The sequence below is a fragment of the uncultured Roseobacter sp. genome (assembly GCF_947495025.1).
GTDB lineage: Bacteria > Pseudomonadota > Alphaproteobacteria > Rhodobacterales > Rhodobacteraceae > Roseobacter.
In genome coordinates, this window is record NZ_CANLXG010000003.1 from 627406 (window position 1) to 685076 (window position 57671).

Genomic DNA, 57671 nt, shown 5'->3' on the forward strand with positions numbered 1-57671 from the left:
GCTTCGTGATCATCCCCTGCGTGACCCGCCTGAAAACAAAGGCGTTCCGGGACGAAAACCGAAACGCCGTTTTTATGCGATGACGCCGCCTCACAAAGCCGTGGTGCATTGTCATCAGGAATTGCACTGCAATCGGCTGTATTTTCGTCTCTGGCCGGTACCGATACTGACAAGCCTGACAGCCGAAAGCCTTGCGGCACGGGTCCTGCAGACTTCTTACACAGATACCCAGGCCGGGAATAAAATGGTGCTGGCAGGACCGGACACCCTGGATGCTCCTGTGCGTCTTGTGGCCCGGTTCGTCAGCATCCGTGATCTGTCCGGCCCGCCTGACACGCTGCCTATCTGAGGCCGTCGAAGTGATCGTGGCTCCGCCGGCCTGCAACACTGAGCGTGGTGCTTGGTCATATTCGCAGAACGGCTTTCAGGAAATTCCGGGTCATACTGCCCTTGTCCGCCATTGCCCTGCAGCAGCTGCGCCTGCGTCCGTGACGCCGCCTGCCCATTCGACGGCAAAGGAAGGGTTTTCGCTTAACTGACCGGACAATGCGTTCCGGTATGATTGCGGATCAGGACAAGATGATCAGACAGGCGCATCTTCCTGTCAAAATGTATCTTGCCCGCTTCGGTAAAAGGGGATGGATGAGGGCCAGAGCCGACGCTCGATCGAATTTGCCTCGATCGCGCGTCCGGCGCGAATGCGCGGATCATGGTAAAACCTGAAAGACGCCTGGATATGCAAAAGCTGCAGTTCTCACCACAGGAGCACGAAGACATCCGTTGATCTGCTCCAAAGCCACCTCGCCTGAGCGCTCTCCCGCCACCCGGAATAAAGCACGGGACAGGTCAGGCCGTATTGTCGTCGTGCAGCCGCAGGACAATGGCTGAGTGCCTGAATCACGGTATCAGTTTGGTCATGCACCGGGATCTGTCGTGGCAAATTCCACCGGCGACAGACCGAATACCGGCCGGGGCATGCTGGATGGCAGGCTTGCTCCGATATCCGATTTGATCACGAAACGTGGTGAAAACGTGATTTTGCATTGGCGCACAGATGGTCCAGCCTTCCTCCCGTGCATCAAAGGACCGCCTGGTCCGAAGGATGTTGTTCCGGCGCAGGAGTGCGCCACCCCGCCGCACGTTTTCAGGAGACCGTTGATATGGACGTTTCATTAAAGCAACCCGGCCGCAGAATGCGCCACCAAAACCTGGTTGCAGCGTCAGTTTTCATGCTGAGCATGGTCTGGTGTGGTTTCCTGCACGCGCAACCGGCAAAGCCGCTCCCCGGGTATGTCATTGAGGAATTCGGTAATCCTCCGGCCGTACCGGATGGCCCGCTCGAATCTGCGATGCAGTTCGCGCTGCGCGTCGCGTTCATCGACAGTGTTATGCTCTCGACATGGGACGAGAATCAAAGGCTTGCACTTGCAGAAATCGCATCATCCGGGGATCCCCGCCTTGTGTGGATCATCAGTGATCTGATGCGGTTTGTGCCGTCGCGGCAGCTGAACAGGGAACTGACAGACGCCGCTGCCAGCCTCCTGGGCAAAGAGATCGGGCCCGAAAACAGCTGGGGCGTTGTGACAGACCACCTTCTTGCCTGGGATATTCCCGCGCCGCCAGACTATCTGAAATACAAACGTACGATTTTTGTCAGCATTGTCCCTGGCTGGGAACGTATCTTTGTTGAAGGCAACATAGACTGGCGGCTGGTCTCGTGGGGGGGCGTTCTGATTGATGACCGCCCCTACGACACCACGGATAACGGATGCAACTGTATCCCTGCCGCTGATAATCCCCTCGTCAGCAGCGCCGAAGACGCAACCTGGCTGAAGGACGACGACGTCGTGTTCGGTATCTCGATAAACGGCGAACACCGGGCCTATCCAAGACGCATCATGGAAGTCCGGGAAATGGTCAACGATACACTGGGCGGTCGTGACCTTGGCATTCCGTATTGCACTCTGTGCGGCGCGGCGCAGGCCTATTTTACCGACCGCATGCCGGCAGAGACCGAGAGACCGGTTTTGCGGACATCGGGGTTGCTGAGCCGATCCAACAAAGTCATGTATGACATCAACACCTACTCGGTCTTTGACACGTTTCTGGGCCATGCGGTTACCGGCCCTCTGGCCGAGAAAGGACTGCAGCTCGAACAGGCCACCGTCATCACCACTGACTGGGGAACATGGAAACGGGAACATCCGGAAACCACCGTTTTGCTCGAACGTTACGCACTTGGCCGTGATCCGGATTTCCGCAACGGTCGGGATGCCAACGGACCCATTTTTCCCGTCGGAGATGTCGACCCCCGCCTGCCGGTACATGAAGACGTGATTGGCGTTGTCACAGCGACGGGCAAGCCCGTTGCCTTCCAGCGCAGCGCGGCGTTGATAACGCTGAAACGCGGAGATGAGATCGTGTTTGAGAACCTGCGCCTGGAACTGGACGCCGGCGGAATAAGGGCTGTGAGCCAGGACGGATCAGACCCCGGCAGCCACGAGGCGTTCTGGTTTGCCTGGTCGCAGTTCTATCCGGACACAGAGTTATGGCAACCGTAATCGGCCATCCCGCCCGCTTGCTGCATGACGTCGGCTGAAAATCCTGCCATCTGCGAATTTTCAGGAGAAACAAACGGTTGCCGTGCGCAGGTTACATCCCCCGGCAGGACACCAGACCGCAGGTTTCCGCAAAACAGGATCCGGGCACTTCCCGCGCCCGCCCGGAAGAAGGACCGCAATTGCGTGTCTCTGGTGCGACCAGAGACGGCGGAAAAGGTGCGCCAGGTATTCAGCCTGACGCGTCATCCATCGCATTCCCACCGCGCTGTCAAATTCTGGACGTAATCGTCCTGCAGTGTTTCCCGAACTGTAAAGGTCTGGAAATGTTGATGTCGCAGTCCGTATCAGTGCTTGTGGATGGCGATAACATCAGCTGCAGGCACGCAGGTCAGATTCTTTCCATCGCCGCCCGGCACGGAAACCCCACTGTTGTTCGGGTCTATGCTGATGCGCAGCGTTGCTCTGCCTGGCATGATGCGCCCGGCTACCGGATGCTGCATGCAGGAACGGGAAAAAATGCCGCTGATATTCTGCTGGCACTGGATGCGATGGAGCTGATGCTGTCCCGAAACATACGCTGTTTTGTAATTGTCAGTTCTGATGGCGACTTCAGGCACCTCGCCACCAGACTGCGGGAACACGGCGCAACGGTAATCGGCGTTGGTGAGGCAAAGGCGCCACAGACCTACCGGGCCTGTTGTACGGTTTTCGAGGAAATCTCCCCTGCGGGTTCTGAGCATCCGGAGCCAGTGTCAGGGATGACGGCTACAGCACTCGATCTGAAGATCCGAAAGATGATCGCGGCCCACAGCATCAGCGGCGCCGGCATGCGCATCGCTGAACTTGCACCAAAGATGCACTGTCAGCACGGTGTTCGGATCAGCGCGCACCCCGAGCGCCGGTGGCGAGCGTATCTGTTGTCGCGTCCGGCGCTGTATGATCTGGACCCGCGTGGTCCGGAAGCTATGGTCCGCTTCCGTCCCGAGGGCTTTACTGCCGCGGTTCAGCAGCCGATATGATAGTGAGGGCGAGGCTTTCCCGGATCGTCGTGATCAGTGCGGGTGCCAGCGTAAATCGGTCTGAGCGGTAATCCTTACGCCCTGTGCATCGAAGCAGTACTGCTCGCGATTCCGTGGGGACCGTTTCCCTCTGAGAAACTGCATCCCTACCGAACGGCCGTGCGGTAACCCCCAGCAGTGTGGACTTTCCGCAGCCTGATGGCCTGACGAACACGACAAAATTCGCCGTTCTCCACCCTGATACTGATGTCTTTCAGCACGTGAACATCGCCGAATGACCTCTTCACATTCGTCAGGGTCAAAGCGGTTACTGGTCCGGCTCAATGAGGGATACGGAACGGCCCGTGCGCATGCTTTCGTCAGCGGCAAGACAAATCGTCAGAGACCGCGCAGCATCGTTCATGTGGAGGGTCAGGTGGGTACTTTCCCCGAGGGTGCAGACCAAATAGGCCTGTTCCGTGCCGCACTGTTCCCGGTGGCCGAATTCGTCGTGCATTTCGATGGCGTCATCGCCTTCCGGGCGAAGCACAGGGATGCCACCGACCCTTGTGTCGCCGTCAATATCCGCCGACCGGCCCCTGTTATCGTCAGTGATCGAGACCGGGCCGTCTGGCGACACGATGTCTTTCACAAGAGACGCCGTCTCTGACATCATCCGGTCCCAACCGGCCCCATACCAGCCGATGGATACACTCGCGGAAACAGTCTGAAACAGTCCCTGAACGTACATGTCTGCTTCTCTTCCGCCATGTGCTTCCGGCCGAAAGCGCTTTTACCCGGAACGGCCGCCTGTCTGGCGCACGCATCCTTCCGCTCCTGTACAGGCGCAGCCGCAGAGACGGTAGCGGTTCAGTTTTTTCCCCGCGGGACAGCAGGTCCGCCAGAGTCACCAATATCCCAGAAAAGCCCTGTCATCAGCTGCAGCGCGTCCCGACACAACGGCTTCAGAACATGCTCGTTTGGCGCATGCTGCGAACAGCCGCGATAAGAATGCGGCACCCAGACCGTCGGAAGACCAAGGATGTCCGCAAACACTTCGTTGGGCAACGATCCCGCCAGATTGGGCAGAATATGCGGAGATTTGCCGGACGTGTTCTCAAGCGACTGCGCGACGAACTGCACCCACGGATGATCCGGCGGCAACCGCGTGGCGTTAAAGAATGCGCGTTCATGCGCGACGATCTGAACGACGCCAAAACCCTGCGCATCAAGATGCCTGCGCAGCGCGGGCAGAATGTCGTCCAGGTCCGTACCCACGACAAACCGCAGCTGACACGCGGCTCTGGCGTGCCCGGAGATCGCATTCACCGGCGCCTCGGGGACCCCGCTTTTCATTGCAAGAACCGTAAAGCTGTTCCAGCCGAAAACCCGCTCGGCGGGTGTCAGATCCTCCTGACCCCAGTCTTCGTCAATCTCCGGTCCACCGTCACCGGCAAGCGGCAGGTCCCGCAATGCAAGGCGGATATCCCCGGTCAGGCTGGTGGTTCGCCATTCCGGTATCCTTATCTGTCCCCGCGCGTCGGTAACCGTCGACAGGGCCTGCGCAAGGATAATGGCCGGATCAGCAAGCAGCCCTCCCCAGTTGCCGGAATGGTGCGCACCCTCCCGCAGGTCCACAATCAGATCGAACGAAATGCCACCGCGTGCGCCCATGAACATCGTGGGCGTATCCGAACGAAGGCGCGGCCCGTCCGACGAGATAAGGACATCTGCTGCGAGAATGTCTTTGTTCTGCGCACAGAACTCGGACAGCCCGGGAGAGCCCATTTCCTCACCCATCTCGATCAGGATGCGGCTGTTGAAACCCAGCGATCCGCGCGACTGCAGGACGGATTCCAGCGCCGCCAGATTGATCAGATGCTGCCCTTTGTTGTCGGCTGTCCCGCGCCCGTAGAGCCGGTCTCCTTCCTCGACCAGGCGAAAGGGATGAAGGCCATCGCGCCACTGCTCGGTCTGTGCGCGGATTACATCGCCATGACCATATGTCAGAATGGTTGGCAGCGCTTCACTTTCAATACGTTCAGCGACCAGGAACGGGCCGGCGTGCTGCACCGGGTTCTGATGGATCCTGCAGGCAAACCCGATGCTGGTCAGGCGGGGTATCAGTGCCTCTTCAAGATATCCGGCAAGTTTGGCGGCTTTGTCAGGCGTCTGGCTTTCGGTTTCATGCGCGACCAGTTCACGCAGATCACGCACAAAGCCACCCGTGTCAAAGTACCGGGTGGCAGTGTTAAGGGCGGTGTCACGTGTCATGGCTGTCTGTCACACAGGCGGGCGCACATCGTCCGGGATCGGACAGGTATAAGGGGTCTCTTCCAGATGGTCCTGATGCGTCTGCTGTGCCGCCGCGATCAGGGATCGGTCTTCCACCAGCCGGCACGCTGTCGCGGCCATCACCTTGGCCGCATAGATCATTCCCTTGTGGGCGGCCGGTGCCTTTCCCTGTGCAACGGTCTGCCAGGTGTGAAACGGCGTGCCGATGGCGCATGTGGCCACCCGCGCCTGAACAGTGGGAACTGCCCAGCTCACGTCGCCAACGTCCGTTGATCCCTCGCCGCCGTCGCTCAGACGATCCAGCGGCGTGATAAAATCGCAGAGCGCAAGACCTTTTGCCGGCTTTGCGCCGATCCGCTTGAAGGTTGTATCGATGTCCGCAGCCGTGAGGGTCGCCTGAATGTCGCGTGCAAATGCTCTGTCGGCATCGTCAAAGGCGACCGGGCCAAGCTTTTCAAGTTCGTGCTGCATGGCTTCTTCGAGCGGTCGGTTTCCAAGCAGATTGGAAACGCCGGAAAAGACCCGGCTGGTCACCTTTGTACCAGTCATCAGTGCCGCGCCATCCGCGATGTTGCGCACCCGCGCGACAAGGTCAGCCAGTTCAGGCAGGGAACTGGCACGGACGAGCTGCCGCACGGTGGCTTTCGCCTGCACCACATTCGGTGCAACCCCGCCGGCATCGAGATACGCGTAATGCACGCGTGCATTGTCCGGCATATGCTCGCGCAGGTAGTTGACACCGATATTCATCAGTTCGACCGCATCCAGAGCAGACCGGCCCAGTTCCGGTGCCGCTGCGGCATGAGCCGCTTTGCCTTCAAAGGTGAAGTCGATGCGGGTATTCGCCAGCGACCGCGCCTCATTCACACCTGTAAATGTTGCCGGGTGCCATGAAATGGCTGCATCCACATCGTCGAACAGTCCTTCCCGAACCATGTAGGTTTTGGCCGCGCCGCCTTCTTCGGCCGGGCATCCATAATAACGAACGCGCCCTTTGATCCCGTTTTCTGCCATCCAGTCCTTGACGGCAGTAGCCGCAAGAAGGGCGGCAGCCCCCAGCAGATTGTGTCCGCAACCATGACCGTTGCCGCCATCCTCAAGAGGCTGATGTGCTGCCACGCCGGGGGCCTGGCTGAGATATGGCAGCGCGTCAAACTCTCCAAGGATCGCAATAACGGGGCCTTCACCTCCGGCTTCACCGACGACGGCCGTCGGGATTCCGGCAGCGTTTTCAGTAACGCTGAACCCCTGCGCCTGCAGCATCCGTTTATGTTCTGCGACGGATGCAAACTCTGCATAGAGCGTTTCAGGCGTGTCGAAGACGCGATCCGACAACGTGATGAAATCTTCGCGGTGCCGGTCGACATGCTCCCAGACTGGATCAGCGTTTTTCAAGGAAGTCTCCATTATCAAAGAATCAAACAGTCTCGCCGTGTTCCAGCAGGCACGCGGTTTCACGCCCGCCGCGCCCTTGTTTCAGCTCTGGTACGGTTGCGCGGCAGTCTGCCGTGGCCACAGGACAGCGAGGGTGAAAAGTGCAGCCCGGTGGTGGATCGAGCGGCGAGGGAATTTCGCCCCTGATCGGCTCAAACACCCGTCGGCGCTGGTCAAGACGTGGCGCTTCGGCCAGAAGTGCCCTGGTGTAGGGGTGGCGCGGATCAGAGAAAATTTCTTCCGTCGACGCACTCTCGACGATGCGGCCCAGATACATGATCGCAACCCGGTCAGCGATATGTTCGACCACGCTCAGATCATGGCTGATGAACAGGTACGTCAGACCAAGCTCCTCGCGCAGGTCCATAAAAAGGTTGATCACCTGTGCCTGGATCGAGACATCAAGTGCCGCGATCGCTTCGTCGCACACCAGGAATTTCGGCCTTACGGCAAGAGCTCGTGCAATGCCGATCCTCTGGCGCTGCCCGCCCGAAAACTGGTGGGCGTAACGCTTTTTCAGTGACGGATCGAGGCCGACCTTGCGCATCACGTCATCCACATAGTCCGGGATATCAGCCTTGGCGATGATACCGTGCATCCGGGGCGCTTCGCCGATGATGTCCTCCACCCGCATCCGTGGGTTCAGGCTGGCAAACGGGTCCTGAAAAATCATCTGGATGGCCAGCGTGGCCGCGCGTTTGTCTACACCGGTCAGCGTGGCGACATCCCTGCCCTCATAGAACATCTGCCCGTCACTTGCCGCGTGAATGCCCGCAACAACGCGGCCCAGGGTGGATTTCCCACAACCGGATTCTCCTACCAGCCCGAGAACCTCACCCTTCATGACCTGCAGGTTGACGTTGTCGACGGCGTGCACCGTTTCTTCGCGGATGTTGGCGCCCAGCCGTTGCGCGATTTTGCCCGCCACGTCGAGCCGTTTGGTAAAGCGTTTTGAGACGCCGCGAATTTCGACCAGTGGTTCCGTCATGTCACGGCCTCCGCCGCGCGCTGCGGGTTGAAACACCGCAGGCTTCGTCCGTCAATGTCTTCGATGGATGGCTGAAGGCCACAGGCATCGGTGCGGGCATGGCAGCGCGGCCCGAAAGCGCAGCCTTCGGGAAGCGCGAGCATATTCGGCGTCATCCCCTCAATCTGGAACAGGCGCTGACCACGCCGGTTCGCCGTCGGCACAGACCCCAGCAGACCAACAGTATAGGGATGGAGCGGACGATCTATCACATCGTCGATACCGCCCTGTTCGACGATACGACCTGCGTACATGACCGAGATACGCTCAGCGAGACCGGCAACGACGGCAAGGTCATGGGTGATCCAGATCATCGCCGTGCCGGTCTTCTTTGTCAGTTTCTGCGCCTCGTGGATAATCTGCGCCTGTATCGTCACATCAAGCGCGGTGGTCGGCTCATCTGCGATGATCAGGTCCGGCTTGTTCAGGAACGCGGTCGCAATCGCCACGCGCTGCCGCATTCCGCCCGACAGCTGATGCGGATAGGCGCGCAGGCGTTCCTCTGGCGACGGTATGCCAACGAGGCCAAGCGCATCGCGGCTTCGCTCCCACGCGGTCTGCTTCGAAACGGGTTCATGTGCGAGGATCGCCTCAATCATCTGCGTGTCCACACGCAGCACCGGATTGAGCGTCATCATCGGGTCCTGGAATATCATCGAAATACGGTTGCCACGCAGGTTCTGCAGCCGCTCTTCTTTCGCGTTTGCGATCTCCTCTCCGTTGAACCTGATCGAACCTTCGACGATGCGGCCCGGCGGATCGATCAGGCCAAGAATGGAAAACCCGGTGATCGATTTGCCCGAACCGGACTCGCCAACCAGACCCATGATCTCACCTTTGGAAACGGTGAAATCCACACCATCCACGGCCTTGACCACACCTGCGTGCGTGAAGAAGTGGGTCTTGAGGCCGCTGACTTCGAGAACTCTGCTCATTTTTTAAGCCTCGGGTTCAGAACATCGCGCAGATGGTCACCAACAAGGTTGATCGACACCACTGTCAGCAAAAGCGCGACACCCGGGAATACCGAAATCCAGTACCGCCCGGACAGCATGTATTCGAAGCCATTTGCGATCAGAACACCAATCGACGGCTCGGTCTGCGGCAGACCAACGCCCAGGAACGACAGTGTCGCCTCCAGCGATATTGCACTTGCCGTCTGGACCGTACCCACGACGATCAGAGGCGCCATGCAGTTGGGCAGGATATGGCGGAACACGATCCGGAAACGCGAAATACCGAGGCACTGCGCCGCTTCGACGTATTCCTTGCCCCGCTCGACCAGCGCCGTGGCGCGTACCGTTCTGGCATAGTAGGCCCACTGCGCAATCACCAGCGCGAGGATGATCTTGTCGACTCCCTTTCCAAGGGCAGCAACCATCATCAGGGCCACCAGCGACGCCGGAAAGGACAGCTGCAGGTCCACGATACGCATAATGATCGCCTCAATACGCCCGCCCGCATAGGCCGCGACCAGGCCGATGGCCATACCAATCAGCAGTGCAATCACGCCCGAAGCAAGGCCGACCGTCAGGGAAATGCGCAACCCGTACAGAATAGCCGAATAGAGGTCGCGTCCGGAACCGTCCGACCCCAGCCACATGGTGTATCCGTCAAAGGCCTCCGACCCCGGTGGCAGGCGCCCGTCCATGACGCTGACCTGCGCCAGATCGTAAGGGTTCTGCGGCGTGATCCAGGGCGCAAGGACGGCGAGCAGTACAATGGCCCCAAAAACACCCAGGGCCGCTGTCGCGATCCTGCTTTCGAAAAACTCGGCGCGAAAACGCTGAAATGGTGTCTCGACCACCGGCGGTTCGCCTGCGGAGAGCGCGTTATCTGTGGTGACGTCGCTCATGCACCCTGATCCTGCAAACGGACCCTTGGATCGAGGATGGAATAAAGGATGTCCACGATCAGATTGATCAGAACAAAGAAGAGTACAATGATCATCAGATAAGCGACGACGACAGGCCGGTCGAGCTGCAGGATCGCGTCAATCAGCAGCTTGCCCATGCCAGGCCAGGCAAAGATCGTCTCTGTCACAACCGAAAACCCGATGAGGCTGCCAAATTCGAGGCCCATCACTGTGACAACCGGAATCATAATATTCTTCATTACATGCACGAGAATGATACGCCGCATCGGAAGCCCTTTGGCGCGGGCATATTTCACATAGTCGAGGCCCATCGCTTCGCGCACGCCCGCGCGGGTGAGCCGGATCGCAAGCGATATCTTCAGCAGCGCCAGATTGAGGGCTGGCAGGAAGATGTGGCTGAGCCCATCGAGGGTAAAAAGGCTGCTCTGAATGCTAAGAAATGAGCCAAGATCACCGCGGCCCGTAGCCGGAACCCACCGAAGCTCGACGGCAAAGAGCATGATAAGCATGAGCCCGACCCAGAATGTGGGGAGCGAAAAACCGAAAATCGACGCCGCCATGATACCCTTGGCCATTCTGCTTTCGGGATACAGCCCCGCGTAAAGCCCCAGCGGGATACCGATGACAATCGCGAGAATGAGCGCCGAAAACGCCAGTTCCATGGTGGCGGGCATATGGTGCAGGATCAGTCTGAGCGCGGGCTCGCCAAAGATGAAACTGTCTCCAAGATCTCCCTGCGCGGCACCTTTCAGAAACAGCCAGTACTGCTCGAGGATCGGCCGGTCGAGACCAAGCCTGCTGATCGCGGCCTCAATGTCTGCCTGATCTGCATCCGGGCTCACCAGCATATAGACCGGATCGCCAACAATATTGACCCCGAAAAAAACGATCACCGACATCATGAAGACGACCAGCAGGGCCTGCAGAAGTCTGCGGATGATGAAAACGGTCATTGGATCATTCCACGGGATAAGTTTCCGGGCCGCCACACAGGCGGCCCGGGCGCCATGTGGTTACTCTTTCACGACGCCTGTCGCGAGTGTGTACTCGTCGGTACGCGCAACATAGCTCAGGCCTTTGCGTGCAGCCCAGGTATTGACCTGAAAGTGCGTCGGAATGATCGCAACGTTCTCGATTGCCCGCTCCGTCGCCTGTGCCAGAAGGTCCTGACGTTTCTCGTCATCCACCGTGCGCAGAGCCTCCTCGATCAGCGCATCGGTCTCAGGATCCGAATGGCGACCGCGGTTCGATGAGCCAAAACCGGCATCCTTGTCATAGGTGTGGATCAGCGACTTCAGCGGCGAAGACGCCTCGCCGGATCCGGCACCCCAGCCGACAAGAATGAAGCTGAATTCAGGCAGACCCTCGGGTGACCCCTTGGACGCGCGCCCGAAATAGACCGAACGGGGCATCGTCTCGACCGCAGTCCTGATACCAACGCGCGTCAGCATCTGGGCGATCGCCTCGGCGATCTTGGCATCGTTGATGTAGCGGTCATTCGGCCCATGGATTGTCAGTTCGAACCCGTCAGGATAGCCGGCCTCTGCCAGAAGCGCCTTTGCGCCTTCCGGATCATAGGCGACGACATCGAGTTTGTCCGATACGCCAAAGAACCCTTCGGGCAGAAGCTGACCTGCGGGTAGCGCCACACCTTCCATGACCCGGTCCACGATGGCGTCACGGCTGATGGCCATGCTGATCGCCTTGCGGACGCGGACATCCATCAGCGGGTTCTTGATGTCACCGCCCCCGTTGGCTTTGACAAATGGTGAGTTTTCGCGGAACTGGTCCATGTGCAGATAGATCACGCGGTTCGATACACCCTGGCTGAGCTGGATGTCGGCATTGCCCTCGAGGGTCGCAATATCGGTTGTCGGAACACCCGAGATCATATCGACGTCGCCGGCAAGAAGAGACGCTACCCGGCTCGGGCCGGATGTGATCGGGCGAAATTCAACCTCGGACCAGGCAGGTACGTCACCCCAGTAATCATCGTTGCGCACCAGAACGATGCTTTCGCCCGGTGTGTAGCTCTGGAATTTGAACGGGCCTGTCCCGACAGCGGCAGTGCCGGCATTGAAATCCTCGGTTGCGGAATTGCAGCCCAGTTCCGAAATCACCGGGATCGTTGAGATGTCATTGCCCATCAGCGGGTAAGGCGCTTCGGTCTTGAAGTGCACTGTGTAGTCATCAATCTTGATGACTTCTTTACCCTTGAGATAGGTGCCATATCCCGACGGTGAGTTCGGAACATCGGGTGCGCGCTCCATCGTGCAGACCACATCGTCGGCCGTGAAATCACTCCCATCGTGGAATTTGACACCTTCACGCAGCTTGAATTCCCACGTCAGATCGTCGACCGGTTTCCAGGACACGGCAAGGCCCGGCGACAGGCGCTGCTTTTCGTCCTGCGCGATAAGGCGGTCAAAAATATGCACCGACATTGCATTGTTCGGACCAAGGTTATGGAAATGCGGGTCCAAAGACGTCGGCTCGGACGCAAGACCGATTGTCAGTTTCTCGGCCAAAGCGGCACCGGCTCCAAAAGCCAGAATGCCGGCAGCGACCGCTGTCGCAGCTGTGAGTTTCCTCATCAAAAAAGACTCCCTGTTTGCATGGCGCCTGCGAACTGCCGAATCTCTCGCCGGTTCTGCGCCTTATGGTAAAATGCTATCTACCGCAAAAATCATTGCCAATACCGATTGCTATGCATATTGGCATAGATCAACCCAGGTAATTGCAATTGCCTCGGACGTTGTGAAAGGAAATTAGCTGCACCATGACGGAACACCGGCACAGACTGCGGGAGTTTGAATCCCTGCGCGCCGTCATCACAGCAGGCACCACAATCGGCGCAGCCCGGCGGCTCGGGATTTCTCAGTCGGCTGTCAGCCGGTCTCTGTCGCAACTGGAGGCCAGGGTAGGACGGTCACTTTTCCTGCGCCGCTCCGGACGAATAGAGCCAACCGATGAAGCACTGCGGCTGAATGAAAAGCTCGACCCTATATTTGAAACGCTGGCGGACATCGAAGGCGCGGAATGGGCCACACCCGATGACGAACCCCTGCGGCTGATCGTACCGCCGACACTGGCCCATCACTTTGTGATCTCAAGGGTTGCGAGTTTTCTGAAAAAGAACCCGGGCACGAAACTCCAGCTGGATATTCAGGCAACGGACGTGCTCGTGGCCGGTATCCTCGACCTTCGATACGATCTGGGGCTGACCAGCGCAATGATACAGCGGTCCGGCGTACATCTGGTGCCGTGGCGCCGCAGTCAGGTTGTCTGTGCCATGCCGACAGACCACCCGCTCTCCGAAAAGCGGGTGGTGACGCCACAGGATCTCGAAGGTGTTGCACTGGTTGAATTTCTGCGCAGGCTGGGCACCCGGGCAATCACCGAGCAGATCTTTGCCCGCGCCGGCGTTCACCCCAGACAGGTCGCGGAGACTGCGACAAACATGGCCGCGCTCGAACTCGTGCGCGAAGGTCTGGGCGTGACGCTCATCAATCCGTTTCCACTGTTGTCTTCCGGCCTTGAAGGTATCGTGGTCCGACCCTTTGATGCCGCCGTTTTTTACGACACGAGCTTTGTCCTGCCTTCCGGACGGCCGCCATCCCAGCTCGCGCGTCAGTTCATGCGGTTCGTCAAACTGACGACACCGGGCGACAGATACTCCGAGCCGGTCTAGACCGACGGATCGGCCGGCCATTCTGTATCCTCGTCCATCGGGAAATTCGGGCGCGGCAGATGCGCGAAGGGCCAGCGGTCGTGAACCGGCGATGTCAGACCTGCCGTGTCGATCTCATAAACCTGCGCAGGCGCAAACCAGCCGGAGAACCCGGCGCGAAAGTGACCCCGCGATTTGACAACAACCGTTCGCGCCGCAGCGATATCGAGGCCGAACATGTGGAAGAAAACCGGATCAGCGGTTTGCGTTCTGTCGGTGATCACCACAACCGTGATGCCCCCAATGCGAAGTGCCGCAGATGGTCCCAGCACCAGTTTTCGACCGGCTGTCATGCCCCTTTCCCCGACCACATCGCCGGTGTGCAGTGCCAGGACTTCGGCATCCGCATCAAACGGCGCATCCCATCTTGCCCAGGGCACCGACGTATCGCATGACCGGTTAAAGCGCGCTCTGAAGCGGTTGCCGACGCCTGCGCTATGGGCCTCGCGGGCAAGTTCAGGATCGCAGAACGACCCGATCAGGCAATCAGACACATCTGCCCGGTACAGCGCCGCAAGCAGCTCGGTGGTGCGACCGCTTCCGCCGCCGCCGGGATTGTCCCCGGCATCTGACAAAATTACGGGCTTTCGCCTGTCTTCACAGGCCAGTGTCACGGCGTCATTCACAGATGTCAGCTGACGCACGAAGTCCTTACGCAAGGACCAGGCCATTTCCGCCAGTTCTGTTACCAGAGCTTCGGCGCACTGCCTGTCTTCGCGTGCTGTTACGACAATACTCAGGCCGTTGTCGGGTGTGTCCGAAAACAGGAAATTGCCGAAAACAGAGACATTCAGGATGTCGCTGCGGTACTCAGCCTGTCTGCGCTGGCCATGGTCGATCAGCGTTCCATAAGGGTGTTCAGCACTCAGAAGAGTGACCGAGGCGGGAACAAGCGGCAGCTTTGCATGCGCGACTGCCGGTCGAATGCCTGTCGCCAGAATGCGCCGGAGCGAAAAGGCGGCTTCCTCGCCACGCTCGATCTGGTCGACATGAGGATTTGTACGATAGCCCACAATCAGATCACAGGAACTGACCATACGCCCGGAGATATTCGCGTGAAGATCGAGTGTCGCAATCACCGGAACGTCCGGGCCTGCAACGGCGCGAATGCGCGACATCAGCAAACCGTCAGGATCATCATCGTGTTCGGCGACCATGGCTCCGTGATTGCAGATGTAGACAGCGTCCACCGGTTCAGCAGCGCGCAGCATCTCTTCGCATGTCGCAATAATCTCTTCGATTACCGCAGCGCGCACAGGTCCCGCGGGATGACTTGCCGCCAGCAGGCAGGGCACCGGCGTCCAGTCTCCCGTCGCATCCATGGCACGGACAAAAGCCGCAAATTCTGTCGCCAACTTCGGCGCACCGGACCTGGCCTCGGCCATCAGATCCTCGCCTGCCAGCCATGTCAGCGATGTGAAATCTTCTTTCTCAGCGGGCGGAGCAAAGCGGTTGGATTCAAGTATTGCGCCAAGCAGAGCGACCCTGGGCCTGGCCATGGTTTTGTCCCTTTCTTCAGGATACGTAGCGAACAAACAGGAAGACCCGCGCCGGATCAACACATCATCCGGCCTGCAGGTACCCCGGAAAAGCGGCCATGAGGCTGGGAGCATCACGCCGCCCGCTTCGAAACAGTGCAGAAATTCTGACCCGCGCAACCGAACGCAGCAAGAGTAAAACACGTTCTGGCCTCCGACCGTGCAGGTCGGGCAAACCTGTCGGGAAATCACCTTGCTGACGAACTCGGGGGCTGAAGGTGCAGCGCAGATAACCAGCTTCTCGGCGAATGACGGATCGGGGCATACCTGATACACTGCACCGCAGAATTGCCGGGGCGCGAGAATGATTACACCAGAATTTGCCAGAACGATGGCACGCTACAACCGCTGGCAGAACCGCTCGTTGCTGAAGGCTGCAAACGGATTGTCGGACCAGGCGCGCTGGCAGGATGGAGGGGTTTTTTTCCGGTCTGTCGCTGAAACGCTGAACCACATCCTCTGGGATGATCGCGTCTGGCTTGCGCGTTTGCGGGGCGATGACGACACAGCCAGGCAGATCGGAGACGGCCATCCCTACACCGGAAACCCCCGTCACTGGCGAGAGTTCATGAGAGAACGGGTCGCGCTGGATGACGAGATTGTCGCACTGGCCGACGGCCTGACGGAAGAGGATATCATAAGACCGGTAGCCTGGGTCAGAGGTTCAGAGCCGGCGGAGACCAGTTTTGGCTTTAATTTCGCGCACATGGTAAATCACCAGACCCATCACCGGGGCCAGGTCCATGCGCTCCTGACGCGGGCCGGTGCGCAGCCAGAGCCAACTGATCTTCAGATGCTCTATGCAGCCCGGACTGACAGCAGCTTTCTGCAAGAAATTAAGTCAGCGGGTTGACCTGGACTGTTATCCGCGGCACTCCGGCGTCAGTTGCGGATTGCGCGTGCCTGGGCAAATGACAAAAGGCGCCGGGACTCCTCGTCCCACAGATGCAACCGTGCATTCCGGAGGCTTTCCCGGATGGTCATGCGGTTGATATCCACCAGTTCTTCATGATCGCGCAGCACTTCGGGCAGCCGATAAAACGGAATGCGGCTGTTCACGTGATGAACATGATGGATGCCAATGTTCGCGCTCAGCCACTGCAGCACCCGCGGCAGCACGTAATGTGAACTCCCCTCCAGCGCCGCATCATGCAGTTGCCAGTCTTCGTCCGCATCCCAGTGGGTCGTCTCGAACTGGTGCTGCACGTAGAACAGCCAGACACCCGCGGTTGCCGCCAGCAGCGTGGTGGGCAGGAAGATGAGCAGGATCGGCATGGCCCCGCCAAAATAAAACATCACGCCCAGCGCAGCGAAGATCGCAGCATTTGTGCACAGAGCGCTGACCCAGAAACCGACTTTGTCCATGAACCCCAGGGGTAGCCGGTTCTGGATGAAAAACAGGTACCCCGGTCCCAGGCAGAAAAGCACGATCGGGTTGCGGTAAAGCCGGTACATCAGACGCCCGAACGGCGTCCGTTCCTGATATTCGCGCACGGTCAGCGTGTGGATATCGCCCATACCGCGCCGACCAAGATTGCCCGAAGAGCCGTGATGCATAGCATGGGACCGCCGCCAGACGTCGTAAGGCGTAAGCGTCAGGACACCGATGACCCGCCCGATCCAGTCACTGAGCGTCTTGTTCTCGAAAAAAGACCCATGCCCGCAATCATGCTGGATCGCGAAAAGCCGGACCAGGAAAGCGGCATTGAGAAAAGAAATCGCAATCGCCAGCCAGGCACTGACTGATAAAGACCACCAGGCGAGCGCCCACAGCAGCAGAAACGGCCCCGCCGTTACTGCAAGCTCGAGCGCGCTGCGGGACGCGTCGGGCTTTCGGTAACGTGAAAGGATTTTAACCCACTCTGGCGCGTGCGTCTTGCCGGCCGCGTTTTTAGCTTCGTCAGATTGATCGAACATCGGCCTGCGTTTATTATTGTTTGTCGCCGACGTTAGAATACATTTAGCACCTTTTGGCAATTGAACTTCTTGTGCGCCGTCCCGGCAACCTTCAGATGCCGGCGCCAACGGACATTCGCCACCCCGGCAAAATTGTACCCGGCACAGCACCTGTGGCACAGGGCATTCGGCAGAACCGGCTTTGCATCTGTTTCATGGAGGTAAAGCCTGATCGCTGGTCCGCGCCTTATAACATAACGCCAATTGAAAAGGTTTCAGACTTTCAGACAACCGTCCACAAACAGGCGCAGTACAGGACCTTTTCGGACCTTCACTGGAGCGAAGAGAAAAAACCGGATGTGCGCCTGTCCCAGTTCATCTGGTTCTGGCAACGGCACAGTATTTTCCCTGCCCGACAACGCGCGGTTATAACGCTAATCTGACTGATATTGCGCCAGCATCTGCGAAACAACCGGCCCGCGCAGAACCTGCGCGGCGGGTCAGCACGTCCGTTTGCACCACCTGTCATGCGCGCGCAATGCCCGTCTGAACAGGCTCATAAAGCTGGTGCAGACGAATCACACTCCGCCAGGAGCTGGCCCTGAAACTCTGTAAAATTGTTGACACAGGTTAACTATTTGCGCTGAATTCCATCTATTGGAGAATAACGATGCCTTATTTCAACAAATTCGGGCAGACCTTTTTTCATCTGGTTTCGGTATTTTTATTCTGGTTTGCTGCAACGGAAACATCGGCTCAGACCTCGCCTCACAAGGAGCTGATTGAGCAACTGAACAAGGTTGCCGCCGGGCTGGAGGAGGCGGGCGAAGCGGATGCGGCTCTGCGGCAGTCTCTGGTGCAGCTTTCTGCACGGATCGACACCGCCCTTAACCCGACTGCAGAGGAAGTCAGTACCTCACTGAACCAGACAGCAGCGGCAATTCGTGGCAATCTGGACAACGAAGGTATCTCTGACGCCGTCGCGGACCTTCGGGCCGCGGTATTTGACTATGAGGACGCGCGCAGGGATCAGTTCCTTGGCATGCTGGCTGATACGGTCCTCGCGCATACTGCAAACGGTGTGGCATTTGTCAGCGATGGCACCCGATCCAAAGTCAGGACACTGGAAAGCGTGATCGGCCAGCTCGATCTGCTGAGCATTCAGGACAGTATTGCCGCGCGTGCCACAACACTTGCGGGGATGATCGAACTCAGCGGACCTGTTGCGAACGGGACGGCCGCAATTCCGGCACTGACCAGTCTCCGGAAAGTTCTGGAAAGCATCGACCGCAATCTTTTTTATTCCGCACTCGACAACCGCGTTGCCCTGATGGACGAACTGCTGAAACCGCCCGCAGAAATCACAAAGGTGCTGCGGCTGAGTGATATCGCGAAACTGACTGATCTGCGGGCGACAATTGATGCGGTAGTGCCCGGCGACAAAACGCAGAAACCGGGTGTATTCATCATTTCTGCGCGTTATGGCCGGCTGTCCGGTCCCGCAAACGGCGGGTCCTGTGACGTACGCGCCGCGATGGCAAAACAGTGCCACGGCAACATCTCGTGTTCTTTGCCGACCGCCGGGACCGGCGCTTTCTGCGGCGGTGAGGATCCTGCACCCTTTGCGGAATCGCGGCACAAGGGCACGTCGGTAACCTATGCCTGTCTGAACCTGACAGACCAGCAGTGGACAGAACAGTTTTCGAGACGCCCTTCTTCTTTTCAGGGAATTACGCGCCACGACGTCCTTCGGTCAGCAGGGGATGCGATCCAGTGCGGCTTTGAATAACAGGCAACTGAGGTGGGAGAACGCTATGCGGTCCGGTAATTTAAGGAAGTTCGGAGCTTTTGCAGGGCTTTTCGTCCTGCTGGCCTGCTCGGCCCTGCCACAGAAAGACCTCCAGGTCGAATACTTCGAGGCCGTTCGCGAACTGGGCCTCACCCCTGTCTATCCCCCGCGCGAAGAACTGCAGGTGGGCGATGTGTTCTTTGTGTCGACAAACCCGTCCGCACCAAATGACGCCACCCAGACTGTTCAGGTCTGGATGGGCACCGTCCAGGCGATGCGGAAAGAAGCCAACGATTACCTGAAATCGCGCATCAATTTCACCAATACTGACACGACATCAAACAACGGCAGTTTTGACCTGAAACCCAGCCAGGCAGATTTCAGTTCCGGCGTCGTCACGCTGAACAATGGTGCGCGCACGACGCTGCCGCTGGTCACCTTCCCGACGATTACGGGGTCCGCGTCCTCCGGTGGCGCTCTGGGCAGTTTCGGTTTTCTCAGCTCCTTTGGTCTCTCATTCGGACGCAACGAAAGCGTGAATATCGACTTTAAGGACACCCGCGCCTTTGGTGTCCCGCTGGGTGCTGTGAGATCGTTTTCAGCCGTGCAGAAAGAATATGTCGCGAATATCTGCCCCCATGCGCAGAACGCCGTCGCCCTGGCAGAAGGCATTGCAGCCGGCCGGCCGGATATCCCTGAAGACATGTGCGATCCGACAAGACGGTGCCAGTTCCAGATCGTGACACGCACCATCCAGACCCGGCAGATTGACTATCGCTACAGCAGCGCGCAGATCGCGCGGCTCGCGGCCAGCCGCCTCAATGGTGTTCCGGCAGGTGATACGCCCGAAACCACGCTCCCTGTGCCCGGAAATGTGGATCTGAACATTACGCTTGGTGAAGATGCATCCTCTTCCAGCCTGGAAAGCCTTGTGCGCGCACTCGAAACCAGTGCCAACGCGGATGGTGCAGCCAACGAAACAGACGGCGTGTCCTTTGTCGGGCTGCAGGGGAACGCGCTGAAATTCGAACGGGTGCTGCAGAAGCCGGTGGCTATCGCCTATGAATCTGTCAATCACAATCTCGATGGCGACAGCATGTCCTGCAATCTGAAAATCGTGCACGACGGATAAGGCATGAACCGGACGCCGGTTGTGACAGACAAACCGGACCGGCCAGTTGCACCGACAGGAGGTCAGAATGAAAACGCCACGGACCCGTCCCATGCAGATCACAATCGAACTCGATGACGAGGGAAATCCTGTCAGTGCCGAGGTCGGGGATCCGCGGACGCAGAGTATCATCAGCACCGCCGGTACCCCTTCGCTGACGACACCAAAAAGCAGACGCAAAAAACGCAGCAGTATCATCCGCGTCGGTGGTGGTGGAACTGAGCCATCCGAGGGCGTACCCGACAGTGTCAGCGGTGGCGGTGACGGCAGCACGCTGAGCATTATTGTGGTCAACCCGGAACCGGATGACGACGACGGCGTGCCGGATGGCGCATCGGGTGGCGGATGGGGCGCACCTCTGGATATCCTGCCCGGCGCTCCGGACCGGGCGGCAGTTCCTCTGCCTGCCCGGATGCCGCCAGTCGCCGATGGTCGTTATGCGGGCGGCAATTCCAGACTTGTGCTCGAACTGCGGGTTGATTTTGGCGGTTCAGGTGTCATCTCGGGCGATCTGATGGGGACGCGGTTCGGCGGAGAGGACTATCTCGCTTCCTTCCGCACAACGCCCGGTATCACACCAGAGCCAGGCCGCGCGGTCGGCTGGCCTGCGGACTTCTGTTCCCGCGACAAACGCACCGCACGCGGCGTTGTCTGGCTGCGGCCATCGCTCGCGCAGGACACCGTCGTTATCGCGCTGCGGATCGACGATGTGCTCGCAGGACTGCCCGCGCATATGGTGTTCGAAATGACGGCCGAATGGCAGTCACAGTATCTGCGCCGGATCGGAATAGAAATGGAGAAGGAAGACGGGACGCAGCCCCCGCCGTCCTGGAACTTCGGACACCGCCGTGTGACATGGCGTACCGCCCTGCAGGATGCGGGGTTTGACGTTGTGGATACAGGCATACGCAACAGGATCCCCGAGCAGAAGGAAGGCTGGGGACAGTCCGAACTGCATACGCTGATGACTGATCTGGCGGATGCCGGCCTGACCGGTCCCGCGTGGCGACAACAACTCCTGTGGCTTGGCCGCCCCAAACGGGAGCGTCTTCTGGGGGTGATGTTTGACACTTCTGCACAGCTGCCACGCCAGGGGTCGGCAGTGTTTGAACGCGAGATCAGAGAATGGGTCACAGATGCGCCGGACAGAAAAGTCATACAGACAGCGGTTCATGAAATCGGGCACGGGCTGAATCTGTCACACCGGTTCGGGCCCGATGTGGGCCATGCAGATTCGACATCTTTCATGAACTACCCCTGGCAATACCAGGGCGGCGGGCGCGAGGACGGGTACTGGGACCGTTTCGCCTTTGCATTTGATGCCGATGAACTGGAATTCCTGCGTCATGCACCGCGTAACCAGATTATCCCCGGTGGCGACCCGTTTCATTCGGCAGATTACTGGAGTCGCGCGTCGCGGGGCTATACTCCTTACGCATCAGATGCGCCCGTTGGCGGGCTCCGCCTCGAGCTTCTGCCACCTGACCCGGACAGTGGAATGGGAGCATTCAGGTTCGGACAACAGGTCTTTCTGGAAATCCGTGTTACCAACACCGGCACGGAGCCCGTCCCCCTTCAGAAACGCCTGCTCGATCCTAAGGGCGGTTTTCTGGGTGTCCGGATTGAAAAGTCCGGCCGGGGCGCCACAGCAGACAGCCGTGCGCTGCATTTTCACCCGATCGTGTCACGCTGTTTCGATCTGAGCAATCTGGCAGACAGCCGGGAAGATGAGACCACCCAGGTGCGCGTGCTGGCGCCGGGTGCGTCCCACAGCGAGAACATCAACCTGACATTCGGGGCGGACGGGTTCAGTTTTGCCGAACCCGGTCACTACACGGTCCAGGTTTCCGGCACGTTTTTCATCAACACCGGCGACGCTGACCCGTTCAATGACAAAGAGGCTGTTACCGCATCAAACGTCCTGCCCGTATTTATCGCCCGCCCCCATTCGCCGGACGAAGAGATCGAGGTCGAGACCATATTGATGCGCGAAGATGTCGGGACCTTCTTTGCTCTTGGAGGCTCTGCTGTTCTTGAAAAAGCACGGGACGATCTTGAAGCCGTACTCGACCGAAGAATGGGACGCGCCAAAATTCCGTCAGACCCCGTGGCCGCCAATATCATGCGTTGCTTCGGGATCGACGAACAGCGCAAATACCGGCGGTTTGACGGTAAAAAACTGCGATACCTGCGCAGTAATCTGAGCAAGGCAGCCGAGCATCTGCGCCGGGTACAGCGGGCGGGCGCGGGCGTATTTGACCGCGAAACCCGCGCCGGCACCGGGCGGCTTCTTGAGAAACTCGAAAAAGAGCTGAAAAAATAAGTTCGAAACCGCGGTCAGATCCGGGCTATCTGCCCGTTCAGGCCGATGGAAATTCTGTCGCCTGTCTGCCAGGGCGGATCAGCCACCACCAGAACCGGGAGCGTGGGCAGGCCCATCTGACCAGCAACAACCACGCCGATCGGCAGTATCGCGTCCCGCGCGCCCAGGAGAAGCGCTGCAGGCGCTATTCCTGCACTGATCAGTTCCAGCATAACAGCAGATGAGCTGCTCGATCCGACCAGACCGGGCACGATCAGGGCCTTGCCCGCCACAGATTCCCCCTGCTGTGGGTGCCCGGCCAGCGTAATCAGCGCCGTCGCCGGATCGATCCCACCCCAGAAACTCAGCGGTTCGGTCAGCCGGAGCACCCCGGCCACCGCAGAGCCCGCGCAGAGTATGTGCATTGAGCGGGTCATCTGTCACCCTGCCCCGGTCTTCTGACGTGCCCCTGCTGTGCACTGGCGACGCATTCGGCAAGTGTTCCGAAAACCGGCAGATGGCCTGTGTTCCCCATGGCGTAGTGTGCAAATTTGGCGGAATTGGTCATCATGACACCGGGCTTTGCGGGAAGTACCGGCGTGACGACAACACAGGTATCGGTCACGATTTCCACGCCAAGGCTGACGAGCGCAAGATCCGTACCGTCCGCACCCAGCGCCTTCAGCGTATGCCGGCCCATACAGATATAAAAAGGAACAGCAAAACTGCGTCCGCCGGCGAGGGCCAGGACGCTCCGGCATTCGGCTTCGCTGAAATGCGGACTGCCAACGGCGACGCAGTCGATCGGGCCGTCAGAAACCATACTCAGGTTGCGCCGCACATCTGCCATCATCTCAGCTGTGATCGTCACGGTTGCCTCGGGCTCATTCCCGCCAAGCGCTGTATCCAGATCCGGGGCCTCGGGTGTGACGCCAACCAGATGCACGAGGGCCACAGCGCCGGTTGACGCGGCAGCGGCGCAAAGAGCCTTGAGTTTGTCTTCGTCCGCGTCCCGCGGCAGCCCGGTAACAGCACAGACTGTTTCGCCCGCCAGCCTGCCGATCAAAGACCCCAGCACCGGATAAAATGCACTGTCCTGCGTGACTGCGGCAGGCAGCAATGACGTATCCAGAACCAGCCGGGCGTATCGGTTTTCGGCAATGTGCAGCCCGTAAAAGGGCGCCTTTCCGGATATGGCGCAGGCAATGTCGAGAAAATCGCCATACCTGTTGGTCCGGGCGCCAAGAACGGTATTGGCAAAAGCAACGGCATTGGATTCACCCCAGGCAATCTGCTGTCCGGCTTCCGGTCGTGCTCCGGCCTGATACGGTGCACAGGTCCAGCTCGGGCGGCAACCGAGTTTTTCATGTGCGACCATAAGGCGGAAAGCCATCTTTCGCGCCGCAGACGACAGTCTGCACTGATCGGGGCGTAACAGGTTCAGCGCACCGACATTTGTGGTGGCAGGCACGCGCACCTGTGCCCCGCCGGACACAAGTTTTTCACAGTAAGTGACCCCGGCATTGCCGTGGAAAAGGCATCCGTCGATATGACCGGAATGAATGCGGATCAACCTGTCAGCACCGAGCATCGCTGCAGCTTTTGTCACCAGCTCAAGTGCCATACGCTCTCCGGTCGAGCCGGTTTCGCCCGCAAGAACCGCCCTGTCGGTTACTGAAAGTTTCATCTGGCCCCGGCGTCCATCAGTCAGGTGAGTTCAGTCTGGGCTGCGGCAGGCTTGATACTCAAGAAAAACTTTGCAGACCCGACCGGCAACCGGGCGTCAGCCATGAATTGGTCATGACACATCATCCGTCTTCCGGACCCGATATCTCCGGGGGCAAGGCAGGGTCAGATTGCGTTCCCGCACCCGACAAGTTGATGGCCAGCGGATACGCAGTAACAGGACCTTTTTGGCGATTGTCCGATTGTAATTCGCGTTGTTGAGCCAGACGTTGGGCCAGGAATTCTTCATTCTGCTCCCGCATCCGGATAACAATCCGGACCCGGTCAGATGCGATGATTGTACGGTGCTTTTCTGACGGTGCACCCGCTCCCGGTATTTTGCGCGTCAGGAACCGACAATTCTTCTCGCCGGAACCAGTTTCTTCGCAAACCCTGCTTTTCTGATCGTGTCTGCGCCCCGCATCGCCTTCCACGATGAATTCGTCCCTGAAAACCGGTGCACAATTTCCTGTCCAGGTGTCTTTACAGTGACCGGGCCGCTTCAGAGGTGGTTTCCACCGGTGATTCAGCCCCAGGCTGCCTCGCCAGGCCTGACCTCTTCAACGATGATCCATCTGGTGCCCGCATTGTCGTTTCAGAAACCACTGTTGAGCAAAGTCACGGCTGGACCATGAAACGTTATTCGACTACACCACGATCATCGAAACTGTCCCGAGAAGGACCGGATCCATGGTTTTCCCGTCGCAGGCCTGAGTGCCGCCTGAACATTCAGCGCAGAGCTGAACCACGCGATTTTTTCGCCGGTTGAACGTCCGGCAGGTGAACCATGACTTACATTTCTTTTACTCCTGCAGCGTCCACACGCGCTGAAATCTGGCCCCTTCTGCGGCTTGCCGTGCCTTTGATTGTGGGCCTCGCGGCGGCCCTTCTTATCGGTGTGGTTGACACTGCCATGATCTCACCGCTGGGGACCGTGCCGCTGGCTGCAGCCGGCGTTACAACAGCCGTACTGATCATCATGATTTCTGCTCTGTGGGGCGTGGTGACCGTCATCTCGGTCCAGATCAGTCAGGCTGAAGGTGCCGGGGACCCCGCCCGGGTTGCGACGGTGTTGCGGGGTGGCCTGATGCTCTGTCTGCTCGGCGGCACGGCTGGCGCACTGTTGATGATCGCGCTCTACCCGCTTCTCGGCCCACTCGGACAACCCCGTGATGTTCTGGCCATCCTGCCGCCGTACTGGGTATCCATGGCGGTCTGGATTGTGCCCTTCACGCTGTTCTTTGGTCTCAAGGCGTTGTTTGACGCGGTTGACAGACCCTGGACGGCCGTTGGTCTTTCCTATCTCGGCGTTCTGATCAACGTGCCCGCGAATTATGCACTTATTCACGTCCTCGATCTTGGAATTCTGGGGGCCGGGCTTGCCAGCATACTGTCACAGAGCATATCGCTGCTCGCCGCCTGGCTGGTGCTCATCCGGTCACCTGACCTTGCGGCCTTCCGGCAGGCCGTATCAGTGCCGTGGTCTGACATCCGGAAACAGTGCAGAGAAGCCTTGCCCCTGTGTCTGGGATATGCCGGTGAGGGCGGCGCATATGCCATTGTCGGCCTGATGATCGGATGGCTTGGCGCCGAAGCGCTGGCCGCTCATCAGATCGTCAACGCAATCGGCGGTCTGGCCTATATGATCCCGCTGGGTATGGCCGGTGCGGCCTCAATCCGGGTTGGTCTGGCAGTTGGTGCGGGCAACCGGCACAGACTGCGTCCGATCCTGAAGGCCTCTTTTCTGATCGTCACCCTCTGGCAGCTTCTGGCTGCAGCTTTTTTTGTCGCCACGGGGCGTATCCTGGCCGAAAGCATGTCCAATGATCCGGCTGTCATCGATCTGGCCGTGACGCTTTTTGTCATTGTTGCGGTACTGCAGGTTGCCGATGGCATTCAGGGAACGGCGCTTGGGGCACTGCGCGGGATGTCAGACATGAACCTGCCAACCGTTATCACACTGGCGGCATACTGGCCGCTCGCTTTGCCAGCCAGTTACCTTCTGGGTTTTGTGCTTGATATGGGCGCACCCGGCGTATGGATCGGTTACATGATCGGACTGACGGTCGCGGCCGCCATTCTGCCGTGGCGCTTCTGGCGGCTGACGGGCTGAGCCGGGGCCCGAAGGGAGGCTATGTCTCGTATGCCATACAAGATGAAACGGGCTGACCCTTTTCATCGGATGCCTGTTCGCAGGTTGTTGATTGCCGCCAGTCTGGGAGGATCACCTCAGGAACTGCTGATACAGGAGAAAGGCAGCCAACAGTACGAGGACAGCTCCAAGTGTGCGATTGAACAGCATTCTCCGCTCGGATGTGCTGAGAAAGCGTTCGATCTGACTACCGAATACCGACCAGCTCCCGATGCCGAAGAAGCAAATAACACAATAGAGAAACACAAAGAAATAGAGTGCGGAACGACTCTGATCGAGTTCAAAAAGACCAACTGCTGCGATGCAGGCCCCCCACGCTTTGGGATTGAGCCATTGCAGGGCAGCGCCCTGCCAGAAGTTTGGTTTGGGTTGCTCGCTCCTTTCCAGCGCGCCGTCAGATGTCAGTAGTTTGTATCCGAAATATACGATCAATGACGCGCCGAAGAAGGTCAGTGCGTCGATGACCCCTCCAAACTGCTCTTCGATTACGGACAGGCCAACCCCGATCAAGAACAGCAGCAACGTAAACCCGATTGTTGCGCCGGTTACAAACCCTGCTGCACTGCGCACGCCATGGTTCAGACCCGTCGAGAGCGTGATGAGGTTTACGGGTCCCGGCGAGATCGACATTGTCAACGCGAAGAGCGCCATCGATATAGCTTGTTCCATAAAAATTCCTTCCCGACCGGTATGTAACTTTGGGAAGTACAACAATCAATTTGACCTATTTTAAAATATAATGAAGCTGTGTTTCATAATGATTGAGCATCTCAAATCTATCGCCGTTTTTGCCGAAGTTGTCCGGGCTGGTCAGTTTCGTGGCGCAGCAGAACGCCTGAACATGACGCCTTCGGCGGTGAGCTACCACATACGCGTTCTGGAAGATGCCATTGGCACCCCCTTGCTTTATCGCTCAACCCGTCGGTTCACTCTGACATCCAGTGGGGAGTTACTCTTCAACTCGGCCGAAGCAATGCTCAATGCCGCTGAAACCGGGTTTGCGGGAGCCCGTCCGTCCGAAAGTGGATTGTCCGGTGTTTTGCGGATCACCCTTACAACCGCGTTATCTCACTCTGTCATTTCAGAGCGAATTACCCGGTTTTCAAAGAAGAACCCTGACCTCAGCCTTGAACTCACCTATGATAACCGGGAAACAGATTTGGTTGCCGAAGGCATAGATGTGGCTTTGCGGATTGGACGGCTCCGAGATTCAAGCCTCCTATGTAAGCACATCTGGGACATGCCTCGCACTTTGGTTGCGAGCCCGGTTTTCGAAGCAGCATATGGACCATTCAGAAGGCCCGCAGACCTGAAGGGCGTCCCATGGATCAGGTTCGCCGGTTTGGAGAAAAGCCGAACGCTCATCGATGAGAAAGGAACCAAATTTCAAATCGAACAGTCAGGTAACCTCTGCGTTAACAGTATCGAGGCTATGGTGGATTTTACACTCAATGGGGCGGGTTTATCTTCGCCGCCTACGCATTTTGTAGCGAAAAATCTTGTGACCGGAGAGCTGATCCGCTGTTTGTCAGACACTCGTATGAGTGATCTTCCGGTGTATGCAGTCTGGCATCGGACTGTGGTTCCAAGCCCGGCAGTAAGAGACTTTATCGACTGCGTGACCGGGCACTGGACTGAGGACCTTGTTGGCGAAGACTAGGCCGAAACGCGCCAGATAACACGCTGGGCAACGCCAGTTTTCAATCGGCTTCATCGACAGCAGCCATTGGCGCGGCCGCAGTGAAAACTCACTTTGGCCGCACAGCAGACGTTCACAGTCGCAAACAGTAAGAGGGGTGAACCTGCTGTTCGCGAACTTTGCTGACCTCCGCTGGACAGGTTCGGATGACGGCCTGTCCTCTGGAGATGGCTTTGGCGGTTCGGAAAGCGGCGTTTACATGAGGTCCATACACCTTTCGACCCCGACGCACTGTGGTCTGGGCCAGACATGGACGATTTCGCAATCGCCACGATCACAGGAACCGCCGCAATCGCGCTGTGGTCGCTGAAGGCATCAAGACGGGGCGAATTCACCGCAGACAGCGGTGGCAGTGTCAGCCGCGTCGGCGCCCGTCCGGATCGAAAGACCGGATTACACTGCGTGGCGTTCAGCGTCTGCAGGAAGCAGATGCGGTCTGCTACGATCGATTGCCAGACCCTGAATGTCAGAACTCGCGCGGCGCGACGCTGAGCGCATCTTTGTCGGAGAAGCGCCCTGCGGCCATTCTTGACCGCAAGAAAAAATACAGCCCCTCGTCAGTGCCAGCAAACGTGGGCCACGCATTGCGCGCCTGGCCGAGCGTCCAACGCGCTGTATTGCGGCCTCGCAGACAAAAAATATCGCTGCAGGCACAGAATTGGGCGTCGACCGAACCTGAGGTTTGCCAGACAAAGTAAGCCTGTGCGGCAGTTGCGCCAAAATCTGTTTCCGGCAGGTCAGCCAGATCAAAAAATGTCGTTTATGTATTCCGCTCATCTTTGAGATGAAGCGCAGGTGCCGACCCATCCTTGTGTTCGCCGAAATAGATTGTCTGGTGCGGATAGGGGATTTCGATGCCTCGCGCATCGAGAACTTTTTTGCACAGTTCATTGTACGCGCGCCCAACGCCCCATTGTTTGCCAGGCACGCATCTGATGCGTGCGCGCAATACGACGGCGCTGTCACCAAGGGCCTGGACCCCGAACCATTCCAGATCGCCCTCGATGAATTCGCCATTTTCCCCTTCGCGCAACTGTTCAAACGCCTCCAGCATGGCTTCACGCCCGTCGTCTATGTTTTCGCGGTAGGCGATACCGAGGTCACAAACATAGTACGAGAAGTCCTTTACATAATTGGACACCATATCAACCGAAGAGAACGGAATCAGATGCACAGTCCCATTCACGTCCCGTAGTGTGATTGACCTGATCGTGAGTTTTTCCGCAGTTCCGGTGGTACTGCCCAGAGTAACCACGTCTCCTACGTTTATCGCGTTTTCGAACTGGATGAACACGCCAGTGATAATGTCCTGGACGAGCTTTTGGGCACCAAAACCAATCGCCAGCCCCAGAACACCTGCAGAAGCGATGAGCGGCGCAATATCGATGCCCATCTCAGCAAGAGCAAACATTGAGATGATCACCATCAGAACAATGGTGGCCGCGTTTCGCAACAGGGTCAGCAGTGTTTTCTCTCTTGAGGTAGGCATGGACCCATATTCGGGGTTCAGCCGGTAATCCACCCATGACACCAGGGTAAGCCATGCCAGAAAGCCAAAAAGCAGGATCAAACCGACGCTGACACTTTTGCCAACAACCCACTTGCCAAAATCGCTCTGCAAGAGGCCACTGAAGTCAATGGCACCTGCAAAATCCAGGGCAAACCCCACTACGAAAATTGAGATGATTGCTCTTACAATACCCAGGATACGTACAAAAAGCGCGTTAACCCGGCCCTCCAGCGAAGGCATGCGGCTGCTGACCACCTCCGGCACGCGCAGCCCACGACTGCCAAATCTGGAAAGCCCTCCCGAAGCGAGCAATCCAAGTGTAATCACTGCAATCACCTGCCCCGTTGTCAGAAGCACCGGCCATATCAGTCCGTCCGGACGGGCTGCGACAATGATGGCGAGGCCCAGCAGATAAAGGACAACCGGAACATACCAGTTCCGGGCAGCAAAACGAATAACACTGGGTTTCTCATCCGGATTTTCGCCAAGAAACCAGACTGCAACGTCTCTCCTGCTTCTCAGGACAAGCGTGAGTGCCATGATGATTGCGACAAACGCGAGAAGGGTCGATATGCCCCGTCCCGCGCTGAACGAGGCCTGCCGGTTAACGATCGGAACGACCAGAAGCTGCCCGTAGCCGATGACTGTTGCAATGCTTCCCAACCAGAACGACATATGTTTCGATGCCGCGTCTGAAATGGCAACGAAGCGCAGCTCATCCGTGCTGGGCGACAGGACCGCGCGAAAGAGCACTTTGGCCAGTCCCACAAGCAGGAACGCATTGAGATAAAGCGACTGCCGGACACCCATCGATCCGGGATCACCGTGAAGATAAAGTGCTGCCAGATACCCGAAACCCCAGGCAAGAATGACCACAAAGGCGTCCATCAGCGTTGTGGCTATTGCGACAGCCAGAGTGCGCAGAAAGTCCCAGTCGTGAGCGCGTGCTCCCATGCTCCGGGAAACCCTCTTCGCAAAATAGCGCAGGACGATATAGCTGATGGTCGTGGCAATGAAGACAACAGCAAGGGCAATCAGTGCATCAGCCAGCGCGGCGAGCTGGTCAGCGTCCAAACTGCCTAACGTTGACGTCACTGACGTAATACCTGCCAGCGCAGACGCAAATGACCCGGCAGCGGTTTCTACAAAACCTGAAGTCAGTCGTGCGATTTGACGTCCGAACGACACCCCTTCCTCTGCTTCGGGAACTGCTTCAGTTGCTGTGGCAACCTCCCTGAGACTCGCGATCAAAGCCTCTCGTGCGCTGTCATCTTCCAGTAGATCGATGAGCTGCTGCGCTTCAGCGGCGGGATCAGCCTCCTGGGCAAAAACCATCCCTGAGAAGACAGTCGTAAAAAAAGCGAACGCAAAGAAAGCCAAGCGCATAAACAGTCTCCAGCCTGCGGTGGAAGATCAAACATCTAGCGCCCTGCAGTGAATTGCACAACCACACCGGAATGTTGGATAACTGCAAAAGCCGAGCGCTGAAAAACAGAAAGACGTTTCAAATGAGCATTCCAAACACAATCTGCGCATTCGATGTCCGGGATGAACGTGCGGGGCCTGTATCAGACGTCACAGCGAATTCTCCAACAGACGGATATCGATGGCTTCACTATGATCTGGCAGAACCGGGTTTGCGAGACTGGCTGGGAACAAGGCTTTCTTCTCTCGCCACCGGCACCTTGATGCAGTCGGAAACACGACCGCGTTGCGAGGTCATGGAAGAGGGTATCATCCTCAATCTGCGTGGCGTGAACCTGAACCCGGGCGCATCACCTGAGGATATGGTCTCCCTGCGTCTGTGGATAACACCGCAGTTGATTGTTTCGACACGTGCACGACAGATATTCGCGGTGGAGGCAATGCGCCAAAGGCTGGAGCAGGGTGATGCGCCGGAGAGTGCCGGGCACTTCGTCGCAAGTCTTGCACAGGGCCTGGCGAAGCGCATCGAAACGGTGTCGCTTGAACTGGAAGAGGCGACAGACAGCCTCGAAGACGCGGTTTTGAGCGAAGGTGCCTCATCAGGCAGTGACGTAGCCCGACTGAGGCAAACAATCATCAAGCTCAGACGGTATATCGCACCACAACGCGAGGCTCTGGATATCCTGTCTGAAGCGCAGACCGACATTCTGAATGAAGACAACCTCGAGCAACTGAGAGAAACAGCAAACCGGACGCGGCGGGCCCTCGAAGAGCTGGATGCCTGCAGAGACCGCCTCAACGTCCTGAGCGACCACATCGAGGCCGCTCAGTCAAACGCGTTGAACAAAAACAGCTATGTGCTGTCCGTGGTAGCGGCGATATTTTTACCTCTCGGATTTCTCACTGGATTGTTTGGGGTCAACGTCGCCGGAATGCCTGGATTGGAAGTACACTACGCGTTCTGGGCGCTTTCGCTCGCATCGCTGGCGATTGGCATCGCTCTGTTTGCCGTGTTCCGGCTTCTGAGATGGCTTTGATGCCCAAAGGTCCGGCACGGGTGGCTCGATTTTCGGCACCTGCGGCGCGCCATGTCAAAAACCCCAGGCACAGCCCGGTCTGATTTCGGCAACTACTGAAAGTCGTCGAAGTGTCCTTCGGGATCGGCCTGTATCCTGAAGAGGTCAGGTATGTCGTATCATGACTTCCTGAGAAATTTTTTTTGGAAAGCTTCTTTGTTTATGAAACGGCGTTGAGAATGAAAGAAACGGCGCAAGAGGATCTTTCAAAAAACGGTTTCGTAACGACCGTCAGTTTTCTTGCAACGGCACAGAAACTGAGCTCTCTTTCGCCATTCAGGACGTGCTACAGACCATAGCGTGAGTTTCTGCACAATAGCCCGCAGACTTCTCGCGGGTTCCCCTTCTCAGCTTTTCTGAAGAACAGTTCAGGTCCGGAGCACCCGGTATGCCAGATCCCCGGCAGGTCGCTGCATGAATGGCGATGTTTTCGCGGGCAAAATCACCGCATTAGGACCAATTATTTTTGAAAATTTTTTGCAGAACATATGGCGGAGGAGGTGGGATTCGAACCCACGGTACGCTTTCACGCACGCCGGTTTTCAAGACCGGTGCATTCGACCACTCTGCCACTCCTCCGGACCGGCTGGTCACGCGCTTTTCGCTGATGAGACCGGTCAGTGCAAGAGGTGAGAAAGCACCAATTCGAAATTATGCCCTGATACGCGGGCAGAAGTACCTGTTTACGATGGTTTTCGAAGAGGATTATTGCCTGGACGCTGCGCAAAACCTTTCCACGCCGCCTGACTCGGGCTAGTGTACGCGCAAAGGCCCGGAACAAGGGCACAGCAGATCCGCCGCACAGCGGCACACAGGCAAGGACGACCCGAATGACGATCAGTTGCGTGTCCGGATTATTTTCACCCGCCTGTCGGGCTGCCACAGCGTTGGTGGCAGTGCTGGCGCTGGCTGCATGCGACGAGACAGGCGCCTTCAGCCTTGAAAACCTGACCGGTCCACCGTCGGAAACTTCTGCCGCTGCAGCAGCCGGCGGCGAGACCACAGAAAAAGACGTGGAAGCTCCGGAAGTTTTCGCAGCAAGAGAACAGGGCCTCTGGGATGGCCGCCCCTCGCTTGGCGGTGTCTGGGTTGCCCATCCTGATGCGGAAGCACCCGAAAGGGTCATAATCAGGAATGTGGATAACGGACAGTTTGTGGTCGGCGCCCTGTTCCGCCGCGAACGTGATATTCCTGGTCCGCGCCTGCAGCTTTCATCGGATGCGGCCAGCGCTCTTGATATTCTGGCCGGTGCGCCGACCGAACTTGATGTGACAGCCCTGCGCCGCGAGGTTGTGGAACAACCTGCGCCTGCCGAGCCTGAGACTGCAGCCGAAGACGATGTCGGTTCGGAAGTTGCGTCAACCGCGACCGCGGCATCGACACTGACTGCCGAAGAGATCACCAGCGCCGCACAGACCGACAGGGCAGCAGGTTCTGCCGATCCGATCGCGATTGCAACAGCTGCGCTTGGCGAGGCTGATGCCGGTGCGGGTACCGGTACCGGCGCATCCCCACCACAGACAGTCGCCACAACTGCCGCAGCGGCACCGGTCACAAGTTCAGCACTGCCCGAATCCACGCTTCCTGCATCATCACTGAGCCGGCCCTACCTCCAGGCAGCGACCCTCAGTTCCGAGGAAAACGCCAACCGCGCCGTAAAACAGCTGACCGACGCAGGCCTGTCCGCACGCGCCAGTGAACTGAAACGTGATGACAAGAGCCTCTGGCGTGTTGTCGTTGGTCCGGCCGGGTCTGAGACCGAACGCAACAGCATGCTGGAGAAGGTAAAAGCCGCCGGTTTTGCAGACGCCTTCGCTGTATCAAACTGAGCCCAAGCAGGAGACATCACCGTGATCCGTCTTGCCCCTCTGATTATTTCGCTGCTTCTCGCCCCTCTTCAGGCTGCGGCCTTTGAGACCCAGGCGCGGGAAGCCTATGTCATTGACCAGACAACGGGCACCGTGCTTCTGGCCAAGAATGCAGACGTGCCACTGCCGCCTGCATCCATGTCCAAGCTGATGACGCTCTACATGGCCTTCGAGGCGATCCGCCGCGGCAAGTCAGATGGTGGCCTCGACCTGAACGAAATGCTGCCCGTGTCCGAACATGCGCAGTCATACGGCGGATCGAGCATGTTTCTGCAATCCGGGGAAACGGTAAGCGTCGAAGATCTGATCCGGGGTATTATCGTTCTGTCCGGAAATGATGCCTGCGTGGTCATTGCCGAAGCACTCTCGCCTGACGGCACCGAGTATGGGTTTGCCCGGCTTATGACACAGCGCGCGCAACAGCTGGGCATGACAAATTCGACATTCACCAACTCCAACGGATGGCCAGCGCCTGGGCACCTGATGTCGATGCGCGATCTGGGTCTGCTGTCTCATCGCCTGATCGAGGATTTTCCGGAATTCTACCCTCTGTTCGCTGAGACCGAATTTGAATTTGACAACCGGGTACCCAGTAACAGGCTGAACCGTAATCCGCTCCTGACCATGAACATCGGCGCAGACGGTCTGAAGACAGGTCACACGCAGGAAGCAGGCTACGGGCTGGCGGGGTCGGCCAAACAGGGCGACCGCAGAGTGATTTTTGTGGTTTCCGGTATCGAATCCAGCGCCGCGAGGGCACAGGAATCACAGGCCATTGTGAACTGGGCATTCCGTCAGTTTGCCATGCGACCGATGATCAGCGAGGGCGAGAAATTTGCCGAAGCAGAGGTCTGGATGGGCAGTGAGCCGAAAGTTGGCCTGGTCGCCGCCGAAGACGTCAGCGTGCTGATGCCGGCTCTGGCAGCATCCGAGCTGGAGGCAGAGGTCGTGTTCACCGGCCCCGTGGAGGCCCCGGTAACAAAGGGCCAGCAGCTGGCTGAGCTCGTGTTCACACCAGAAGGACTGCCGGAAAAGCGCATCCCTCTCGTGGCAGACCGTGATATCGGTCCCGGGGGTTTTGTCAGCCGTATGAGCACTGCTGCTCTGCTGCTGATCAACCGTCTCGTTCAGGGGCCCGGGGACGCGACGTGACAACTCCCCCGCGCGGGTCCGGCTGCTTTATTACATTTGAAGGTATCGACGGCTCGGGTAAATCCACCCAGATCAACCGGCTTGCCGAGCACCTGCGCGCGCAGGGGCAGGACGTCGTGGTCACCCGCGAACCCGGCGGATCGCCGGGGGCCGAGGAAATCCGCGCGCTCGTGCTGCAGGGGGATCCGGACCGTTGGTCTGCGGAAACCGAAATCCTGCTATTCACAGCGGCCCGGCGCGACCACATGGAGCGGCTGATCGAACCCGCTCTCGCTCAGGGGAAAGTAGTTTTGTGTGACCGGTTTGCCGACAGCACGCGTATGTATCAGGGCGTGTCACGCGGAGACCTTCGCCCGGTCGTGGACAAGTTGCACAGGCTGATGATCGGCCGCGAACCGGATCTGACAATTCTGATCGACATGGACCCGGCCACTGGTCTGTCCCGGGCACTCTCAAGGCAGACTGCCGATGAACGTTTCGAGGCTTTTGGCGAGGATCTGCAGGCGAGAATGCGTGCAGGATTTCTGGCACTGGCGGATGAATTCCGCGATCGTTTTCACGTTATTGACGGCGCGCGCGATATTGACACCGTTGCCGGCGACATCAGGGCGACTGTGGACAAGGCACTGGCATGACAGCGCCGGATCAGATCGAGGGCGCACCGCATCCCCGGGATACCGCACAGCTGTTCGGTCAGGATGCTGCTGTCAGTTCTTTTCTTGACGCTTTTTCCTCAGGCCGGCTGCACCATGGCTGGTTGCTGACCGGCCCGCGCGGTGTCGGCAAGGCAACGCTGGCATGGGCAGTTGCACGGTTTCTTCTTGCGACACCGCCCGTGGAAGAGGACGGTCTGTTCGGTGCACCTCCTCCACCTGAAACACTTGATATCGACCCCGGGCACCCCGTTTCCAGAAGGATTGCCGCGGGTGCCGAGCCGGGCCTCAAAGTCATCACCCGCACGGCCAACCCGAAAACTGACCGTATGCGGGAAGAGATTGTCGTTGATGACATCCGGGCACTTGCTGGTTTCTTTCAGCTGTCCGCGGCAGATGGCGGCCGGCGTGTCGTCATTGTTGATGCAGCCGATGAGCTGAATACATCTGCCGCCAATGCGCTGCTCAAGATGCTGGAAGAACCTCCGGAGCGTGCAACGCTCCTGCTGATCAGTCATCAGCCGTCCCGACTGCTGCCTACGATCCGCTCTCGCTGCCGGACCCTGAGGCTGGGGAACCTCTCGCCGGAAGACATGGCTCTCGCTCTGGCTCAGGCCGGGGCAGATGACAGCCCCGACGCCGCAGCACTGGCGGCGCTCTCGGGTGGCTCTGTGGGTGCTGCACTCCGGCTGTCGCTGCTGGACGGGCTGAGACTTTACGCGGAACTGCTGACGATTCTGAAGACTGTCCCCCAGTTCGACCGGGGCCGCGCGGTCAAACTGGCCGAAGCGGCGGCCGCCCGCGGCGGCGAGGCAAAGCGCGACCTGTTGTTTGAGCTGCTGGACCTGCTGCTCTCGCGGCTTGCTCTGACGGGTGCCATGGGCCATCCGCCCACCCCCGAGGTCGTACCGGGTGAAGGCGAAATTCTGATGCGGCTTGCGCCATCAGCGCATATGGGCCGCGCCTGGGCCACAACGGCACAGGAAACCGGGGCGCGGGCCCGTCACGGGCGTGCGGTGAACCTTGACCCCGCCGCTCTGATCCTGGATACCCTGATCAAAGTAAGCCAAACCGCCAGCCCCTGATCTGAGGGTCCGGCCCGGACACAACGACAGGCATGACGGACACACCCCGGATCACCGACAGCCACTGCCATCTGGACTTTCCTGACTTTGACGGCAGGTTGCCGGAGGTCATTGAAAGTGCGGCAGAGGCAGGTGTCGCCCGTATGGTGACAATATGCACCAGACTGCGCAACGAGCCACAGGTACGCGCCATTGCCGAAGCGCATGATCCGGTGTTCTACGCGGCCGGTACCCACCCGATGAGCGCCGCCGAAGAGCCAATGGCGTCAACAGATGAGCTGATTGCGCTGGCAGCGCATCCCAAGTTTGTCGGTATCGGCGAAACGGGGCTCGACTATCATTATACTGCTGAGAGCGCCGGTATTCAGAAAACCTCGCTGCGTGTTCATATCGACGCCGCACGCGAAACCGGCCTGCCCCTCATTATCCACGCCCGCGACGCCGACACGGATATGGCGCGTATTCTGAGCGAAGAATACGCCAATGGTGCCTATACCTGCGTGATGCACTGCTTTTCCTCTTCAGCAGAGCTTGCGCGTGCTGCACTGGACCTGGGCTTTTACCTTTCGATGTCCGGCATTACTGCCTTTCCGAAATCGGAAGAGCTGCGCGCGATTTTTGCATCCGCGCCGGCCGACCGGATTCTGGTTGAAACGGACGCCCCCTACCTGGCGCCCCCACCTTATCGCGGCAAACGCAACGAACCGGCCTATACCGCGCATACCGCGCGCCGTGGGGCCGAAACCATGGGCATGCATTACCCTGAATTCGCTGCACAGACAGAAGCCAACTTTGAGCGTCTGTTCACAAAGGCCTGCAACTGGAAGGCCGCCGCGTAATGGTCCGGACCACCTTTACAATTCTTGGCTGCGGTTCCTCGGGCGGGGTGCCGCGACTGGGCGGACACTGGGGCAGCTGCGACCCCGAAAACCCGAAAAACCGCAGACGCCGCTGTTCTTTGCTCATCGAGCGAACCGGCCCGGACGGTACGACCACCGTACTGATCGACACATCCCCGGATCTGCGCGACCAGCTGCTGGGTACAGGCACAGGCAGGCTGGATGCCGTGATTTATACACACGCACACGCTGACCATGTGCACGGGATCGATGATCTGCGCATGATCGTCTTCAATATGCGGGCCCGCCTGCCTGTATGGGCTGATGCACCTACACGCGACGCCCTGATGAACCGCTTCGATTATGCCTTTGTTCAGCCCAAGGGCTCCACCTATCCGCCAATTCTGGACATGAACCTGATCGAGGGCGATGTTGAGGTCACAGGTGCAGGCGGCACGATCCGCTTCACCCCTTTCAGGGTTGCGCACGGCGGGATGGATGCACTGGGCTTTCGCATTAGTGACGTCGCATATCTGCCGGATGTCGCCGAAATACCGGATGATCAGTGGCACCACCTCGACAATCTTGACTGCTGGATTGTGGATGCACTGCGCCGCGAACCACATCCGACGCATGCTCATCTGGAACGCACGCTGGGATGGATAGAGCGTGTGCAGCCAAAACAGGCTGTCCTGACAAACATGCACATTGATCTCGACTATGAGACACTTCTGGCAGAAACGCCTGAACATATTCAGCCGGCCTTTGACGGTCTGCAGCTGACTTTCGACACGCCCTGAACCACGCGGGGCGCTCATTTCCTGTCGGCAGATAAGTCCGGCGCAAGGGCCACCGATGCAAACGCTTCTGGACGTCATTCTCCCTGTATTTCTTGTCATCGGGTTCGGCTATACGGCGGTCTGGCGCAACCTGTTCCCGGTCGAAGGCATCGACGGGGTCATGCGGTTCACCCAGAACTTTGCCATCCCCTGTATGCTGTTTCAGGCCATTGCCCACATGGATCTGTCGGCTTCCTTTGATCCGGGGCTGCTCACATCGTTTTATGCCGGAGCGGGCATCTGCTTCTTTCTTGGCATGCTCGGTGCCAGGCTGTTTTTCAGACGGGAATGGGAAGACTGCGTTGCCATCGGGTTTTGTTGCCTGTTCTCAAACTCGGTTCTGCTGGGGCTGCCGATCACCGAACGAGCATACGGGGCTGACGCACTGACCGGGAATTTCGCCATCGTCGCATTGCATTCGCCATTCTGCTACGGGCTTGGCATCACCGTCATGGAAATCACCCGAAACAGAGGGCAGTCTCCCGTTGTGATGGCCCGTTCTGTTGCCAGAGCGATGTTCCGCAACGCGCTCGTTCTGGCGATTGGCCTGGGTTTTGTGGTGAACCTGTCTGGCCTGACAGTGCCCGGCGTCGTCGATGATGCGCTGTCACTGATTGTGCGCGCGGCCCTTCCCGCAGCGCTCTTTGCCCTTGGCGGCGTTCTGTTCCAGTACCGCCCCGAAGGCGATCTGCGCGCGATTGCCATGGTCTGCGGCATTGCTCTTCTGGTACATCCCGCACTGGTCTGGGCATTCGGCACCGCCCAGGATGTGCCGCGCGACGCCTTCCGGTCGGGCGTTCTGACCGCTGCGATGGCTCCGGGGTTCAACGCATATATCTTTGCGAATATGTACGGACGTGCCAGACGCGTCGCCGCCTCTTCAGTTCTGATCGCGACTGCGGCGTCTATTCTGACGGTCTGGGTATGGCTCTCGTTGCTGAGCAGTCTGTGATCCGTCAGACGACAGGTGGAATCGGGTCCCGGGAAGGTCCCACCAAAACCGACGCTGAATCATCAGAAATGTGACCACGACGTGTCGGCAGATTGCCGCCACTTTTTCGCCCGCTGTGCGGCAAACGCGGTCTGGTCAGCCGGCTGTTAGCGCTTTGTTAACTGCAAAACGGGACAATTTTGCCTGATAACCTGACAATCCGCAGCACTCAGCAGCGCAAAAATGCTGCCACAATTGCGCTGCAGACCAGCGTCCATTGGGTCAGGTTTTTAACGAATAGTTACCTCAGCGCCTGATTTGAGCCCTACGTTCGCCAAGCTCAGCGCTCATAACAGGCTCAGATCAGACGTTTCGGTGTCGAGTGTTTCACCCGGAAGAGGCTGATCGGAACTGTAACAGTTTGAGGCTTTTTCAGATGGCTCATGTATTCTGTAAGACACACAGGAACAGTATCGGTGGGGATCGACGCAGCTTTGTAACCGGGGCAGTGCTTGCACTCGCGCTGGCAGCGGGCGCGTTGTATGCACCGCAGAGCGCACAGGCTTCAGGCAGCGACCCGTTTCTGCGGGCCAAAATGATGATTGCGCCGCCGAGCGGGGCGCGCGGCCTGTGCAGCAAATATGACTGGGCCTGTGCGCATTCCGGCTCGACCCAGGCGCTGACACAGAAAGATCTGAAGACCGTTCAGAAGGTCAACAGGCGTGTAAACAGGCAGATCAGCGAAGTTGCGGACCTCTCCCAGTATCGAAAGGCCGACTACTGGACACTGCCGCTGTCGCGCCGTGGCGACTGCGAAGATTTCGCGTTGCTCAAGAAAAAAGAGCTGATCCGTGCGGGCATCGCTCCGGAACGTCTTTTGCTGACAACGGTGCTGGACAGACGCGGGAACAGTCACGCTGTTCTGGTTTTGCGCGCTGACACAGGCGATTACGTCCTGGACAACCTGACCGATCGGATAAAACCGTGGAAAGAAACGCGCTATACTTTTCTGCGGATGCAGAGCCCTGACAAGGCCGGCTCGTGGGTTGGTCTTCTGATCAAGGCCTGACCGGCACACTGAAGAGATGTGAAAAAGAAACAGCCGCGATGGGTATCGCGGCTGCTTTCGTTTTATCACCCGGCTGATACGCCTGATGTTTTGACCGGTGCCCGGGCGGATCAACCGCTCCCGCCGTTGGATCCATTGCCACCGCTGCCGCCGCCAGAGCCGTTATCGTCTCCACCGCCGCCGCCGCCGTTGCCACCGCCGAAGCCGCCACCGCCGCCATCACCGCCGCCGTCACCGCCGCCATCACCGCCGCCATCACCGCCGCCGTCACCGCCGCCATCACCGCCGCCATCACCGCCGCCGTCACCGCCGCCGTCACCGCCGCCATCACCGCCGCCGTCACCGCCGCCGTCACCGCCGCCGTCACCGCCGCCGTCACCGCCGCCATCAGCACCGTCGCCGCCATCAGCACCGTCGCCGCCATCTGCGCCGTCGCCACCATCAGCACCGTCGCCGCCATCAGCACCGTCGCCGCCATCAGCACCGTCGCCGCCATCGGCACCGTCGCCGCCATCGGCACCGTCGCCACCATCGGCACCGTCGCCGCCATCAGCACCGTCGCCGCCATCAGCACCGTCACCGCCATCAGCACCGTCGCCGCCATCGGCACCGTCGCCGCCATCAGCACCGTCACCGCCATCAGCACCGTCGCCGCTCTGGAATTCCCGCTCGCTGGCCGGATCTGGTTCATCCCCAGGCTCGGTATCTGTAGGTGAAATGCTTCCGGTAGGATCATCGGACAGCAACAGCGCAAGGCCAGGGCAGTTTTCGCCGGTACCGACCAGAATATCGACATAGTTTGGGTGTTGCTGAATGTAGTCGATGAAACCGGATGTGATTGTCTCGCATCCACACAGATCAGCGATCGAAAGACCATCGACTGCACTGCTCGTTTCACTGATTGAGCACTGGTTCAGGAGCGCTCCTGTCTGCTGAGCCATCGCTGGCTGTGTCGCCATGACAGACCAAACAGAAGAAGAAACAACAAACGAAGTTGTCGCCAGAAGTGTTCTCAAGTTCATGCTTTTACCCTCCGCGGCACCGGCAGCCAGCCGCTCATTACCATTTAAACGCCACACTAGTGCCTTACTGTGCAGAATTTGTCTACGAAATGCCTTATTGCATGGGGAAAAATGACGGAAATGTGTCATTATGGTTCAGATACCAGAACAGTCGCGCGACTCCTTACCTTTTTGTTTACAACTACTCGCAGCGTTAATCTTTTTCTGCCACAATCGAGTCGGCTTACCGAAGCGGATAGTTCTTTTCGCTCAGCACCCGGAAACAGGTTTGTTGCCAGGATGAACTCCACTCAATGACTATGGCGGGAAAGCAGTTATGAGCTGTGCGGCGCCTTTTGTCTTTGACCTGCGGGGCAGAACCATGGCGGATCAATACTGTTCTGTCTCAGCTCTGAATTAATACGCCAGGCATGCCACACTCCATCGCTGCTTCACGAAATACTTCGCCCGGAATTCTGGTCGTCGGGATCAGAACTGAATACTCTACAGAATCTGCAATCAGTGCGGGGATAACGCCCGCCTGATCGTCAACGGCTTGCAACATGCTGAAATTGGATGCTGAAATGTCCTCAACCATACCAACGCTGCATTTACTGTGTGGCAAAATCGCTTCCGGAAAGTCCTCCCTCGCTGCCCGGCTTCATCGTTCGGCCGGAACCGTTCTTGTGGCCGAAGACGAATGGCTGGATGGTCTCTATCCGGAAGACCTTTTGTCGGTTTCAGACTACATGCGATGCATGTCTAGGTTTCGAAAAGTCATGGGACCTCATGTTGTCTCATTGCTGAATGCAGGGGTGTCGGTCGTTCTGGATTGTCAGGCGAATACGATTGCTTCACGCGACTGGATGCGCGGCATCCTGCAAAAGACGAAAGCAGCAAACAGACTTCATGTGTTGGATGTCCCCGACGAAGTATGCATCGCACGCCTTCATGCACGTAATGCGCAGGGGCATCATCCGTTTGCGGCAACCGAGGAGCAGTTCTGGCAAGTCTCAAGACACTTCGTCGCGCCAACTGCAGAGGAAGGATTCGATATCGTTTTGCATGGCGTTGACAGAAAGCCATGAACTGAGCTGACCTTCGCAGATGATGCTGCATTCATCAAATACGCTAAACGCGGGAATGGCTGCGTTGCGCCCAGTGACCACCGCCAGGGGCCACAAGGTTCACGGCATCGTCGGTGAATGGATTAGCCGGCAAGAATTCCAAAACGCTGTCAGAGTGGAACTGCAAACGCCTCCGCCCAACGGGCTGACAGCGACGAGAAACTGAGAACCTGGGGGCGGACTGAGTGTGAAACGGCTGGCGGCACTGAACAGTCCCCGGATGTCTGGAACAGAAGGCAAGCAGCGTCCGGGTGCAGTCCCAGACGCGATGAGGTGTGTCCCGGGGAGTTTGACAATTTCTGCGGCCGGTTACCGCCAGAATCAATTGCAGAAAGTGTTTTCGAACCTCCAGGCAAGGTTGCAGGGTTGGCCGATGCAATTACTGTATGAGCAATCTGCATCAGAGATGTCTGGTTGAGGTACACAACCGCTGACGATACGCCGCGAAATTCAACCGCAGGCCCCGGTTTTCTACCGGGTGCGCTGAGAAGTCTGACATGCTCAGGTATCAAAGTGGTGCGGATGAGAAGACTCGAACTTCCACGGGTGTTACCCCACAGCGACCTCAACGCTGCGCGTCTACCATTCCGCCACATCCGCACTGAATGGTGAGAGGTCTTTACAGCGGCTCCGGTCGGTTGTGAAGAGACATTCTGCGGAAATTTCAGCCATGTCGCTCCGGTGATTGCAGCGGGCGACACCGCGGTCTAAACCTGCGGGATGGTGGAATGGATGATAACGGACGGGCTGACCGGTTTCAGGGAAGCGGAGGCATGGATGGAAATCCGGGCCGCGGAAATCGCTGCCGGGCGCGCGCGGGAGTGCATCTGGCTGGTTGAACATCCCGCACTGTATACTGCCGGGACATCAGCCCGCGAGACCGATCTCCGGGAACCCGACCGTTTTCCGGTTTTTGATACAAGGCGCGGCGGTCAGTACACGTACCATGGCCCCGGCCAAAGGGTTGCTTACACGTTGCTCGACGTGGGGGAGCGCGGGCGGGACGTGCGCAAATTCGTTCAGGATCTTGAGCGCTGGGTTATTGCAACGCTCGACACCTTCAACGTCACAGGACATATCCGCGACGGTCGCGTGGGCGTCTGGGTTGAGCGGCCTGATAAACCGAAAGACCGGCAGGGGCAGCTGGTCGAGGACAAAATTGCAGCAATCGGTATCCGCCTGCGCAAATGGGTCAGCTTCCACGGACTTTCGGTCAACGTCGATACGGATCTTTCGCATTTCAGCGGCATCGTGCCCTGCGGCATTGAGGAGCATGGCGTGACAAGCCTTACGGATCTGGGGCTTCCTGTCACGATGAATGACCTGGACGTTTCATTGCGTGACACGTTTGAAACCACTTTCGGTGACCGCACTGTAGATGGTCTGGTGCCTGAACTGACAGGAACAGGCCGAAATAGGCCCGGCATCTCTTCTTCACTCTGACCGGCGCGCCCTGCATTCGGACACCAGCGCCTCAAGCTGCTCTTTCTGGAGCGGCTTTGGCACAAACCTGTAAACGTTTGGGTCTGCTTCTGCCCTGGCAAAGTCCCGCTGCAGCTCGGATGTCGACAGCATCACGATCATGTGGCGGTTTCGCTGCATTTCCGGTAATTCGCGGTAAGCCTCAAGAAACTCAAACCCACTCATCCGCGGCATATTAATGTCGAGGAATATAAGATCCGGGGGGGCGATTTCAGACCGGTGCGCGCGCTGCAGGTGCTCCAGCGCGGCGGCGCCATCCGTCTCGACCTCGATGCGATCAGCTACCTCAGCCTTGCTGATGAGCCTTTCATTCAGCAGATTTGTGACGCGGTCGTCATCCACGAGAAGTATTTTTGCTACTCTGTTTTCCTGCACATCCGACACCTTTTTCAGTGAGGAAAGACCAGTGAGAACACAGCGCCACCAGATGCGGAACCGGATAACTCAACTGATCCTCCCAGGCGTTCCATCAGACGTCTGGCGACGTAGAGAGACACGCCGTCACCCGGCGGGTGTGCATGCGCTCTCTGAAAAAGGCTGAATACCCGTTCCGTATCCCGCTCAGGGTCCAGCCCATCACCGTTGTCATGCACTTCAACATACGACGCGCCGTCCCTGTCAAATGATCTGATCAGAATTTCAGGCCGGCGCCCCTCCGGACAGTAAATCAGAGCATTGCGCACAAGATCCTCAAGTATTTCAGATAAGGCGTCGGGGACACAGCTGACCTCGGCCACTTTGAGATCCGTCTTTATTTTGCCACCCGTATTCCGGATCACCGGCTCCAGTTTTTCTATGGCTGTGGCGCAGGCATGCGAAACATCTACGGGCCGTGGCGCCGGAAACTGGCCGGTACTGGCCTCGGATACGCGCACCAGCATATGGAGCTTCTGTGTTGCCTGATCACAGACCTCGCGCATCAGATCCAGCGTTTCGGAATATGTCGCCGGCAGATCATCACACCGATGTGCAATGCTTTCCAGAAGCGTGGCCATATTCGTGACCGGCCCCTTCAGATCGTGAGTGGCGACGTAGGTCAGCTGTTCAAGCTCACGGTTTGTACTCCGCAAACGCTCTGCTGCCTTCTTCTGCGCAGTAATATCCATCGCGATGCCGATGTGACGCAGAAGGGATCCGTCAACGTCCCGGTCGAACACGGCATCAATACTGCGCAGCCAGACCAGTTCCCCGGATTTGTTGAGCGCGCGGTATTCGATCACATGTTGAATACCGTCTTCGCTCTGCGACAGTAACTCCAGATAATTGGCAATCCGTGGCAACTCCTCGGGATGCATAAGAGTGCTCATCAGCGCATCTCCCATATCAATCGCTTCCTGCTGGCTGTAGCCCAGCAATTCAGCAATCGAACGGTTCGAATACTCATTGCTCATCGTCTGATGGTTGAAAATGTATATGATGCCCGGCACCAGTGTCGCCATTCTGCGCAGGAAATCCGGGCTGTCTGCGCTGACCGGCGAAACGGGGCTGATCTGATCAGAAACTGAGGCGGTGGCCATGAGTGCTGCTTTCCTGGACCGCGGGGGCGCGCGGAAACTGTTTACGATGCGATCATGACGGTCGGGTGTTAACAGGCCGTGAACGAACCCGCAGCTTCATAAACATTTGAGCAGATTTCCACCTGGGCCCGCGCAGTGTGTTCAGCAGCTGATAAATTTCCCGGCTGCGTCAATACGATCATTGCCCCTGTCGCCAACTCCCTCTAGAAACGACGGGAATCTCCGCGCAGCCCGGGAACCGCTGTGCCGGTATAACTCACTATCAGGAGGCAAGAGCATGGCAGACGCAGCCATCCACGGCCATGATCACCATGACGAGCGCAGCTTCTTTACGCGCTGGTTCATGTCCACAAACCACAAAGACATCGGTATTCTCTATCTGATCGTCTCGGCCTTCGCCGGTTTCATTTCGGTGGCCTTCACCGTTTACATGCGCCTTGAGCTGATGGAGCCCGGCGTACAGTACATGTGTCTTGAAGGCGCACGGCTGATGGCCAGCGATGCGGCCTGTACACCCAACGGTCACCTCTGGAACGTGCTGATTACCGGCCATGGCATCCTCATGATGTTCTTTGTCGTGATCCCGGCGCTTTTCGGCGGATTTGGCAACTATTTCATGCCTTTGCAGATCGGCGCGCCGGATATGGCGTTTCCGAGGATGAACAACCTTTCGTTCTGGCTCTATGTCGCCGGTACGTCCCTCGCGGTTTGCTCGGTGCTGGCACCGGGTGGCAATGACCAGGCCGGATCAGGTGTGGGCTGGGTGCTTTATCCGCCATTGTCGACCAATGAAGGCGGGTTCTCCATGGACCTCGCAATTTTCGCCGTGCACGTGTCCGGTGCATCCTCGATCCTGGGCGCGATCAACATGATCACCACGTTCCTGAACATGCGTGCACCGGGTATGACCCTGTTCAAGGTGCCGCTGTTCTCGTGGTCGATTTTTGTGACAAGCTGGCTGATCCTGCTGTCCCTGCCGGTGCTGGCGGGTGCGATCACCATGCTTCTGATGGACCGCAACTTTGGCTTCACGTTCTTTGACCCCGCCGGTGGCGGTGATCCGATCCTGTACCAGCATATTCTGTGGTTCTTCGGACACCCCGAGGTGTACATTGTGATCCTGCCCGGGTTTGGCATCATCAGCCACGTTATCGCGACCTTCTCGCGCAAACCGGTATTCGGCTACCTGCCGATGGTCTGGGCACTGATCGCAATCGGCGCTCTGGGCTTCGTTGTCTGGGCGCACCACATGTACACCGTCGGCATGAGCCTCAATCAGCAGGCCTACTTTATGCTGGCGACTATGGTCATTGCGGTGCCAACGGGCGTCAAGATCTTCAGCTGGATTGCCACTATGTGGGGCGGTTCCGTAGAATTCAAAACACCTATGCTCTGGGCTTTTGGCTTCCTGTTCCTCTTCACCGTCGGTGGTGTGACAGGTATCGTGCTCAGCCAGGCTGCCGTGGACCGCTATTACCACGACACGTACTATGTGGTGGCACACTTCCACTACGTGATGAGCCTCGGTGCCGTCTTTGCGATCTTTGCGGGTATTTACTTCTACTTCCCCAAGATGACAGGACGTATGTATCCTGAGTGGGCCGGCAAGCTGCACTTCTGGACGTTCTTCATCGGTGCAAACCTGACCTTCTTCCCACAACACTTCCTGGGCCGTCAGGGTATGCCACGCCGCTATATCGACTACCCGGATGCCTTTGCATACTGGAACTGGTGGTCAAGCCTCGGTGCGTTTCTGAGCTTTGCATCTTTCCTCTTCTTCTTTGGCATCATGTTCTATGCCATCCGCAAGGGTAAGGAAGCGAAAGAGAGCAACCCGTGGAATGAATACGCAGACACACTTGAGTGGACCCTGCCCAGCCCACCGCCGGAGCACACATTCGAGATCCTGCCGAAACAGGAAGACTGGGACAACAAACACGCGCACTGACGCGGTCCTGTCTGCAGAAAACAAAGGCCCCGGTTGTTTTGCCGGGGCCTTTTTTCTTGTTGCCAGATGACAGGCCTGCACCGGTGAAACCTGATCACTGTTTCCATTCAGGGCACAATATTGCAGGCCAAAATAAATTGTACATAACCCTCTCAACCACAAGTATTTTTTGTGCCCCCTGGCCGACTTTTCCTTGATACCTGCAGAAGTCAAAAATAAGATTTTGACATAAATACCAGGGATACGATTTCATGAAAAAACTACCATTGCTGCTGTGCGCAACTGCGTTGACCGCAACGAGCGCAGCTGCCGAAACAATCCAGTTGCAGCTGACCTACGACAACCTCCAGTTCCGTTTTCTGCCAGACGATAACTTCAGTGATGATGATGCGTCCGGGTTTCTGTTCCCGGGAGACGGCGCGATCTATAACGACGATGTGTCTCCGGAAGACCTCGCCGCGCTGCAGGCTGCCGTCGACGCAGAACTCCAGGAAATCTTCCAGAATGACAATCTCAACGGTGGAGCCACTTTTGAATCTGAGGAAGACGGAGGCGACAATGCATGGGTTCTGCCCCAGGACCTCAACCCGTTTGCTTCGGTCACTTTCACTGTGAACCTCGACCTTGATGCCTTTGACACAAGCGCGGTCATCGGCACAGGTGACGGGGACGACCCGACTGAGACACAACTGTTCTTCACACCGATCGACGCAGTGCTGCGCGACGATGGAGGCGAGCCGATTGAGATCGTCGAAGGACTTTTCAACTACACCGCAATGGGGGCCGGCGACGGCATAAGCCTGACAGATGACCAGACAGGTGATGTCATTGCATTCGGCGCCAGCGACACCGGGTCAGAAGGTGCTGAAGAGATCAGTATCGGTTTCTTTTTTGCCAACCTCAATGAGGGGCAGCAAAACTGGTTTGACGACCTGGGCGAGGACGGAAACGCCCTGTTTACAGCTCTGGCCGATGATACCTTTACCCGGATATTCGAGTATGAGGAACTCAGTGTCAGCGCACCGGATGCAGAAGGGAATGTGACCCAGCTGGGGAAATACCAGATCCAGGGCACGCTTTCCGGTGTTTCAGGGTCGCTGAACACCGTTCCGACCGGGCTGGAGGATGCACCTCTCCTGCCGGTCGAAACCGTGGTGGATGAAGAAGGCACGCCAACGTACACTTTTGCTGTCACTCTGCCGGAAAGCGATGGGCTGCTTGAACCGATCTGGATCGACCCGGATGTCGCGACGGGGTATGTCTACACAATCGAAGACGGTGACGGAAACCGCTATGAAATAGCCGGCATCGAAGCGCCGGAATTCGGCGATGTTATGGATCCCGACGGCTATACTGTTGTCTTTACCGCTGACGGTGTCGAGTATTCTGTCGACATCAACACCGGCGAGCGTCTGGTTTTCGCTGACGTTGTGCCCGCAGATGGCCAGCCGGTGATCTCCGGTGTTACCAGTGTGGAACTGCGGGGCATCAATCCCGAACTTCTCGTTGATCCGACAGACCCGCTGGCCTTCCTTACAGGCATCATTCCGGGCGCCGGCGTCTCTGGCAGTGTGTTTCTGACGCAGACACCAACAGTCGAATTTTTCGACCCGGACGCAGGTCCTGACATGTCGGCCGTACCGCTGCCGCTGCCGGCTCTGATGCTGCTGAGCGGTATCGCGGGTCTTGGCCTGATGCGCCGCAAGCGGGCCTGATGCGCAGAACAGTAACCGGCGCGGCGCTCGCCGCCGCGCTGGCCTCACCTCTTTCGGCAGCTGACAGCAGCGGAAGGTATGCAGCAGGCTATCCTGCATCCCTGGAATGCAGAGCTGTTTCGGCGGCCGAACCTGGAAGCGAGACGCTCTTTGCGATCGCTGCATTCTCAGAAGGCTGGCTTGCCGCACACGCAAAACTCACGCCTGGTGTGTTTGATCTCACGCCCTGGCAATCAATAGAATATGTCGTCGCCCAGCTGCGCGCTTACTGCGATTCGCGCCCCGAAGACCGTTTGCTGAACGCCCTTGACCAGCTGACAGCGTTCCTGGAACCAGACGCGCTGGCAGAAGGTGGGACACCGGTGACGGTGTCGAACGGGCAGCAGGTCATTATGGTTCATCCTGAGACACTCGAACGTATTCGCCAGAAGCTGGTTGAGCGTGGGTTTTCCCCGGCGGACAACGACGATCCGGTTGCAGGTCTCAGGGCGTTCCAGCGTGATGCCGGCGTCACCGAGAGCGGTCTGCCGGACCAGGCAACCCTGCAGCGTCTGTTCAGCCCCTGAGCGGTTTTGCCGGAGAACCCGGACCCGCGGCTGCGAGATGCTGCCGCATTGAGCTCACGGGCGGGCATTGTCATATTAGGGTCATCAAACAGACGGACTTCCGGTGATGCCGTATCAATGGACATCTGAACCAGGCCAGACGCCCCAGACACTGCATCTGTGGCCGCACAACTCTCTGCCTGCCCGAGGTATGGCCGCCTTTGTGCTGTCAACGTTTACACTGATCTGTATCCCCACGCTGCCGCTGCTGGGGTCCCCTATCCTGTGGGGTCTGCTGCCTTTCCTGCTTGCTGCCGTATGGGGTATCTATTTTGCTCTGCAGCGCAATCACCGGGCGCGCCAGATAAAAGAAGTTCTGACACTCGGCGAGAAAGACGCACAACTGATCAGAACAGAACCCGGCGGCGAGGTTCACGCCTGGGACTGCAACCGGTACTGGACCACGATCACAAAGTACGAAAAGGACGGGCCCGTTCCACAGTATGTCACGCTCAGCGGCATGGGGCGCGAAGTCGAGATCGGATCATTTCTGAGCGAAGAAGAGCGGATCTCACTTTACGAGGAGTTGCAGCGCGCCTGGACGCGCTGACGCTTCACTCTTGAAAATAACGCGCTGCCAGAGCACGCGCCCTTTGCGGTTCGATCTGCCAGCAGCATGCGACCTCCCACGCCGCGATGGCGAGAGCCGTTTTGCCGCTCGGCCCCACTCCTTCCACGGGCGTCCTGTCAAATAACAGCCAGTCGTAACGTGCCTCGTCCCAGTCCAGCAGCGCATAAGTTCCGCGCGGCGTACGAATGACATTACGCGGGTTCAGATCGCCATGGATGATACCTGCCTCACCACCCGCTGTTGCGCGCCACGCCGCCCGACAGGCCCTCACCAGCCCCGGTGGCATGGCAAGCAGATCGACGTCACCGCCCGTGTACGCATCAATCAGCGCTTCCGCAGAAGCAAAACCGGGACGCTGCGAAAGGCCCTGCGTCAGAAGATGAAAGCGGGCCATCAGAGGGGCAAGTCGCACCATTTCTTCGGGTGCAGCAAGTTCGCCCTCGATGAATGGTTCGCACGTCCAGCCTCTTTCCGAGAGGTGCCCGTTTGTGCTTCTGATCAGCTCCGGAACCTCAAATCCAGCAATACGTGCCTGCGCCTGAACCGGCCCCAGCCACGCGAGGCCGCCGGCACACCTGCGTGTTGTCTTGAATACAACGGAAGGATGTGTTCCCGGCAGACTGCGCCAGACGGCATTCCGGGCGCCGCCGGGAAGTGGCTCCACCTGCACATCAAAACCCCAGAGCCCCGGATCAGGGCCGGTGCCAGCGTCCCGGGCAGGGGTCAGCTGAGGCGATCCTTGAGCATCGGGCCTATTTTGCCAAAATCCATCTGACCAGTGTAGCGGCCTTTGAGAACACCCATTACCTTGCCCATGTCCCGGATGCTGTCTGCACCGAGTTCGGCCACAGCTGCGTCGACAGCGGCTGCGGCTTCTTCTTCGGACAGCTGCCGCGGGAGAAACTCCTCGATCACGGTCATCTCGCCGCGCTCGCGCTCCGCGAGGTCGAGCCTGCCGCCCTCCTCGTATGCACGCGCACTTTCCGTTCGCTGCTTGGCCATCTTACCAAGAATGGCAAGTACTTCTTCGTTTCCCACGCCGTCGTCATTGCCTTCGGCACGCGCCGCAATGTCCTTGTCTTTGATCGCGGCGTTGATCAGCCGCAACGTTGACAGGCGATCCGCCGCCTTGTCTTTCATCGCCTGCTTGAGAGCGGCGGAAATCCTGGTGCGCAGGTCCATTGATCTGTCCTTCCGGTGAGGCCACAGAACGTGGCTATGCTCAGGCGCCGGACCTTATCCAAAGGCACCTGCCGCTGCAACCACCGGCGCACGAAACGCCGCGACGTCAGATTGCACGTCCCGTTGCCCTAAACGCCCTTGACCGTGCCGTGCGCCGGGACTAGTTTCCGCCAGATTTTGCCCCAGCCTTTTGCCGAAAGGACCGCCCATGCTTTCCGCTGCGCCCGACCGCCCTACCGCTTGTCTGGCACTTGCCGACGGGACGCTGTTTTACGGAATGGGTTTTGGCGCGACCGGCCAGACCGTGGCAGAACTCTGCTTCAATACCGCGATGACGGGCTATCAGGAAATCATGACCGACCCGTCCTATGCGGGGCAGATCGTGACCTTTACCTTCCCGCATATCGGCAATGTCGGCGTCAATCCCGAGGACGACGAAACGGGCGATCCGGTGGCGGCAGGTATGGTCGTAAAATGGATGCCGACCGATCCCTCCAGCTGGCGGTCGGTACAGGATCTCGACAAATGGCTCGCTGCGCGCGGACGGATTGCCCTGGGCGGTGTGGACACGCGCCGTCTGACCCGGGCGATCCGGCAGTCCGGCGCGCCGCATGTTGCACTGGCGCATAATCCGGATGGAAACTTTGACGTCGAGGCGCTCGTCGCAGCCGCCCGGGATTTCTCGGGGCTCGAAGGCCTTGACCTCGCCAGGGAGGTTACATGCGCCCAGTCATACCGCTGGAATGAGATGCGGTGGGCATGGCCCGACGGGTACAGCCCGCAGGAAGATCCAAGACACCGCGTTGTGGCGCTGGATTACGGGGCCAAGCGCAACATTCTGCGCTGTCTCGCAAGCGCGGGATGTGACGTAACCGTCCTGCCCGCAACTGCCAGCTTTGACGAGGTTATGGCACACAATCCGGACGGCGTGTTTCTGTCCAACGGACCAGGTGACCCGGCAGCAACCGGAACCTATGCCGTACCAATGATCCGTCAGGTGCTGGATGATACCGATCTGCCGGTCTTTGGTATCTGCCTCGGCCATCAGATGCTGGCGCTGGCTCTGGGCGCCCAGACCATCAAAATGAACCACGGCCATCATGGCGCGAACCATCCGGTCAAAGATCACGACACCGGCAAGGTGGAAATCACCTCCATGAACCACGGGTTCGCCGTGGATGCGCAAACCCTGCCCGATGGCGTAGTCGAAACCCATACCTCGCTTTTTGACGGATCAAACTGTGGTATCCGCGTGGATGGCCGCCCGGTCTGGTCAGTTCAGCATCACCCGGAAGCCAGCCCGGGACCGCAGGACAGCTATTATCTGTTCGAGCGTTTTGCCCGCGCCATGGCCGAGCGCGCCGCCTGATCAACACTCGCTCAGGTAGAATAATCCAACCTTAACAGATCATTAACTATGATCTGACAGTCTCTGCCGGTATTTCCCTGAACAGGGCTGGCTGATGAACGACTTTGACCTGCGTCTGGCAAAGCCAAAGCGCGCACTGACAGGTGCGTCGCGTACGCCCATTGGCGCGCTGCTGCTGGACGATGGCAAAATTGCACAGGACGATCTCCGGCATGCCCTGGCTTTGCAGGAACGCATCGATGCGCCCCTTGGCGATATTATGGTGGCCGAAGGTCTGGTTTCCAAACGGGATGTGCTGGGTGCACTGGCAGTTCAGGCCTGTACAGATCAGGCGGCTGACCCGCTGTATGAACCACCCGCGCTTCAGATGGCACGGCATCTGCCCGCTGCTCTGTGTCTGCGCTATGGCGTTGTGCCGTGGCGCGAGGACGGAAACGAGATCTGCATTGCGACCAGCAGTCCGGACGCGTTTTCGCAGCTCAGACAGGCACTTGGCCCCCGTGGGAAGAATCTGGTTCCGGTTATCGCCGAAGAGGCCCGCATTCAGTCGCAGATCAGCCGGCTTTACGGATCAGAACTTGCAGCGGAGGCGGCGCAGCGCGTTCCCGCACGCGAAAGCTGCCGCGGCTGGGAAGACTCGCGCAGGGCACGGTTGCGCTGGTCTGCGGCGATCCTCGGTGTCTGCACTGCGATGGCTGTCTTTATACCGGCGTATCTGATCACTGTCCTGACCCTGATTGCAACAGTCACCCTCCTGATGACGACAGTTCTGAAACTCGCCGCCCTGATCGCACATGTGACGCCAGCGGCTTTGCCCGCGAAGCTGGCAGCGGTCAGGCCGTCAGATGTCCTGAACCGCCTGAAGCCTGCAGCACACACCCCGCAAACCGGTCCTGAACTGACGTTGCTTTCAGGCCCGCGTGCGGGTGCTGCCCTGCGTATCGCTGGGGAAACGCGGAAGCTTGGCATTGGCGCACTGCCCTTTGTCAACGCGGGTGAAAAACACTTCCGCATGCCACGTGTATCCGTTCTGGTGCCTTTGCTGCGGGAGCGCGAGATTGCCAGCCAGCTGATCAGCCGCCTGTCACGCCTGACCTACCCCAAGTCCTTGCTCGAAGTGGTTCTGGTGCTCGAGGCCAGTGACACTCTGACGCGTGAGACGATCGCCCGGACCACCCTGCCCGAATGGATGCGGGTAATAGAGGTACCCGAAGCGGGAAACCTGACAACAAAGCCCCGCGCACTGAACTACGCGCTGGATTTCTGCCGTGGCTCCATCATCGGCGTCTGGGATGCAGAAGACTGGCCCGAGGCCGACCAGATCGAAAAAGTGGTCACCCGCTTTCAACAGGCACCACCGGAAACCGCCTGTATCCAGGGGGTTCTCGACTACTACAATTCCCGCACAAACTGGCTGACACGCTGCTTTTCTATCGAATACGCAAGCTGGTGGCGGGTGTTCCTGCCGGGCATTGCCCGTATGGGTCTTGTTGTACCCCTCGGCGGCACGACACTGTTTTTCCGCAGACGCGCGCTGGAAGACCTTGGCGGCTGGGACGCGCATAATGTCACCGAAGACGCTGATCTTGGTCTGCGCCTGGCACGCCACGGCTATATGACAGAACTGCTGCCCACAGTAACACATGAAGAAGCGACCAGCCGCGCCTGGCCCTGGATCCGGCAACGGTCACGCTGGCTGAAGGGCTTCCTGATCACTTACTGTGTGCATATGCGCGATGTACGCCAGCTCTGGCGTGATCTGGGCCCTGCACGTTTTTTCGGCGTACAAACCCTCTTTTTTGCCACTGTAACGCAGTTTGCCCTGGCCCCGGTGCTCTGGTCTTTCTGGTTCATTCTCGCGGGACTGGGACACCCCATTTCAGGCATACTGGGTCAGACAACCGTCACGGCCATGATCGCACTTTTCATTCTCTCTGCGGTCCTGACGCTCGCTGCAGGGGTGATCGCAACGGCAGACAAACCACGCAGGCATCTGATCCCCTTCGTGCCAACCATGGGTGTTTATTTCGCGCTCGGCACGCTTGCCGCCTATAAAGCCCTGTGGGAATTGATCCGGGCGCCATTTTACTGGGACAAGACCCAGCATGGTGTCACGACATGCCCCGCAGCGCCTGACGCCCGGGGTCAGCTTTCGTCCTGACGCTGTGCGGCGTCCTGCTTGAGACGGGTCATGAAAGCAACCGAGATATGCTCGCGCAATGCCTCATCGGCCGCATCGGCATTCCGGGCCTCTATCGCCCGGACGATCTTGTCGTGTTCAGACTGAGCTATGGCGCCGCGCCCCTGTGCGGCCAGCGACGTCGTCGCCATCAGAGCCATCGTGCGGTGTACCAGATCGAGCTGCTGCACGAGATAGCGGTTGTGGGAGGCCAGATGGATCTGTTTGTGAAACCGCCTGTTTGCGCGCGACAGCGCCGCAGGGTTCTCGGTCAGAGCGTTGTCCTCTTCGACCATCTCTCTGAGAATACGCACTTCCTCGCCGGTGGCGTGCTGTGCTGCCAGCCGCGCAGCGAGTCCCTCCAGTTCACGGCGAACGACATAAAGTTCGGCCATCTGGTTATGATCCAGTGACGCCACGATCAGGCTGCGGCCGTCACGTGCCAGTAACGACTGCGTCTCCAGCCGCTGCAGTGCCTCGCGCACCGGCGTACGGGATACGCCGAAACGCTCGGCCAGTTCGCTCTCGACCAGTCTGTCACCGGGGCGGTAAACGCCCAGATCAATCGCCTCGAGTATCATGGAATAGGCATCGGTCTGAGGGGGTTTCTGCAATGCCATAAGTATCTCTTTCCAAAGTGTTTACCCACCTTAACGATCTGCGGGCCCGACAGGCAACCCTGCGGGGTCTTGCACAAACCGCTGACCGATGTATCTCAGTTCCATGCCAAAGAATGCTTTTTCACATGTCCGTACCTGGGTTTTCGATCTGGACCACACCCTTTACCCACCGTCTGCGCGTCTTTTTGACCTGATCGAGGTGCGGATGACGCGGTGGGTCATGGATACACTGTCCGTTGACCAGGCCGAGGCCGACCGGCTCCGCAGGCATTACTGGGCGATACACGGCACGACGCTTGCCGGGCTGATGCGGGAACACGACGTGGACCCGGACCCTTATCTGGAAGACGTTCACGACATCCCGATGGACAGCCTGCAGCCGGACCCGGATCTGGCCCGTCTTATCAGAGATCTGCCAGGGCGCAGGATCGTTTATACGAATGGCTGCGCGCCTTATGCCGAACGGGTGCTGGAGGCGCGCGGCCTTGCAGGTGTTTTTGATGCCGTTTACGGTGTTGAGCACGCAGCCTACCTGCCAAAACCCGAGGTAAAGGCCTTTGAAACAGTCTTTGGCAAAGACGGTCTCGAGCCCGGAAAGGCAGCAATGTTCGAGGATGATTCACGCAATCTTAAAGCCCCCCATGCGATGGGCATGCGTACGGTGCATGTGGCCGCAGAACGCGCGCCCGGCGAACATATCCATTTTCATACGGACGATCTGAACAGTTTCCTGACCGCGCTGAGCTGACAGGCCCGTGCGACAATAGCGCACCTGTTCCGAAGTCATCTGCACCCCATTTATGGATCATATTCAACTGGAGTGCTTTCGACATGGCTCTTGCCTCACATCTGCCTGCCCTGCCGCTCTGGCAACGCCTGCTTTTCGCAATTCCCGTCATCGGCTGGGTTGCCCGCGATGTCACTTTTGGCGACGAAAGCAACATATGGTTTGCGCTGATATTGTTTTTCAGCAGCTGGATGTCCTCGGCGCTGATTTTCGGGCTGCCGGGTCTTTACCTGCCGGCTCTGGCGCTGGTGCCGGTGATCTTTATCCTTCTGCTGATGATCACCTGGGGCTGACCCGTCTGGCCAAGGCGTTCTGCGGGAACTACGGTACCCGCTACACACAGAGGCGAAATGACAGACAACACCTGTGACATCCTGATTTCGGGCGGCGGGATCGCCGGAATGACCGCGGCTGCCGCCTTTGGCACCGCCGGTTTCAGTGTCGTCTGCGTCGATCCCGCTCCGCCGATTACAAGCCGGGACGATACAGGCGCGGACATGCGATCCACAGCGATGCTGCAACCGGCGCGCCGGGTCCTCGAAGCTGCCGGGTTATGGGATGCCCTGGCGCCCCACGCCGCACCGCTCGACATCATGCGCATCGTCGACGCCGGCGGAGAAGAGCCGGAGGCGCGGATGACACGCGACTTTCGGGCGGCAGATATCTCTGAACAGCCTTTTGGCTGGAACTTCCCCAACTGGCTTTTACGGCGCGAGCTGTCTGAACGTCTCAATACCCTGGGGAACATAGACTTCCGCCCCGGAACAGCGACACAATCTGTTTTCACCCGCGCACAGGAAGCGCGCGTCACCCTCAGCGATGGCAGCCGTCTGCGTGCACGTCTGGTCATTGCAGCAGACGGGCGGCATTCTCCGGTGCGTGAGGCTGCCGGGATTGGTGTCAGCACCAGCCGCTATGGCCAGAAAGC

Annotated in this window: 49 protein-coding genes, 2 tRNA genes and 1 pseudogene (1 of these 52 running past the window's edge); 29 read left to right on the plus strand and 23 right to left on the minus strand. The window is 58.5% G+C overall.

The window, feature by feature from the left end; genetic code table 11:
• The first annotated feature begins 1160 nt into the window (after positions 1–1160).
• Positions 1161–2561, plus strand: coding sequence for a DUF3179 domain-containing (seleno)protein (locus tag Q0792_RS17150; protein WP_298843618.1), 1401 nt, complete (start codon positions 1161–1163; stop codon positions 2559–2561).
• A 329-nt stretch (positions 2562–2890) separates the two neighbouring features.
• Complete coding sequence (locus tag Q0792_RS17155; protein WP_298843621.1) at positions 2891–3580, plus strand: NYN domain-containing protein; 690 nt, start codon at positions 2891–2893, stop codon at positions 3578–3580.
• Between the two features lie 160 nt (positions 3581–3740).
• On the opposite strand, the pseudogene Q0792_RS17160 reads toward Q0792_RS17155, so the two are convergent.
• The 9 genes and pseudogenes from Q0792_RS17160 to Q0792_RS17200 all read right to left on the minus strand — a co-directional run.
• Positions 3741–3882: pseudogene (locus Q0792_RS17160) on the minus strand (ATP-binding cassette domain-containing protein); the annotation flags it as partial.
• 5 nt (positions 3883–3887) lie between these two features.
• Complete coding sequence (locus Q0792_RS17165; protein WP_298843623.1) at positions 3888–4310, minus strand: hypothetical protein; 423 nt, start codon at positions 4308–4310, stop codon at positions 3888–3890.
• A 119-nt stretch (positions 4311–4429) separates the two neighbouring features.
• Positions 4430–5833 (minus strand): M20 family metallopeptidase, encoded by a 1404-nt coding sequence (locus tag Q0792_RS17170; protein ID WP_298843626.1) that lies wholly within the window; start codon positions 5831–5833, stop codon positions 4430–4432.
• 9 nt (positions 5834–5842) lie between these two features.
• Entirely contained in the window at positions 5843–7249 is a 1407-nt protein-coding gene (locus tag Q0792_RS17175; RefSeq protein ID WP_298843629.1) for an amidohydrolase, read from the minus strand.
• Between the two features lie 22 nt (positions 7250–7271).
• Complete coding sequence (locus Q0792_RS17180) at positions 7272–8276, minus strand: ABC transporter ATP-binding protein (RefSeq protein WP_298843631.1); 1005 nt, start codon at positions 8274–8276, stop codon at positions 7272–7274.
• On the minus strand, positions 8273–9250 hold the full coding sequence (locus tag Q0792_RS17185) for an ABC transporter ATP-binding protein (protein WP_298843633.1): 978 nt from the start codon (positions 9248–9250) through the stop codon (positions 8273–8275). Before Q0792_RS17185 ends, Q0792_RS17180 begins: the two co-directional genes overlap by 4 nt.
• Positions 9247–10170, minus strand: coding sequence for an ABC transporter permease (locus Q0792_RS17190; protein WP_298843635.1), 924 nt, complete (start codon positions 10168–10170; stop codon positions 9247–9249). Before Q0792_RS17190 ends, Q0792_RS17185 begins: the two co-directional genes overlap by 4 nt.
• Positions 10167–11144: an ABC transporter permease gene (locus Q0792_RS17195; protein WP_298843639.1), complete on the minus strand. Its 978-nt coding sequence runs from the start codon at positions 11142–11144 to the stop codon at positions 10167–10169. The genes Q0792_RS17190 and Q0792_RS17195 overlap by 4 nt, the downstream gene beginning before the upstream one ends.
• Positions 11145–11204: 60 nt before the next feature.
• Positions 11205–12785, minus strand: coding sequence for an ABC transporter substrate-binding protein (locus tag Q0792_RS17200; RefSeq protein ID WP_298843642.1), 1581 nt, complete (start codon positions 12783–12785; stop codon positions 11205–11207).
• A gap of 185 nt (positions 12786–12970) precedes the next feature.
• Here Q0792_RS17200 and Q0792_RS17205 point away from each other — a divergent pair, with 185 nt between their 5' ends.
• Positions 12971–13882 carry a LysR family transcriptional regulator gene (locus Q0792_RS17205; protein ID WP_298843645.1) on the plus strand — a complete coding sequence of 304 codons (912 nt, stop codon included), beginning with the start codon at positions 12971–12973 and terminating at the stop codon, positions 13880–13882.
• Here the strand turns inward: Q0792_RS17205 and Q0792_RS17210 are convergent.
• Complete coding sequence (locus Q0792_RS17210) at positions 13879–15420, minus strand: M81 family metallopeptidase (RefSeq protein WP_298843646.1); 1542 nt, start codon at positions 15418–15420, stop codon at positions 13879–13881. The two genes, Q0792_RS17205 and Q0792_RS17210, sit on opposite strands and share 4 nt — an antisense overlap.
• 343 nt (positions 15421–15763) lie before the next feature.
• On the opposite strand from Q0792_RS17210, the gene Q0792_RS17215 reads away from it, so the two are divergent.
• Positions 15764–16312 carry a DinB family protein gene (locus tag Q0792_RS17215; protein WP_298843648.1) on the plus strand — a complete coding sequence of 183 codons (549 nt, stop codon included), beginning with the start codon at positions 15764–15766 and terminating at the stop codon, positions 16310–16312.
• Between the two features lie 29 nt (positions 16313–16341).
• Here the strand turns inward: Q0792_RS17215 and Q0792_RS17220 are convergent, their stop codons facing one another.
• A complete protein-coding gene (locus Q0792_RS17220) occupies positions 16342–17376 on the minus strand; it encodes a fatty acid desaturase (RefSeq protein WP_298843650.1) in 1035 nt (344 codons plus the stop codon).
• A 649-nt stretch (positions 17377–18025) separates the two neighbouring features.
• On the opposite strand from Q0792_RS17220, the gene Q0792_RS17225 reads away from it, so the two are divergent.
• From Q0792_RS17225 to Q0792_RS17235, 3 genes are all read left to right on the plus strand, one after another.
• On the plus strand, positions 18026–19144 hold the full coding sequence (locus tag Q0792_RS17225; protein WP_298843652.1) for a hypothetical protein: 1119 nt from the start codon (positions 18026–18028) through the stop codon (positions 19142–19144).
• 25 nt (positions 19145–19169) lie between these two features.
• Entirely contained in the window at positions 19170–20276 is a 1107-nt protein-coding gene (locus Q0792_RS17230; RefSeq protein WP_298843654.1) for a hypothetical protein, read from the plus strand.
• Between the two features lie 67 nt (positions 20277–20343).
• Positions 20344–22638: a hypothetical protein gene (locus tag Q0792_RS17235; RefSeq protein ID WP_298843657.1), complete on the plus strand. Its 2295-nt coding sequence runs from the start codon at positions 20344–20346 to the stop codon at positions 22636–22638.
• 14 nt (positions 22639–22652) lie between these two features.
• Here the strand turns inward: Q0792_RS17235 and Q0792_RS17240 are convergent, their stop codons facing one another.
• Together Q0792_RS17240 and Q0792_RS17245 are read right to left on the minus strand one after the other, a co-directional pair.
• Positions 22653–23054: a DUF126 domain-containing protein gene (locus tag Q0792_RS17240; RefSeq protein ID WP_298843660.1), complete on the minus strand. Its 402-nt coding sequence runs from the start codon at positions 23052–23054 to the stop codon at positions 22653–22655.
• Positions 23051–24304 carry an aconitase X catalytic domain-containing protein gene (locus Q0792_RS17245; RefSeq protein WP_298843662.1) on the minus strand — a complete coding sequence of 418 codons (1254 nt, stop codon included), beginning with the start codon at positions 24302–24304 and terminating at the stop codon, positions 23051–23053. The genes Q0792_RS17240 and Q0792_RS17245 overlap by 4 nt, the downstream gene beginning before the upstream one ends.
• Before the next feature lie 825 nt (positions 24305–25129).
• On the opposite strand from Q0792_RS17245, the gene Q0792_RS17250 reads away from it, so the two are divergent.
• Positions 25130–26455 (plus strand): MATE family efflux transporter, encoded by a 1326-nt coding sequence (locus Q0792_RS17250; protein WP_298843665.1) that lies wholly within the window; start codon positions 25130–25132, stop codon positions 26453–26455.
• Between the two features lie 111 nt (positions 26456–26566).
• Here Q0792_RS17250 and Q0792_RS17255 read toward each other — a convergent pair whose 3' ends face one another.
• Positions 26567–27163, minus strand: coding sequence for a LysE family translocator (locus tag Q0792_RS17255; RefSeq protein WP_298843668.1), 597 nt, complete (start codon positions 27161–27163; stop codon positions 26567–26569).
• Between the two features lie 88 nt (positions 27164–27251).
• Between Q0792_RS17255 and Q0792_RS17260 the strand changes: the two genes are divergently transcribed.
• Positions 27252–28154 carry a LysR family transcriptional regulator gene (locus Q0792_RS17260; RefSeq protein ID WP_298843671.1) on the plus strand — a complete coding sequence of 301 codons (903 nt, stop codon included), beginning with the start codon at positions 27252–27254 and terminating at the stop codon, positions 28152–28154.
• Between the two features lie 799 nt (positions 28155–28953).
• Here Q0792_RS17260 and Q0792_RS17265 read toward each other — a convergent pair.
• Positions 28954–31089, minus strand: a complete 2136-nt coding sequence (locus Q0792_RS17265) for a mechanosensitive ion channel domain-containing protein (RefSeq protein WP_298843673.1) — start codon at positions 31087–31089, stop codon at positions 28954–28956.
• Positions 31090–31211: 122 nt separating this feature from the next.
• Between Q0792_RS17265 and Q0792_RS17270 the strand changes: the two genes are divergently transcribed.
• Complete coding sequence (locus Q0792_RS17270) at positions 31212–32165, plus strand: zinc transporter ZntB (protein ID WP_298843676.1); 954 nt, start codon at positions 31212–31214, stop codon at positions 32163–32165.
• Positions 32166–32693: 528 nt separating this feature from the next.
• On the opposite strand, the gene Q0792_RS17275 is transcribed toward Q0792_RS17270, so the two are convergent.
• Positions 32694–32783 (minus strand) — tRNA-Ser (locus tag Q0792_RS17275).
• Between the two features lie 251 nt (positions 32784–33034).
• On the opposite strand from Q0792_RS17275, the gene Q0792_RS17280 reads away from it, so the two are divergent.
• The 8 genes from Q0792_RS17280 (at position 33035) to Q0792_RS17315 (ending at position 40640) form a co-directional block, all read left to right on the plus strand.
• Positions 33035–34033 (plus strand): SPOR domain-containing protein, encoded by a 999-nt coding sequence (locus Q0792_RS17280; protein ID WP_298843679.1) that lies wholly within the window; start codon positions 33035–33037, stop codon positions 34031–34033.
• 21 nt (positions 34034–34054) lie between these two features.
• A complete protein-coding gene (locus tag Q0792_RS17285) occupies positions 34055–35224 on the plus strand; it encodes a D-alanyl-D-alanine carboxypeptidase family protein (RefSeq protein ID WP_298843682.1) in 1170 nt (389 codons plus the stop codon).
• On the plus strand, positions 35221–35859 hold the full coding sequence (gene tmk, locus Q0792_RS17290) for a dTMP kinase (RefSeq protein WP_298843685.1): 639 nt from the start codon (positions 35221–35223) through the stop codon (positions 35857–35859). Before Q0792_RS17285 ends, tmk begins: the two co-directional genes overlap by 4 nt.
• Positions 35856–36962, plus strand: coding sequence for a DNA polymerase III subunit delta' (locus Q0792_RS17295; RefSeq protein WP_298843688.1), 1107 nt, complete (start codon positions 35856–35858; stop codon positions 36960–36962). Before tmk ends, Q0792_RS17295 begins: the two co-directional genes overlap by 4 nt.
• 32 nt (positions 36963–36994) lie before the next feature.
• A complete protein-coding gene (locus Q0792_RS17300; protein WP_298843691.1) occupies positions 36995–37801 on the plus strand; it encodes a TatD family hydrolase in 807 nt (268 codons plus the stop codon).
• Complete coding sequence (locus Q0792_RS17305; RefSeq protein ID WP_298843693.1) at positions 37801–38601, plus strand: MBL fold metallo-hydrolase; 801 nt, start codon at positions 37801–37803, stop codon at positions 38599–38601. Before Q0792_RS17300 ends, Q0792_RS17305 begins: the two co-directional genes overlap by 1 nt.
• Positions 38602–38656: 55 nt before the next feature.
• On the plus strand, positions 38657–39592 hold the full coding sequence (locus Q0792_RS17310) for an AEC family transporter (protein WP_298843696.1): 936 nt from the start codon (positions 38657–38659) through the stop codon (positions 39590–39592).
• A gap of 415 nt (positions 39593–40007) precedes the next feature.
• Complete coding sequence (locus Q0792_RS17315) at positions 40008–40640, plus strand: transglutaminase-like cysteine peptidase (RefSeq protein WP_298843699.1); 633 nt, start codon at positions 40008–40010, stop codon at positions 40638–40640.
• Here the strand turns inward: Q0792_RS17315 and Q0792_RS17320 are convergent.
• The gene (locus Q0792_RS17320; protein WP_298843702.1) at positions 40630–41526 is read right to left on the minus strand and encodes a hypothetical protein; all 897 of its coding nucleotides are present in this window, start codon (positions 41524–41526) and stop codon (positions 40630–40632) included. The two genes, Q0792_RS17315 and Q0792_RS17320, sit on opposite strands and share 11 nt — an antisense overlap.
• 678 nt (positions 41527–42204) lie before the next feature.
• On the opposite strand from Q0792_RS17320, the gene Q0792_RS17325 reads away from it, so the two are divergent.
• Complete coding sequence (locus Q0792_RS17325; protein WP_298843705.1) at positions 42205–42729, plus strand: ATP-binding protein; 525 nt, start codon at positions 42205–42207, stop codon at positions 42727–42729.
• A gap of 553 nt (positions 42730–43282) precedes the next feature.
• Here Q0792_RS17325 and Q0792_RS17330 read toward each other — a convergent pair.
• Positions 43283–43368 (minus strand) — tRNA-Leu (locus Q0792_RS17330).
• A 120-nt stretch (positions 43369–43488) separates the two neighbouring features.
• Here Q0792_RS17330 and lipB point away from each other — a divergent pair.
• Positions 43489–44211 (plus strand): lipoyl(octanoyl) transferase LipB, encoded by a 723-nt coding sequence (lipB, locus tag Q0792_RS17335; protein ID WP_298843706.1) that lies wholly within the window; start codon positions 43489–43491, stop codon positions 44209–44211.
• On the opposite strand, the gene Q0792_RS17340 is transcribed toward lipB, so the two are convergent.
• Both Q0792_RS17340 and Q0792_RS17345 read right to left on the minus strand, forming a co-directional pair.
• Positions 44203–44625 carry a response regulator gene (locus tag Q0792_RS17340; protein WP_298843709.1) on the minus strand — a complete coding sequence of 141 codons (423 nt, stop codon included), beginning with the start codon at positions 44623–44625 and terminating at the stop codon, positions 44203–44205. The genes lipB and Q0792_RS17340 overlap by 9 nt on opposite strands.
• A gap of 14 nt (positions 44626–44639) precedes the next feature.
• On the minus strand, positions 44640–45767 hold the full coding sequence (locus Q0792_RS17345) for a PAS domain-containing sensor histidine kinase (RefSeq protein ID WP_298843712.1): 1128 nt from the start codon (positions 45765–45767) through the stop codon (positions 44640–44642).
• A gap of 277 nt (positions 45768–46044) precedes the next feature.
• Between Q0792_RS17345 and ctaD the strand changes: the two genes are divergently transcribed.
• The 4 genes from ctaD (at position 46045) to Q0792_RS17365 (ending at position 50585) form a co-directional block, all read left to right on the plus strand.
• Complete coding sequence (ctaD, locus tag Q0792_RS17350; RefSeq protein WP_298843715.1) at positions 46045–47715, plus strand: cytochrome c oxidase subunit I; 1671 nt, start codon at positions 46045–46047, stop codon at positions 47713–47715.
• A gap of 251 nt (positions 47716–47966) precedes the next feature.
• Entirely contained in the window at positions 47967–49430 is a 1464-nt protein-coding gene (locus tag Q0792_RS17355) for a hypothetical protein (protein WP_298843718.1), read from the plus strand.
• Positions 49430–49996 (plus strand): peptidoglycan-binding domain-containing protein, encoded by a 567-nt coding sequence (locus Q0792_RS17360; protein ID WP_298843720.1) that lies wholly within the window; start codon positions 49430–49432, stop codon positions 49994–49996. The genes Q0792_RS17355 and Q0792_RS17360 overlap by 1 nt, the downstream gene beginning before the upstream one ends.
• Before the next feature lie 106 nt (positions 49997–50102).
• Positions 50103–50585 (plus strand): DUF2244 domain-containing protein, encoded by a 483-nt coding sequence (locus tag Q0792_RS17365; RefSeq protein WP_298843723.1) that lies wholly within the window; start codon positions 50103–50105, stop codon positions 50583–50585.
• 4 nt (positions 50586–50589) lie between these two features.
• On the opposite strand, the gene Q0792_RS17370 is transcribed toward Q0792_RS17365, so the two are convergent.
• The gene (locus tag Q0792_RS17370; protein ID WP_298843725.1) at positions 50590–51270 is read right to left on the minus strand and encodes a phosphotransferase; all 681 of its coding nucleotides are present in this window, start codon (positions 51268–51270) and stop codon (positions 50590–50592) included.
• A gap of 59 nt (positions 51271–51329) precedes the next feature.
• On the minus strand, positions 51330–51788 hold the full coding sequence (locus Q0792_RS17375) for a GatB/YqeY domain-containing protein (RefSeq protein WP_298843727.1): 459 nt from the start codon (positions 51786–51788) through the stop codon (positions 51330–51332).
• Between the two features lie 208 nt (positions 51789–51996).
• Here Q0792_RS17375 and carA point away from each other — a divergent pair, with 208 nt between their 5' ends.
• A complete protein-coding gene (gene carA, locus Q0792_RS17380) occupies positions 51997–53157 on the plus strand; it encodes a glutamine-hydrolyzing carbamoyl-phosphate synthase small subunit (protein ID WP_298843730.1) in 1161 nt (386 codons plus the stop codon).
• Positions 53158–53251: 94 nt separating this feature from the next.
• Complete coding sequence (locus Q0792_RS17385; RefSeq protein ID WP_298843733.1) at positions 53252–55318, plus strand: glycosyltransferase family 2 protein; 2067 nt, start codon at positions 53252–53254, stop codon at positions 55316–55318.
• On the opposite strand, the gene Q0792_RS17390 is transcribed toward Q0792_RS17385, so the two are convergent.
• Entirely contained in the window at positions 55303–55956 is a 654-nt protein-coding gene (locus Q0792_RS17390) for a GntR family transcriptional regulator (protein ID WP_298843736.1), read from the minus strand. The two genes, Q0792_RS17385 and Q0792_RS17390, sit on opposite strands and share 16 nt — an antisense overlap.
• Before the next feature lie 103 nt (positions 55957–56059).
• Here Q0792_RS17390 and Q0792_RS17395 point away from each other — a divergent pair, with 103 nt between their 5' ends.
• The 3 genes from Q0792_RS17395 to Q0792_RS17405 all read left to right on the plus strand — a co-directional run.
• On the plus strand, positions 56060–56704 hold the full coding sequence (locus tag Q0792_RS17395) for a pyrimidine 5'-nucleotidase (protein WP_298843858.1): 645 nt from the start codon (positions 56060–56062) through the stop codon (positions 56702–56704).
• Positions 56705–56787: 83 nt separating this feature from the next.
• Entirely contained in the window at positions 56788–57036 is a 249-nt protein-coding gene (locus tag Q0792_RS17400; protein WP_298843739.1) for a hypothetical protein, read from the plus strand.
• A 57-nt stretch (positions 57037–57093) separates the two neighbouring features.
• Positions 57094–57671 carry the start of a UbiH/UbiF family hydroxylase gene (locus tag Q0792_RS17405; protein ID WP_298843741.1) on the plus strand. 622 nt of this gene lie beyond the right edge of the window, so the window shows 578 of its 1200 coding nt (coding positions 1–578); the start codon lies at positions 57094–57096; its stop codon lies beyond the right edge, outside the window.

Coding starts and splice junctions, on each gene's coding strand:
- Q0792_RS17150 (WP_298843618.1), top strand. CDS start 1,161: ATGGACGTTTCATTAAAGCAACCCGGCCGCAGAATGCGCCACCAAAAC.
- Q0792_RS17155 (WP_298843621.1), top strand. CDS start 2,891: ATGTCGCAGTCCGTATCAGTGCTTGTGGATGGCGATAACATCAGCTGC.
- Q0792_RS17165 (WP_298843623.1), bottom strand. CDS start 4,310: ATGTACGTTCAGGGACTGTTTCAGACTGTTTCCGCGAGTGTATCCATC.
- Q0792_RS17170 (WP_298843626.1), bottom strand. CDS start 5,833: ATGACACGTGACACCGCCCTTAACACTGCCACCCGGTACTTTGACACG.
- Q0792_RS17180 (WP_298843631.1), bottom strand. CDS start 8,276: ATGACGGAACCACTGGTCGAAATTCGCGGCGTCTCAAAACGCTTTACC.
- Q0792_RS17185 (WP_298843633.1), bottom strand. CDS start 9,250: ATGAGCAGAGTTCTCGAAGTCAGCGGCCTCAAGACCCACTTCTTCACG.
- Q0792_RS17190 (WP_298843635.1), bottom strand. CDS start 10,170: ATGAGCGACGTCACCACAGATAACGCGCTCTCCGCAGGCGAACCGCCG.
- Q0792_RS17195 (WP_298843639.1), bottom strand. CDS start 11,144: ATGACCGTTTTCATCATCCGCAGACTTCTGCAGGCCCTGCTGGTCGTC.
- Q0792_RS17200 (WP_298843642.1), bottom strand. CDS start 12,785: ATGAGGAAACTCACAGCTGCGACAGCGGTCGCTGCCGGCATTCTGGCT.
- Q0792_RS17205 (WP_298843645.1), top strand. CDS start 12,971: ATGACGGAACACCGGCACAGACTGCGGGAGTTTGAATCCCTGCGCGCC.
- Q0792_RS17210 (WP_298843646.1), bottom strand. CDS start 15,420: ATGGCCAGGCCCAGGGTCGCTCTGCTTGGCGCAATACTTGAATCCAAC.
- Q0792_RS17215 (WP_298843648.1), top strand. CDS start 15,764: ATGATTACACCAGAATTTGCCAGAACGATGGCACGCTACAACCGCTGG.
- Q0792_RS17220 (WP_298843650.1), bottom strand. CDS start 17,376: ATGTTCGATCAATCTGACGAAGCTAAAAACGCGGCCGGCAAGACGCAC.
- Q0792_RS17225 (WP_298843652.1), top strand. CDS start 18,026: ATGCCTTATTTCAACAAATTCGGGCAGACCTTTTTTCATCTGGTTTCG.
- Q0792_RS17230 (WP_298843654.1), top strand. CDS start 19,170: ATGCGGTCCGGTAATTTAAGGAAGTTCGGAGCTTTTGCAGGGCTTTTC.
- Q0792_RS17235 (WP_298843657.1), top strand. CDS start 20,344: ATGAAAACGCCACGGACCCGTCCCATGCAGATCACAATCGAACTCGAT.
- Q0792_RS17240 (WP_298843660.1), bottom strand. CDS start 23,054: ATGACCCGCTCAATGCACATACTCTGCGCGGGCTCTGCGGTGGCCGGG.
- Q0792_RS17245 (WP_298843662.1), bottom strand. CDS start 24,304: ATGAAACTTTCAGTAACCGACAGGGCGGTTCTTGCGGGCGAAACCGGC.
- Q0792_RS17250 (WP_298843665.1), top strand. CDS start 25,130: ATGACTTACATTTCTTTTACTCCTGCAGCGTCCACACGCGCTGAAATC.
- Q0792_RS17255 (WP_298843668.1), bottom strand. CDS start 27,163: ATGGAACAAGCTATATCGATGGCGCTCTTCGCGTTGACAATGTCGATC.
- Q0792_RS17260 (WP_298843671.1), top strand. CDS start 27,252: ATGATTGAGCATCTCAAATCTATCGCCGTTTTTGCCGAAGTTGTCCGG.
- Q0792_RS17265 (WP_298843673.1), bottom strand. CDS start 31,089: ATGCGCTTGGCTTTCTTTGCGTTCGCTTTTTTTACGACTGTCTTCTCA.
- Q0792_RS17270 (WP_298843676.1), top strand. CDS start 31,212: ATGAGCATTCCAAACACAATCTGCGCATTCGATGTCCGGGATGAACGT.
- Q0792_RS17280 (WP_298843679.1), top strand. CDS start 33,035: ATGACGATCAGTTGCGTGTCCGGATTATTTTCACCCGCCTGTCGGGCT.
- Q0792_RS17295 (WP_298843688.1), top strand. CDS start 35,856: ATGACAGCGCCGGATCAGATCGAGGGCGCACCGCATCCCCGGGATACC.
- Q0792_RS17300 (WP_298843691.1), top strand. CDS start 36,995: ATGACGGACACACCCCGGATCACCGACAGCCACTGCCATCTGGACTTT.
- Q0792_RS17305 (WP_298843693.1), top strand. CDS start 37,801: ATGGTCCGGACCACCTTTACAATTCTTGGCTGCGGTTCCTCGGGCGGG.
- Q0792_RS17310 (WP_298843696.1), top strand. CDS start 38,657: ATGCAAACGCTTCTGGACGTCATTCTCCCTGTATTTCTTGTCATCGGG.
- Q0792_RS17315 (WP_298843699.1), top strand. CDS start 40,008: ATGGCTCATGTATTCTGTAAGACACACAGGAACAGTATCGGTGGGGAT.
- Q0792_RS17325 (WP_298843705.1), top strand. CDS start 42,205: ATGCTGAAATTGGATGCTGAAATGTCCTCAACCATACCAACGCTGCAT.
- lipB (WP_298843706.1), top strand. CDS start 43,489: ATGGTGGAATGGATGATAACGGACGGGCTGACCGGTTTCAGGGAAGCG.
- Q0792_RS17345 (WP_298843712.1), bottom strand. CDS start 45,767: ATGGCCACCGCCTCAGTTTCTGATCAGATCAGCCCCGTTTCGCCGGTC.
- ctaD (WP_298843715.1), top strand. CDS start 46,045: ATGGCAGACGCAGCCATCCACGGCCATGATCACCATGACGAGCGCAGC.
- Q0792_RS17355 (WP_298843718.1), top strand. CDS start 47,967: ATGAAAAAACTACCATTGCTGCTGTGCGCAACTGCGTTGACCGCAACG.
- Q0792_RS17360 (WP_298843720.1), top strand. CDS start 49,430: ATGCGCAGAACAGTAACCGGCGCGGCGCTCGCCGCCGCGCTGGCCTCA.
- Q0792_RS17365 (WP_298843723.1), top strand. CDS start 50,103: ATGCCGTATCAATGGACATCTGAACCAGGCCAGACGCCCCAGACACTG.
- Q0792_RS17375 (WP_298843727.1), bottom strand. CDS start 51,788: ATGGACCTGCGCACCAGGATTTCCGCCGCTCTCAAGCAGGCGATGAAA.
- carA (WP_298843730.1), top strand. CDS start 51,997: ATGCTTTCCGCTGCGCCCGACCGCCCTACCGCTTGTCTGGCACTTGCC.
- Q0792_RS17385 (WP_298843733.1), top strand. CDS start 53,252: ATGAACGACTTTGACCTGCGTCTGGCAAAGCCAAAGCGCGCACTGACA.
- Q0792_RS17390 (WP_298843736.1), bottom strand. CDS start 55,956: ATGGCATTGCAGAAACCCCCTCAGACCGATGCCTATTCCATGATACTC.
- Q0792_RS17395 (WP_298843858.1), top strand. CDS start 56,060: ATGCCAAAGAATGCTTTTTCACATGTCCGTACCTGGGTTTTCGATCTG.
- Q0792_RS17400 (WP_298843739.1), top strand. CDS start 56,788: ATGGCTCTTGCCTCACATCTGCCTGCCCTGCCGCTCTGGCAACGCCTG.